At 36.5% G+C, this 56,583-nt stretch carries 48 protein-coding genes (1 of these 48 cut by a window edge); 38 read left to right on the top strand and 10 right to left on the bottom strand.

Going from position 1 to position 56,583, the window contains the following annotated elements; genetic code table 11:
* Window positions 1–268: 268 nt before the first annotated feature.
* The 7 genes from C1634_RS24690 to C1634_RS24660 all read left to right on the top strand — a co-directional run bounded on the left by C1634_RS24690 (window position 269) and on the right by C1634_RS24660 (window position 9,079).
* Complete coding sequence (locus tag C1634_RS24690; protein WP_103235393.1) at window positions 269–1,051, top strand: hypothetical protein; 783 nt, start codon at window positions 269–271, stop codon at window positions 1,049–1,051.
* A gap of 290 nt (window positions 1,052–1,341) precedes the next feature.
* Window positions 1,342–2,358, top strand: a complete 1,017-nt coding sequence (locus C1634_RS24685) for a hypothetical protein (protein ID WP_103235392.1) — start codon at window positions 1,342–1,344, stop codon at window positions 2,356–2,358.
* Between the two features lie 1,236 nt (window positions 2,359–3,594).
* A complete protein-coding gene (locus C1634_RS24680; RefSeq protein ID WP_109739304.1) occupies window positions 3,595–4,602 on the top strand; it encodes a LacI family DNA-binding transcriptional regulator in 1,008 nt (335 codons plus the stop codon).
* Between the two features lie 34 nt (window positions 4,603–4,636).
* On the top strand, window positions 4,637–5,551 hold the full coding sequence (locus C1634_RS24675; RefSeq protein WP_103234896.1) for a carbohydrate kinase family protein: 915 nt from the start codon (window positions 4,637–4,639) through the stop codon (window positions 5,549–5,551).
* Between the two features lie 10 nt (window positions 5,552–5,561).
* On the top strand, window positions 5,562–6,806 hold the full coding sequence (gene fucP, locus C1634_RS24670; protein WP_109739303.1) for an L-fucose:H+ symporter permease: 1,245 nt from the start codon (window positions 5,562–5,564) through the stop codon (window positions 6,804–6,806).
* A gap of 1 nt (window position 6,807) precedes the next feature.
* Window positions 6,808–8,220 carry a carbohydrate porin gene (locus C1634_RS24665; protein ID WP_109739302.1) on the top strand — a complete coding sequence of 471 codons (1,413 nt, stop codon included), beginning with the start codon at window positions 6,808–6,810 and terminating at the stop codon, window positions 8,218–8,220.
* A gap of 22 nt (window positions 8,221–8,242) precedes the next feature.
* Entirely contained in the window at window positions 8,243–9,079 is an 837-nt protein-coding gene (locus C1634_RS24660) for a sugar phosphate isomerase/epimerase family protein (RefSeq protein WP_103234893.1), read from the top strand.
* A 467-nt stretch (window positions 9,080–9,546) separates the two neighbouring features.
* Here C1634_RS24660 and C1634_RS24655 read toward each other — a convergent pair whose 3' ends face one another.
* On the bottom strand, window positions 9,547–10,284 hold the full coding sequence (locus C1634_RS24655) for a YoaK family protein (RefSeq protein ID WP_109739301.1): 738 nt from the start codon (window positions 10,282–10,284) through the stop codon (window positions 9,547–9,549).
* A 100-nt stretch (window positions 10,285–10,384) separates the two neighbouring features.
* Window positions 10,385–11,068 (bottom strand): Crp/Fnr family transcriptional regulator, encoded by a 684-nt coding sequence (locus tag C1634_RS24650; RefSeq protein WP_103234654.1) that lies wholly within the window; start codon window positions 11,066–11,068, stop codon window positions 10,385–10,387.
* A gap of 131 nt (window positions 11,069–11,199) precedes the next feature.
* Between C1634_RS24650 and pckA the strand changes: the two genes are divergently transcribed.
* From pckA to C1634_RS26185, 5 genes are read left to right on the top strand one after another with little or no spacing between them, the layout of a single operon-like run.
* Window positions 11,200–12,807: a phosphoenolpyruvate carboxykinase (ATP) gene (pckA, locus tag C1634_RS24645; RefSeq protein WP_103234655.1), complete on the top strand. Its 1,608-nt coding sequence runs from the start codon at window positions 11,200–11,202 to the stop codon at window positions 12,805–12,807.
* A gap of 2 nt (window positions 12,808–12,809) precedes the next feature.
* Complete coding sequence (gene gcvH / locus C1634_RS24640; protein ID WP_103234656.1) at window positions 12,810–13,190, top strand: glycine cleavage system protein GcvH; 381 nt, start codon at window positions 12,810–12,812, stop codon at window positions 13,188–13,190.
* Window positions 13,191–13,196: 6 nt separating this feature from the next.
* Window positions 13,197–14,321, top strand: a complete 1,125-nt coding sequence (gene gcvT / locus C1634_RS24635) for a glycine cleavage system aminomethyltransferase GcvT (RefSeq protein WP_185145159.1) — start codon at window positions 13,197–13,199, stop codon at window positions 14,319–14,321.
* A complete protein-coding gene (locus C1634_RS24630; RefSeq protein WP_103234657.1) occupies window positions 14,308–14,679 on the top strand; it encodes a glycine cleavage system protein H in 372 nt (123 codons plus the stop codon). The genes gcvT and C1634_RS24630 overlap by 14 nt, the downstream gene beginning before the upstream one ends.
* A gap of 3 nt (window positions 14,680–14,682) precedes the next feature.
* On the top strand, window positions 14,683–14,820 hold the full coding sequence (locus tag C1634_RS26185; protein ID WP_165835401.1) for a hypothetical protein: 138 nt from the start codon (window positions 14,683–14,685) through the stop codon (window positions 14,818–14,820).
* Between the two features lie 842 nt (window positions 14,821–15,662).
* Here C1634_RS26185 and C1634_RS24625 read toward each other — a convergent pair.
* Window positions 15,663–16,511 carry a hypothetical protein gene (locus tag C1634_RS24625; protein WP_123921573.1) on the bottom strand — a complete coding sequence of 283 codons (849 nt, stop codon included), beginning with the start codon at window positions 16,509–16,511 and terminating at the stop codon, window positions 15,663–15,665.
* 76 nt (window positions 16,512–16,587) lie between these two features.
* Between C1634_RS24625 and C1634_RS24615 the strand changes: the two genes are divergently transcribed.
* The 17 genes from C1634_RS24615 to C1634_RS24540 all read left to right on the top strand — a co-directional run bounded on the left by C1634_RS24615 (window position 16,588) and on the right by C1634_RS24540 (window position 41,311).
* Window positions 16,588–16,968, top strand: coding sequence for an ester cyclase (locus C1634_RS24615; protein ID WP_228410160.1), 381 nt, complete (start codon window positions 16,588–16,590; stop codon window positions 16,966–16,968).
* A gap of 211 nt (window positions 16,969–17,179) precedes the next feature.
* Entirely contained in the window at window positions 17,180–19,939 is a 2,760-nt protein-coding gene (locus C1634_RS24610; RefSeq protein ID WP_109739300.1) for a substrate-binding domain-containing protein, read from the top strand.
* Window positions 19,940–20,475: 536 nt separating this feature from the next.
* Window positions 20,476–21,786, top strand: coding sequence for a sugar porter family MFS transporter (locus tag C1634_RS24605; protein ID WP_103233202.1), 1,311 nt, complete (start codon window positions 20,476–20,478; stop codon window positions 21,784–21,786).
* A gap of 94 nt (window positions 21,787–21,880) precedes the next feature.
* The gene (locus tag C1634_RS24600; protein ID WP_103233201.1) at window positions 21,881–23,443 is read left to right on the top strand and encodes a glycoside hydrolase family 32 protein; all 1,563 of its coding nucleotides are present in this window, start codon (window positions 21,881–21,883) and stop codon (window positions 23,441–23,443) included.
* A gap of 10 nt (window positions 23,444–23,453) precedes the next feature.
* Window positions 23,454–26,555 (top strand): SusC/RagA family TonB-linked outer membrane protein, encoded by a 3,102-nt coding sequence (locus C1634_RS24595; RefSeq protein WP_103233200.1) that lies wholly within the window; start codon window positions 23,454–23,456, stop codon window positions 26,553–26,555.
* A 17-nt stretch (window positions 26,556–26,572) separates the two neighbouring features.
* On the top strand, window positions 26,573–28,270 hold the full coding sequence (locus tag C1634_RS24590; protein WP_103233199.1) for a RagB/SusD family nutrient uptake outer membrane protein: 1,698 nt from the start codon (window positions 26,573–26,575) through the stop codon (window positions 28,268–28,270).
* A 12-nt stretch (window positions 28,271–28,282) separates the two neighbouring features.
* Entirely contained in the window at window positions 28,283–29,677 is a 1,395-nt protein-coding gene (locus C1634_RS24585) for a DUF4960 domain-containing protein (RefSeq protein WP_103233198.1), read from the top strand.
* A gap of 11 nt (window positions 29,678–29,688) precedes the next feature.
* Window positions 29,689–31,230 carry a glycoside hydrolase family 32 protein gene (locus C1634_RS24580; protein WP_103233197.1) on the top strand — a complete coding sequence of 514 codons (1,542 nt, stop codon included), beginning with the start codon at window positions 29,689–29,691 and terminating at the stop codon, window positions 31,228–31,230.
* A complete protein-coding gene (locus C1634_RS24575; RefSeq protein WP_103233196.1) occupies window positions 31,230–32,141 on the top strand; it encodes a carbohydrate kinase family protein in 912 nt (303 codons plus the stop codon). Before C1634_RS24580 ends, C1634_RS24575 begins: the two co-directional genes overlap by 1 nt.
* A 696-nt stretch (window positions 32,142–32,837) precedes the next feature.
* A complete protein-coding gene (locus C1634_RS26370) occupies window positions 32,838–33,017 on the top strand; it encodes a hypothetical protein (RefSeq protein ID WP_228410159.1) in 180 nt (59 codons plus the stop codon).
* Window positions 33,018–33,471: 454 nt separating this feature from the next.
* The gene (locus tag C1634_RS24565; protein WP_103233195.1) at window positions 33,472–34,017 is read left to right on the top strand and encodes a peptidoglycan-binding protein LysM; all 546 of its coding nucleotides are present in this window, start codon (window positions 33,472–33,474) and stop codon (window positions 34,015–34,017) included.
* An 81-nt stretch (window positions 34,018–34,098) separates the two neighbouring features.
* The gene (locus tag C1634_RS24560; RefSeq protein WP_228410158.1) at window positions 34,099–34,899 is read left to right on the top strand and encodes a fimbrial biogenesis chaperone; all 801 of its coding nucleotides are present in this window, start codon (window positions 34,099–34,101) and stop codon (window positions 34,897–34,899) included.
* A 9-nt stretch (window positions 34,900–34,908) separates the two neighbouring features.
* On the top strand, window positions 34,909–37,155 hold the full coding sequence (locus tag C1634_RS24555) for a hypothetical protein (RefSeq protein WP_228410157.1): 2,247 nt from the start codon (window positions 34,909–34,911) through the stop codon (window positions 37,153–37,155).
* Window positions 37,082–37,714: a hypothetical protein gene (locus C1634_RS26365; RefSeq protein ID WP_228410156.1), complete on the top strand. Its 633-nt coding sequence runs from the start codon at window positions 37,082–37,084 to the stop codon at window positions 37,712–37,714. Before C1634_RS24555 ends, C1634_RS26365 begins: the two co-directional genes overlap by 74 nt.
* 10 nt (window positions 37,715–37,724) lie before the next feature.
* Window positions 37,725–39,158 (top strand): hypothetical protein, encoded by a 1,434-nt coding sequence (locus tag C1634_RS24550; RefSeq protein ID WP_103235060.1) that lies wholly within the window; start codon window positions 37,725–37,727, stop codon window positions 39,156–39,158.
* A 774-nt stretch (window positions 39,159–39,932) separates the two neighbouring features.
* Window positions 39,933–40,667 carry a sensor histidine kinase gene (locus tag C1634_RS24545; protein WP_109739299.1) on the top strand — a complete coding sequence of 245 codons (735 nt, stop codon included), beginning with the start codon at window positions 39,933–39,935 and terminating at the stop codon, window positions 40,665–40,667.
* Window positions 40,664–41,311, top strand: a complete 648-nt coding sequence (locus tag C1634_RS24540) for a response regulator (RefSeq protein ID WP_228410155.1) — start codon at window positions 40,664–40,666, stop codon at window positions 41,309–41,311. The genes C1634_RS24545 and C1634_RS24540 overlap by 4 nt, the downstream gene beginning before the upstream one ends.
* A gap of 562 nt (window positions 41,312–41,873) precedes the next feature.
* Here C1634_RS24540 and C1634_RS24535 read toward each other — a convergent pair.
* Together C1634_RS24535 and C1634_RS24530 are read right to left on the bottom strand one after the other, a co-directional pair.
* Complete coding sequence (locus C1634_RS24535; protein ID WP_103235071.1) at window positions 41,874–42,281, bottom strand: SMI1/KNR4 family protein; 408 nt, start codon at window positions 42,279–42,281, stop codon at window positions 41,874–41,876.
* A 165-nt stretch (window positions 42,282–42,446) separates the two neighbouring features.
* Window positions 42,447–42,860, bottom strand: coding sequence for a winged helix-turn-helix transcriptional regulator (locus C1634_RS24530; protein WP_103235070.1), 414 nt, complete (start codon window positions 42,858–42,860; stop codon window positions 42,447–42,449).
* A gap of 278 nt (window positions 42,861–43,138) precedes the next feature.
* Here C1634_RS24530 and C1634_RS24525 point away from each other — a divergent pair, with 278 nt between their 5' ends.
* On the top strand, window positions 43,139–44,080 hold the full coding sequence (locus C1634_RS24525) for an aromatic alcohol reductase (RefSeq protein WP_103235069.1): 942 nt from the start codon (window positions 43,139–43,141) through the stop codon (window positions 44,078–44,080).
* 427 nt (window positions 44,081–44,507) lie between these two features.
* Here C1634_RS24525 and C1634_RS24515 read toward each other — a convergent pair whose 3' ends face one another.
* The 3 genes from C1634_RS24515 to C1634_RS26460 all read right to left on the bottom strand — a co-directional run bounded on the left by C1634_RS24515 (window position 44,508) and on the right by C1634_RS26460 (window position 45,657).
* Window positions 44,508–44,930 carry a serine hydrolase domain-containing protein gene (locus C1634_RS24515; protein WP_262509926.1) on the bottom strand — a complete coding sequence of 141 codons (423 nt, stop codon included), beginning with the start codon at window positions 44,928–44,930 and terminating at the stop codon, window positions 44,508–44,510.
* 150 nt (window positions 44,931–45,080) lie between these two features.
* Window positions 45,081–45,287 carry a serine hydrolase gene (locus tag C1634_RS26550; protein WP_394337114.1) on the bottom strand — a complete coding sequence of 69 codons (207 nt, stop codon included), beginning with the start codon at window positions 45,285–45,287 and terminating at the stop codon, window positions 45,081–45,083.
* Between the two features lie 25 nt (window positions 45,288–45,312).
* Window positions 45,313–45,657 carry a serine hydrolase domain-containing protein gene (locus C1634_RS26460; RefSeq protein ID WP_103234946.1) on the bottom strand — a complete coding sequence of 115 codons (345 nt, stop codon included), beginning with the start codon at window positions 45,655–45,657 and terminating at the stop codon, window positions 45,313–45,315.
* Between the two features lie 1,519 nt (window positions 45,658–47,176).
* On the opposite strand from C1634_RS26460, the gene C1634_RS24500 reads away from it, so the two are divergent.
* The gene (locus C1634_RS24500; RefSeq protein ID WP_123921571.1) at window positions 47,177–48,499 is read left to right on the top strand and encodes a hypothetical protein; all 1,323 of its coding nucleotides are present in this window, start codon (window positions 47,177–47,179) and stop codon (window positions 48,497–48,499) included.
* Window positions 48,500–49,512: 1,013 nt separating this feature from the next.
* On the opposite strand, the gene dinB is transcribed toward C1634_RS24500, so the two are convergent.
* Window positions 49,513–50,583 (bottom strand): DNA polymerase IV, encoded by a 1,071-nt coding sequence (gene dinB, locus C1634_RS24495; RefSeq protein WP_109739296.1) that lies wholly within the window; start codon window positions 50,581–50,583, stop codon window positions 49,513–49,515.
* A gap of 61 nt (window positions 50,584–50,644) precedes the next feature.
* Here dinB and C1634_RS24490 point away from each other — a divergent pair, with 61 nt between their 5' ends.
* The 4 genes from C1634_RS24490 (at window position 50,645) to C1634_RS24480 (ending at window position 53,190) form a co-directional block, all read left to right on the top strand.
* A complete protein-coding gene (locus C1634_RS24490) occupies window positions 50,645–51,424 on the top strand; it encodes a LexA family transcriptional regulator (protein WP_103231184.1) in 780 nt (259 codons plus the stop codon).
* Between the two features lie 99 nt (window positions 51,425–51,523).
* On the top strand, window positions 51,524–52,138 hold the full coding sequence (locus C1634_RS24485; RefSeq protein WP_103231185.1) for an alpha-ketoglutarate-dependent dioxygenase AlkB family protein: 615 nt from the start codon (window positions 51,524–51,526) through the stop codon (window positions 52,136–52,138).
* A gap of 26 nt (window positions 52,139–52,164) precedes the next feature.
* Entirely contained in the window at window positions 52,165–52,377 is a 213-nt protein-coding gene (locus C1634_RS25835) for a hypothetical protein (protein ID WP_123921569.1), read from the top strand.
* A 135-nt stretch (window positions 52,378–52,512) separates the two neighbouring features.
* Window positions 52,513–53,190 carry a type 1 glutamine amidotransferase domain-containing protein gene (locus C1634_RS24480; RefSeq protein WP_103231186.1) on the top strand — a complete coding sequence of 226 codons (678 nt, stop codon included), beginning with the start codon at window positions 52,513–52,515 and terminating at the stop codon, window positions 53,188–53,190.
* Between the two features lie 290 nt (window positions 53,191–53,480).
* On the opposite strand, the gene C1634_RS24475 is transcribed toward C1634_RS24480, so the two are convergent.
* The gene (locus C1634_RS24475) at window positions 53,481–54,470 is read right to left on the bottom strand and encodes a lipase family protein (protein ID WP_103231187.1); all 990 of its coding nucleotides are present in this window, start codon (window positions 54,468–54,470) and stop codon (window positions 53,481–53,483) included.
* Between the two features lie 202 nt (window positions 54,471–54,672).
* Here C1634_RS24475 and C1634_RS24470 point away from each other — a divergent pair, with 202 nt between their 5' ends.
* From C1634_RS24470 to C1634_RS24460, 3 genes are all read left to right on the top strand, one after another.
* Window positions 54,673–54,954, top strand: coding sequence for a helix-turn-helix domain-containing protein (locus tag C1634_RS24470; protein WP_103231237.1), 282 nt, complete (start codon window positions 54,673–54,675; stop codon window positions 54,952–54,954).
* 95 nt (window positions 54,955–55,049) lie between these two features.
* Complete coding sequence (locus C1634_RS24465; protein ID WP_103231188.1) at window positions 55,050–56,507, top strand: DUF3945 domain-containing protein; 1,458 nt, start codon at window positions 55,050–55,052, stop codon at window positions 56,505–56,507.
* 57 nt (window positions 56,508–56,564) lie between these two features.
* Window positions 56,565–56,583, top strand: partial view of a type IA DNA topoisomerase gene (locus tag C1634_RS24460; RefSeq protein WP_109739295.1) — the 5' portion only. 2,111 nt of this gene lie beyond the right edge of the window; the window shows 19 of its 2,130 coding nt (coding positions 1–19); it begins with the start codon at window positions 56,565–56,567; its stop codon lies off the right edge, out of view.

Genomic DNA, 56,583 nt, shown 5'->3' with positions numbered 1-56,583 from the left:
GCTTTCCCAGATTCATATTCTTTCAGAATATTGATAATCTGATGTTCTGAAAATTTGCTCTTTTTCATAATGTTTAACAAACTAAATTTAATAATTTTAATTGGTCTGAAAAACAGGGAAGTTTACCAAAAGGGAAAGTCTTCAATAAGGGGAAGTCAACAAATTGAGTATAATGCATATTGGGAAAGTCTTCAGGGTTAATAGCAAATAATTACTGATAGTTAAAAGTAATAATTTATAGTTTTTATATATTTTAAAAAATATCCTCATGAAGTTTTTATTACTGACAATAATGCTTTTCTTCTTTTCAAATTTATTTTCACAACAGATCATCTCAGGAAAAATAACTAATGAAGATGATTTTCTCCTCCCTCAAGTTTTGGTAATTAATATTACCCAGAATCAACAGGTATATAGTAATTTTTCGGGGCAATTCTCCATTGAGGGGAAAGCAGGTGATAAGATAAGATTTGTCAAGGAAAAATATGAGAGATTAAATATAACGGTGGTTCTAGATGGAAATATAAATAACCAACATATCAGAATGACAAAAATTCCGCAAGCCATAGAAGAGGTTAAAATATTTAAACTTTCCGGAGATCTGAGAAAAGATTCAAAAATGCTCACAAAAGGTGATAAAGCTAAAGAAGTACGGGATGCCGTTGGTCTTCCTCAACCTGTGGGCAAACTGCGGCCCAAACCCGCAGAAGTGAAACAGGTTGTTATTATGGCTGTTACAGGAACTTTAGATATCCAGGCGCTCTATGATTTGATAAGTGGTGATGCAAGAAGGATGAAACGCTGGTATAAATATGACGACTTACAGGACGATATTTTATGGATTAGAGATAGGGTAGATGATCAGGATTTTATCCGTATAGGTATTCCTAAGGAAAGAATTTCAGAATTTATTGAGTTTTCGTTTACCAACAATAGCCAGGTGAGATATTTTGTGAAACAAAAAAACCTGGAAAGTGCATTGGCTCGCATGGAAGAATCAATTTCTGTTTTTGTAGAAAGACTGACGAAGGAAGGTAGCTCAGAAAAGTGAATTATTTTTTGTTGTAAATATAAATATGTGTATTACTGATATCTTTTATTAATGATTTAATGGTAAGCAGTGATGTTTATCGAATGATGGCATTTAATCTCAAACATTAGAATGGTACATCAAGTATCAATACAATAACCCTTGTATGTATTTTATATTTCTCGACATTAATCTATGTTTTATATTATGGATTACCTTTTTAAATTAATAATTTTGAACAATATCAAAGAATATTCAAATTTCTACAATATCAATCTTAAATACAAAAAAATGAAAAAAAAATTATTCTTATGGCAGGATTACTTTTTACAGGGCTTGCATTTTCACAAGTTGGGATTAATAATACCACTCCAAAGGCTACTCTTGATGTCACGGCCAAAACATTAGACGGAAGTCAACCGGAAGGGTTAATTGCTCCTAGACTTACAGGGGACCAGATTAAGGCTGCTGATTTCCAGTACGGCTCAAACCAGACAGGAACTTTGATTTACGCTATATCTGCAGTATCTGCCTCAACTACTAAAACAGCCAACATTAATGCAGCTGGCTATTATTATTTTGACGGAAATATCTGGCAGAAAGTCATTAATTCCAATACATCCGCTGTTTACAGTGCTAATAACGGACTTACAATGTCAGGGAACAATGTAAAATTGGGAGGTACTCTTACTGAAGCTACTTCTATTTCAGGAGTTACAGCGACAAATAGACTTACAGTGACTGGAACTGGTATTGATGCAATAAATTTCGACAATAATACTTTTAGTGTTGATGCGAATAATGACAGAATTGGAATAGGAACCAATTCTCCAGCACAAAAGCTGGATGTTAATGGTAAACTAAGAATTGGAACAGTAAGCTCTACATCCGCTTCTTCTGTATCAACATTAGTAAGGGACAATAGTACTGGAGAAGTAATGGTAGCTGGTACATCAACAAACACAAAGCCTCTTAATTATGTTAAATATGTAATAAGCAATGTTAATAAAGATTGGATAAGCGACTTTAATACAAACATCTCTTCAACTGATTACACGGTAGTGGTAGTAGGAAGCAGTTTCAGTGAACAATTTATTTCGAGCCTTACTGCAAATACCTACAATCCTGTCAATGTTAATGCAGTTGTAGGTACTGGAGGAAGTTGGAGACTGACTGCAGACTATAATGGAGGAGCGTCAGCTAATAATGGAACATGGACAATCTATTGTCTTATTCTTAATAATTCACAAGTTAAAACACTTTCAGATGTGACAGCAAATTTGGGTGGAGCAAATACAGGTAGTGCAGCAGCACCATCAGGATTATAGAATAGATTGGAATTTATAATTCAATCAATTACTAATAATGAATTTGAATTATAAAGTATTTCGAAATTATTAAAAAAACTATTCTAATAAACACATTGATTCTATCGAAAGGAAATTTTTATATGGTCTTAAACATTTCCTTTTCCAAACTATTTATCTTTGCTTTTTATTATAAGCTGTTGGTTGTAGAGAGTTTGTTTGCCTCAAAAAATAAAATAGATTTTAAACAGATACATGTTGGGAATATTGTAATTTCACCCACTTTAGGGAAACTCAAAAGTAGAGTTTTTGATTAATAATTTTAACCTCCCCCCGATATATTGAACATTTGAAATCTTGTTGGAATTTGGGAAACTCGTTGGCCTTGGCGTGGGCAAGTTTTCCATATTTCAATAAAAAACCACTTGGTGTTAGATATTGTAATGATTTGTGAGGACGCTTATTATTATACAGCACATCCAGATTTTTGAAATTTAATGCTTTAGGATCAGTTTAAATTACAAGATAAGCATTCCCAAAATATGATCATGTAAATTATTATGACATTAGTGATTACTAATTCAAAAGTAAACAAACTCTTACTTCAGTCGAAAGAGTACTTAATAAAATAAAATGTTATAATAAACATTTTAAAAATAAATCAGTGAGAATATTGAATTAGGGTATAGAATATTCTTTCGTCGATTCGCAATAAGAGTTCTTTTTATATTCTGTGATCATTACCGGATTTATTGTGTGACTTTAAAAAATTAATTTGTAATAGATTTATCTACGCAAGTTTGTGATATATTAATTATTCAACGCTATTAGCATATCTTGAACGTACTCTCATTCTAGATCCAATGAAAAAGAACTTACCCTCTGATATAAAGGTCTACAGATTTGCGTTCTTTCAATCGTTTGATCTTTTTCCAAAAACAGTATCAATTAAAGTTACAGATTTTTGTGTTCAATTATCATTTCGTCTTAATTTTTAAAATACAGTTAGTAAAAATTTATTCACATATTTCAAGTTAAACGTTTAACTTGAATATAATTTCAGTAAGATGATTCGTTAATATTGAGATAAATTATTTTTTTTATAAAAATATAATTTATTGATATTGAGTGCTTAAAATTTTAAAATCGTAGATTTTAAAATTTTCCAAATTACACTTTTTTTTGAATTGAAGAATAAAAAATCACTATTGTTTATTAAATTTATTATTAAATACTTTGCATTTGTAAATCAAACCAATGAAAAGAGCTTCAATTAAAGATATTGCCAGAATTGCCGGAGTTTCAGTTGCAACAGTATCTTATGTGCTTAATAAGAAGGACGGACAAAGAATCAGTGAAGAAACAAAGAAAAAAATTTTTGAAATTGCTGAAACGATTAACTATGTTCCAAATAGAATTGCAAAGAGCCTTCAGAATAATAAAACGAAATTATTAGGCTTGATCGTTGCTGATATTTCCAACGACTTTTATTCCAGCATTGCAAGACATTTGGAAGACAAATCTTTAAAATTGGGATATACTTTGATCATTGGAAGTTCAGACGAAAATCCGGATAAATTTGCGAAGTTGGTAGAACTTTTCTCTCAGCAGCAAGTAGACGGTATGATTGTAGCGCCAGTCACAGGTTCAGAAGTAATCCTGCAAAAATTGGTAGAAAAAAATTATCCATTGGTGACCATTGACAGATATCTGAAAGGAATCAACATTCCTGCCATTATTTTAAATAATAGAGAAATTACGGAAAGCACGACCAATTTTTTGATAGAAAAAGATTTTGATCAAATAATCTACATTGGTTATGATACGAAATTACCACATCTTTTGGATCGCCAAAATGGTTTCGAATCAACAATTGCTGAGTCAGGAAAAATGATTTCAACCAAGAATATTTTGGTTAGTTTAGAAAATATCACAGAGGAAATTCAGTTCAAACTCATAGAGGTTCTAGGGGCGAATCCTACTAATACTGCACTCTTCTTTTCAAGTAATAAGCTCGCTGTGGCGGGGCTTTCCTATTTGTTGAAAAATAACATCACCGTTCCGCAAGATGTTTCGGTTGTAGCATTTGATGAGACAGATGCATATCAGTTATTTCCTTGTAGTATTACTTACATAAAACAACCTCTGGTGGATATGGCAGATGAAGCAGTAAAATTATTGGATATGCAGATTAATCAATATTCTTCTGTTGCGAAGAAAATAACTTTGTCAGGAGAACTTGTCATTCAAAATTCAACTATATAATATTTTTTTTAAAAGGTTAAACGTTTAACTTAAAATGGATACAAATAAAAATTTTTACGCAGTATGTTTCGGAGAAGTTCTTTGGGACATTTTTCCCACTGAAACCCGAGCTGGCGGAGCCCCATTCAATGTTGCATACAACTTAGACAAAATGGAGGTGGAAGTGAAAATGATCACTAAAATCGGAAACGATACGTTAGGAGCTGATCTTCTCAAACAAATCAAGAGCTGGAACATTTCCACCGATTATATCCAAATTGATAGCGAAAAACCTACTGGAACTGTTATTGCCAGTTTTGACGAACAAGGAGAAGCGCATTATGACATTGTAAATGACGTAGCTTGGGATCATATTGAGATTTCTCTTGAACATCGCGCACTTGTAGAAAATGCTCAAGCCTTCGTTTTTGGAAGTCTGATTGCAAGAAATGAAGAATCAAGAAACACATTACTACAATTGATAGAGTTTGCAAAATTCACAGTTTTTGATGTGAATTTCCGTCCGCCTTTTATCGATTTTGATTTGGTGAAAACATTATTGAGTAAAGCTGATTTAGTAAAAATGAATAAAGCTGAACTGAGGCAGATCATCGAATTTTTGGATAAGGAATATATCGATGAAGACAGCAGTATCAAATATCTTCAAAATCATTTTGATCTGGATGAAATCGTTCTTACGAAAGGAAGTAAAGGTGCAAGATATTTTGTCGGAGATGAAAGCTATACATTCTCTGCCATTTCCATAGAAATCAAAGATACAGTAGGAAGCGGAGATTCTTTTCTTGCTGGATTCTTATCTAAAAAATTTCAAAGGAAAACTCCTGACAAGATTATGAAACAAGCCGTTGCTTTAGGTGCTTTCATTACATCAAAATCAGGCGCTTGTCCAGATTATACTTTCGAAGAATTCAAGTCATTTCGTGAAGAACATTACAGTAAAACGATCTAAAAACAAGACTATGAACACTACAAAATTTACAGAGAAGAAATACTATGTCGTACTGGCTTTTGTTATTTCGTTATTTTTCTTTTGGGCGATTGCCTTGACGATGGGTGATGTGCTGAACAAACATTTTCAAAATGTACTCAAAATATCTAAGTCAGAATCCGGCCTAGTACAGCTTTCAATCTTTGGAGCTTATGCATTGATGGGAATTCCCGCTGGATTATTTATGAAGAGATTTGGCTATAAATTGGGTGTGATCTTAGGATTGTCGCTTTTTGCACTTGGGTCATTTCTTTTCATTCCAGCAGCAAATCAAATATCATTTAATTTTTTCAGAATTGCACTTTTTGTTTTGGCGATGGGAATGGCAACTTTGGAAACTGTTGCACATCCTTTTGTTGCAGCTTTAGGAAATGAGAAAACGAGTGATCAAAGAGTAAATTTCGCTCAGTCTTTCAATGGTTTGGGTGCGATTATAGGGCCGCTTTTGGGTGGTTTTTTCATCTTCGGAAGATCTGGTTTGGAGGATAATTCATTAGATTCCGTTAAAAATCTTTACACCTGGATTGGCATTGTCATTTTGACGATAACGATTATTTTTTCTTTTATTAAAGTCCCAAGTCTGAAAGATACTCACGCGGGAGAAATTCAAATTTCAGATAGTGAAAAAGGAGTAGAAGCTGATGTCTCAGACCCTCACGCACCACTTTACAAGCAGAGGCATTTTATATTTGCAGTGATAGCCCAGTTTTTCAATATCGCAGCGCAAGGTGGAACATGGGCTTATTTCATCAATTATGGTGTGGAAAAAATGAACCTTCCAGAGATTCAGGCTTCTTATTATTTCTCATTAAGTATGGCAATGATGATGATAGGACGTTTCGTGGGAACATTTTTGATGAAGTTCATCGCCCCGAATAAGCTTCTTGCAATTTTCACGGCTTGTAATATTGTTTTATGTTTGATTATCTCGCAAAGTTTCGGTTGGGTATCTTTTATGAGTTTGATATTATTGAATCTATTTCTGAGCGTAATGTATCCTACGATTTTTAGCCTTGGACTCAAAAGATTAGGCAGCAAAGTTCCACAAGCTTCGTCATTCCTTGTAATGGCAATGTTCGGAGGTGCTATTTTTCCACCTTTGATGGGAAAAATTGCTGAGAAAGATATTGCGCACGCTTATCTCCTTCCAATCATTTGTTACGCTGTTATTCTATTATTTGCTTTGAAATTCTACAAGCCAAAGACACTTAAATAAGATGAAAAACTTAAATGTTTTTAAATATAGCTTTTGGTTTTTATTGATCATTAGCAAGGTTTCTTACGCACAAATTATAATTACTAATAAAGATTTTTCATTCGGGACAACTGGAAGAATTGGTGCTGGATATTCTCCAAATGCTGACGGAAAAACAGGAAGACAACTGAATCTTAATAATCAGGGTTCGCTTGGTGGAAGAATGGATCAGGGTGATTATGTGGATTTTTTACCAGCTTTTCATTTCGCTCCGGTGTTAAATGGAGACAGTGTAAAATCAACTAAGATTGATATGCAGGCGAGACTGAGTTTCTATTCTGGCGGCACTTTTATTGGAAACGTAGATTCAAAATCAAATCAGGGAATGATCATCGCCTTACCAGAAGCTTTTGTGGAAGCCAGAAATATTATGGGAAGCGATTGGGATGTATGGGCAGGATCGCGTTGGCTGAGATATGACGATGTGCATATTGCAGATTATTTTTATTTCGATGACCATTCGGCAACGGGTTGGGGCTTGAGACATAAAAATACCAGATTCTCTATGTTTTTCCCTGCGGCAATTGATACAGCAGTAAGTAATTCAACACCTTATTCTTATACCAATATCATTAGTGGAAAAAAGAATCTGATCTACAGACAGCGTGAGGTTTTTGTTTTGGAACAGATTATTCCATTCAAAAATAATATTCATAAACTGAAACTTCTCGCGGAGTTCCATAACCTAGATAAATCAGGGGAAAACTCGATGGAACATTATCCATCCGATAAAGGTTGGGTTTTTGGAGCTAAATTAAATACGAATTTAAAAACAAAAATTGCGGGTTCATTTAATCAAATATCAGTAAGATACGGAAGTGGAATTGCTAATGGCGGTGACAGCGGAAATACTCAGGCCTGGCGAACTTACGGAGCTCCGAACGAAGTGACAAAAACCTACAAAGATGCTTATTCTTTAACAGCAGTTGAGCATATTTTGTTAAATCTTTCTAATAAATGGTCAGTCAATGCTTATAGTGTTTTTACAATGAGTAAAGGTGGGTCAAATAGTGATAATAAAGCAATCGATTATTATCAAAGAGAAATTTTTAATAAAAAATCAGAATTTAATACAGGTTTAAGAGCTACTTATTATTTTAATAATTGGTTTCATATTCTTTCAGAATTTCATTTTGCATTGAGGAAAGACGGAAATCAAAATTCAGCTTCGATGACGAAATTGGTTTTAGCCCCTACAATTGTTCCGACAGCAGAAAGAAGTGTCTGGGAAAGACCGCATATCCGTTTCATTGCTGAAGTTTCAAGGTATAATGATGAGGCGAAGAATAGTTTGTATTCTCCATTTTTACAGCAATCTGGTTCTAAAAGATTTGGAACTTACTTTGGGGTGAGAACAGAATGGTGGATCTTCTAATAAAAATTTAAAAATAAAAAAAATGAAAGTAAAATTTGGAGCCTCATTATTATCCTGGATAACACCCAACTGGAATCCGGAAGCAGGAAAATATGCGATAGAGAAAACGGCAGAAGCAGGTTTTGATTTAATTGAAATCCTTTTGCCAACCTCGATGGAATTCAATTCAAAGGAAATAAAGCAGCAATTGAAAGATAATAATCTGGATGTCGTCTGCTCTCTAAATCTCCCCAAAGAAGCACACATTGCTTTTTATCCTGAAGTTGCAGAGAAATTGATCAAACAGGCAATCGATAAAACTTCAGAACTAGAAACTGATTTTTTAGGTGGCGTTCTACATGGCGGAATTGGCGCATTCTCTGGAAATCCTTTAACCAAAAATGAAGCTGAAATCATTGTGGAAGTTTGGAACAAAGTTGCAGATTATGCCAAAGAAAAATGCGTGAATATAGGAATTGAACCTATCAACCGTTATGAATCTTATGTTTGCAATACGGCAGAAAATGTCCTTAATTTAATTAAACAAACAGGGAAAGATAATTTGTTTCTTCACCTCGATACGTTTCATATGAATATTGAAGAAAATAATTTTTATGATCCAATAATCCTTGCCGGAAAAAAATTAAAACATATCCACATCACAGAATCCCATCGCGGTATGTTGGGCGAAGGGACTATCAATTGGGAAGAATTTTTTAAAGCCTTGAAAGAAATAGATTTTGAAGGAAATTTGATTTTAGAGAATTTTTCATCATCAATTCCCGGTATGCAGCAGATGGTTTCTCTTTGGCAGAAATCACCTTACAATGCAGAAGAATTAGCTCTAAAAAGTTTAAATTTTCTAAACCTCAATGTATAGTAAAGGATTCGAGTTAATACATATATTCGCGGAAATTATCTTGTAAAGAAAAAAAATCAGAAAATAAAAAATTACTCTTAGGGAAATTATTCTAAGTTGAGAAATTACTGCTAATTATTAATGAGTAAATCTTACGATACTCAGAGTAGGCAGTAGGCTTTAGGAAATTTAACAATATAAGAATATCAAAATTTAATGTCTAGTCGATCTAAAAATATAGAAAAATGAGTATGTAATTTTGTTTGAAAAATAGGTGTAAGTTCATTGCTAAATTATATTTTACCAAAAATATGGTACTAAAAGTGAAGGTAACTTAGGTAATGTATAAAAGAGTTTAGGGAACACTAATAGTGTTTGTTTTGCATGATTTAATTATAGGTATTTTAAAACAAAGCACATTTAAATAATTTTTTGATCATCTAATAACTATTATTTAATATTTTATTTCAGAGAAGTTTTTAGTATATTTAATCATGTTGTCTGAAACTTCTTTTCAGATGATAATACCTGAATAGAATCTGGTCATACCAAAGAGCAATTATTAAAAGACCTGTTGGAATCAGTAGTGTTTTCAGTTCGAAATGCTGGAAAGTGAAACCACCGATAATACCTCCTAAAAAGAAGCAACTAATAATCATTAGTTTTAAAAAAATACTTTTATACAATCTTATTTTTTCCTTTTTTTCATAGGAAAAGAAGAGCTGCGACAGTTCTATACCCAAATCTGTGAAGAGTCCGGTAAGATGGGTAGTTCTTACAACAGATTGGGATACTTTCGTTACCAGGGCATTTTGCAATCCCATAGCAAAAAGCAGCGCAAAAGAAATAATTATTGACATTGAAAAGTTGCCTTTGAGTAGTAAAATAGGAACAAAAGCTGTCATAATTAAGATAATCGCTTCAATTGATATAGGAATGGTATAGGAGGTTTGTAATCTGTATTTAGAGGCCCATTCGATAACTAATCCTGAAATAAAAGCTCCTAATAAAAAGAAAATTATATAAAATAAATAGATGAAAGCCATCTGATAGTTTTCTAAAAACAGCTGTTCTGAAAAAAATGCGAAGTGTCCCGTAACATTAGTGGTCAATGTATCTACAGCCAGCACGCCTGTAATATTTACCATTCCTGCCACAGAAGATAGAATAGATGCTAACTTTAGATTATGAGAATAGGTACGCCCTTTACCTTTATGCCTGAACATTAGTATTTAATTTTTTAAATGATATAAAAAGATTTCGAAGCCACAAAGGATAAAAAAATTGGACAGAAGTCAAGTATATCTATCCTACATTCAGAAAAGCTTAATGCAGATTAGCAATACGGGTTAGCTCTTTAATATCTAAAAGCTTTATTTTTCGTCCATCCATTAAAATAAGATCATCCTGCCTGAAATTATGAAGGATGCGTGCTAATGTTTCATTGGCTGTTCCCACCATATTTGCTAAGTCAGTCCTTGAAAGAGCAATGTATACGCTTTCTTCAGTAACATTTGATTTATATTTTTTGTGTAGGATCAGCAGGCTGAGTGCTACACGTTCCCTTACTGTACGTTGGGAAAGAACAGCCATCAGATTGGCCATTACACTGAACTCATGACTCAAACTTTTTAAAAGCAGTCTTGAAAATACAACTGATTGATCAAGAATCTTTAAAAAATCCTCTTTTGATATAAAGGCAATGACTGAATTTTCGATAGCCTGTGTTGTATCTCCGTACGATTCATTACTTAATATAGCAGGGTAGCCAAAAAATTCTCCGGTATTATAAATATAAATAATCTGTTCCCTTCCATCATTATCCACTTTGTATTTCTTCACTTTACCTGTTTTTAAGTAAAAGATACCTCTGGGCATCGTTCCATCAGTAAAAATAGCTTCGCTTTTACGGTAATTCTTATTTTGCATTGTTGCTTTGAGCATCTCCTTATCATACTGGGGAAGCTCGTCAAAGAGATATTGGTTATTGAAAATAAATTTTGAGATCATAGCTTACTACAAAAATACACTATTTTAAGCTAAGTGAAACTTGACTTAAATCAAACTTTAAAGAGAGATAGATCATTATAAATTCTTAATAAACAGTTTACTTTTGCTGGAATAATAATACTGATTTTGAGATGGAGCATATTGAACATTTGAAAAATATAGGCATTGTATCTGCTAAAGAAGTTTTTTGGAATTTATCAGAACCTCAGTTAATATCCCAGACTTTAAGAAATGATGAGGGTATTATAGCCAGATCAGGGGCACTGGCCTGCGACACTGGTGAGTTTACAGGACGTTCTCCGAAAGACAAATATATTGTTAATGATGAAAAAACCGCAGATTCAGTCTGGTGGGGAGAATTTAATCACCCTTTTTTACCAGAAGATTTTGCCAAGCTATATGAACGTGTTACCGATCATCTCTCACATAAGGATATCTATATTAAGGATGTTTATGCCTGTGCAAAATCACAATATCGCCTTAATATAAGGGTTATTACAGAAAACCCATGGCAGAGTTTATTCGCGAATAATCTGTTTTTGAACCCGAGTGAAAAGGAGTTGGGAACATTTGATCATGAATGGCTTATCCTTGCAGCTCCCGAGTTTAATGCTGATCCAAAGATGGACAAGACTCGCCAACATAATTTTACGATTATCAATTTTACAAAAAAAGTGATTCTTATCGGAGGAAGTGCTTATACGGGTGAGATGAAAAAAGCAATTTTCACAGTATTGAATTATATACTCCCTCATGAGAAGAATGTACTTTCGATGCACTGTTCAGCTAATATCGGAACAGAAGGGGACACCGCTGTATTTTTTGGACTGTCTGGAACAGGGAAAACGACACTTTCCGCAGATCAGTCCAGAAAACTGATTGGAGATGATGAGCATGGATGGGATGATGATCATGTTTTTAATTTTGAAGGCGGGTGTTATGCAAAGTGTTATGGTCTGAGTAGAGAAAAAGAACCTCAAATATTTTCTGCCATACGTTATGGAACATTACTTGAGAATGTTCGTTTTCTGGAAGGGACTGACGTTGTAGACTATGAAAACGTTTCTGTAACAGAGAATACAAGAGCAGCATATCCAATTGAATTTATAGAAAATGCAGTACATCCATCTATTGGGAGAATACCCAATAATATTTTTTTTCTAACCTGTGATGCGTTTGGAGTATTGCCTCCTATCTCAAAATTAACGGTGGGTCAGGCGATGTATCATTTTATTTCAGGATATACGGCGAAAGTTGCAGGAACTGAAGCTGGAATTACCGAGCCACAGACTACATTTTCAGCATGTTTTGGGAGGCCTTTTCTCCCTCTTCATCCTATGAAATATGCTGAACTGCTGGGAAAAAAACTGAAAGATAACAAGGTTAACGTATGGCTTATTAATACAGGTTGGTCTGGAGGAGCCTACGGAACAGGAGAACGCATAAAATTGGCTTACACGAGATCAATGATAACCGCTGTATTGGAAAATAAATTAGAAAATGCAGATTTTATAAGAGATGCTGTTTTTGGACTTCATATGCCTTTACAATGTGATGGAGTACCGTCAGAAATCTTAAATCCCAAAAATACCTGGACAGACCAGCGTAAATATGATGAAAAAGCTTTGGTCCTTGCGACCCGTTTTGCAGAGAATTTTAAAGATTTTGAGTCTTCTGCCAGTCAAGAAATTATTAATGGAGGTCCTATTGTGCAAAATAAATTAAATAAAGAACAATAAAAATGAAAATTCCTGAAAACCTCTTGTATACAGAGGACCATGAATGGGTAAGATTAGAAAATGATGCAGCATATATTGGAATTACCGATTTTGCCCAGAATGAATTAGGCGATATTGTGTATGTTGAAATCGAGACCCTTTGGGAAGTTTTAAAGCAACATGAAGTATTTGGAGCCGTTGAAGCGGTTAAGACAGTATCAGACCTCTTTCTGCCTATTGCCGGAAAAGTACTGGAAATCAATCAAAAACTGATAACCAATCCTGAATTGGTGAATAACGATCCCTATGGAGATGGATGGATGATCAAAATTAAAATTGACAATATTTTTGATACTGAAAGTCTGCTGAGATCTGGTGCTTATGCCTCACTAATTGGTTTGTAGGACAATATGGAAACTGTAAAAATTAAGAAAACGGCTTTCAACGCGATACATCATATTCTTGGTGGGAAAATGATGAATTTTGCAGGGTATGAAATGCCTGTTCAATATAAAGGCGTCAACCATGAACATGAAACCGTAAGAAATGGAGTAGGGGTTTTTGATGTTTCTCATATGGGAGAGATCTCAATACAGGGGAAAGGAGCTGTGCAGTTAATTCAGAAAATTACCTCCAATGATGTATCAAAACTTATTCCCGGAAAAGTACAGTATAGCTGTATGTCTAATGATAAAGGTGGAATAGTGGATGATCTTCTGGTGTATATGATTCAGCAGGATGATTATCTGTTGGTTGTTAATGCATGCAATATACAAAAAGACCTGAACTGGATGCTTACCAATAATTCTTTTGGTGCAGAAATTACCAATATTTCAGACTCTATTTCTTTATTGGCTGTTCAGGGACCAAAATCGGTAGACGTTTTACAGAAGTTGACGGATATCAATTTGACGGATATGGAATATTACACATTCACCATAGGTGAGTTGGCCCATATTCCAAATGTTTTGGTATCTGCTACAGGATATACTGGAGCTGGAGGATTTGAAATATATATAGAAAACAGATATGCAGCCCATCTTTGGGAAGCCATTTTTGAGGCTGGAAGGGAGGAAAATATAGAGCCTGTTGGATTAGCTGCGAGGGATACACTTCGTCTGGAGATGGGCTTTTGTTTATATGGAAATGATATTGATGATTTTACTTCACCATTAGAAGCCGGATTGAGCTGGATTACAAAATTCACAAAGGACTTTGTTCACAGTGGGTTTTTAAAAATTCAGAAAGAAAAGAATGTAACTAAAAAACTGGTAGGTTTTGAAATAAAAGATAAGGGCATTGCCAGGCATGGTTACGAAATTTGCAATACAAATCACGAGGTTATTGGAGTTGTTACTTCCGGCACCATGTCACCGACATTAAAAAAATCGATCGGTATGGGATATATCGCCACAAAGTACTCTAATGTAGGTAATGAAATTTTTATCAATATCAGAAATAAACCTGTCAAAGCGATTATCGTAAGAACACCTTTCATAAAAAAACAAAAATTGAATTCATATGTTAACTCCTAAAAACCTTTATTATACAAAAAACCATTTATGGCTGAGAAAAATTGGCTTATATGATTTTTGCATAGGTATTACTGATTTCGCCCAGAAAGAAATAGGAGAAATTGACCTGGTTGAATTCAATGTTGAAGAAAACATAATAACAGAAACAGTTTCGTGGGGTGCTGTTTATGGAATCAACAAAACGTTTTCCCTTATTTCGCCTTGTGATTGTAAAATTATAGAGGTGAATACTATGTTGAACAAAAAACCCTCCCATATTAATACAGATCCTTACAGCTATTGGTTCTTGAGTGTTTCAACAGAAATTTGCACCAGTGAATTTTTAACAGGTGAAGAATATATTAAACTTACCCAATGATATTTGAAAAGCTTATTAAGCATTGATTTTAAAGACAGTATTTTTAATGAACTTTATCCCAATCATATAAAGGAATTAGCAAGCCGTCACTGGACGCCCATTGCTGTTGCCAGGCTGGCGGCCGAATATCTTGCGAGATAGCATAATAGTAAAATATTGGATATTGGTGCAGGTGCCGGATAATTTTGCTTGGTTGGAGCTGCTTCTAAAAACGGGATGTTTTTTGGAGTCGAGTAGAGAGTTTCTCTCACGGCAATATAAAAAAAGATAGCTGACAGATATAAAATGCCAATCCAGATTTAACTCTTTCTGGGTATTTCGAAATATATAATTTAAATTTTTATTAACAATTAAGACCAACTAAGAGGTAGTTGGTCTTAATTGTTTTGTTAGAAAAATATAAACATAATTAATTGATGTAGAATTATATATATAAAATTTATATCAGCTGTGATGGCTCTTCATAAGCAACAATATTATCTAAAATTATCATCTCCCATTAATGATAATTAAAAATATAGCATTATTCCAATTAGTAAACAATCAAAAAATTTGCAAAAAACCACTAGTTTATTTTTCATTTTGCTTTTATGTCCTGCTTTCAGAAACAATATATTCTAGGAGAATTTCATTATTGGTTTATAAAAGTCACCATTTTATAAATGATGTATAGAATCCAGATTGGAAAGCATAAAGTTGTAAAGATATCCTTATTAGCAAAAAAATTATAGTAGCAGAATTTCTAATTTTTTTTCACAGTAAACTATGGGCAAATTATCTCTGTTATTAAAGTGGTGTATAAGTGATCATTATAGTTGAGCCAGGGCCTGTGAAATACTGTAGATCATTGTTTCTATTGCAGCGTGTATATACTGATACAGTCTCATTTGCGTTAAGAATAACGGTTTTAATAAGAGCGGAAGTCCCCTCGCCACCAGTCTCCCTGTATTTGGACAGCGGTTCCATTGGAGTCAACTTGTATGCTATATCCCCCTGGTTAAGTTATTAGTGTCCTGGGGAACATTGCTGAATAAGACCCATGCTTCCACAGTATAGAGCCCATATTTTGCGGCTACAAATGTATTCTGGTATGCTGACGTAGCGATGAAATTTCCATATCTTCTTTGTATATTATCAAAATTTAGATTATATAAATTACCGTTTGAAGGGTGACCTGCAGATCCAATAGTATCGGCATATAAGCCGAGAGTTGGCAAGTTTACAACCACCTTTTTTAATGTACCATTGCTTGAAATGGCTACATAATCATCTGTAGAAGACATATTACCTGCAGGCACACTCCTGAATCTTGCATTGCCTTCTACATCTAACTTTTCAGATGGTGCTTGAGTGCTTATTCCTGTATTCCCTTTATCCAATACCGTTATACGTCTGTTCGCACCAGTGCCGGAAATAGCCATTATGGGTTGGCTCGCATCGTTATTGTCAACAGCAAGTGTTACGCCTACATAATTGGATCCTACTCTTAGTTTTTGCGAGAATTTACCATTTCCAGATGCGGCTACATTGCACAACACTTGTAATTTTTCTGTTGGTGTTGATGTACCTATACCTACATTTCCATTACCTGTAAATCCAATATTGTAGCCGTTCAGATTCGCATTACGGTTTGCTTTGAGTCTTCCATCGTCTTTGTAGATGCTAGTATCCGGAGTTTGCCCTGACAGAGTACCAAACTTTATCCAAAAATTCCCGTAAAAATAATAGTATCCCTCCGAATTAATGTTTGTGGTTTTGTCACCACTCACTCCTGCGTTGGGACTTGTAGATTTGGCATAGAGAATAGTCCCTTTTTGGGTGGTGCCGTACATAGCATTCTTGCCCTGTATTCCTCTTGGGCTTTCTCGCTCTTGTCAATCAATTTTATCATTAATTTTCTTTTGAAGAGTGTATTTACTTCCGTATTTTTTTTCTGATGATAATCAAACAATCTTTCATTTTCTTCCACTTTGGCTTTGTCCTTTTCAGGCTGACCCATTGCAGGGTCCTAAAGTTTATTTGACGATTATCGGAATGATGCGCAGGGGCTTTCCGCATATTGAGTGGAGTAATGAAGAAATGATCACTGAGAATGATAAAGTAGCAGTTAGGTTTACCATGAAAGGAACTCATAAAGGAACTTTTTTTGGAGTACCCGCGACCGGAAAACCGATCGCAGTTAGTGCAATGAATTTTTACCGTTTTTATGAAAACAAGATCATAGAAGAAGTAGGACAACCTGATTTGCTTGGTTTACTGACTCAAATCGGAGCTGTACCCGCAATATAATTATAGGCAAAGAATGAGCAATAAATAAATACAATTTTTATTACAGGAGCTGAAGTTACCCAAATCAGCTTTTATTGTTAAGGCAAGTATAAAATTGGAAATTATTAAAAATATATACACATAATCAATAGAGCAGATTTAATGTAAAATACTATCATTAAAAATTGCTTGTCTGCAACATCTTTATTAATATTGTGTTAATATGTTAACAATGAAATTTTTAAAAGTTTTCGGTTTTCCTAAGGCTTATAGAATGTTATTTCTTCTTTTTTTCCTAGTTTTTTTTTCTTGTAAAGAATCTCAGAAAACTTCTGACAAAATTAGTATCGGATTTTCACAAGGTCTGGGAAATCATCCGTGGAGACTGGCAATGAATCATTCTATGGAGATACAGGCATCGCTACATTCCGAAGTAGATCTCAATATACAAAAAGCAGAAAGTTCTGTTAAAAAACAGGTTAAAGATATACAAAAAATGATCGATCGTAGGGTGGATGTGATTATCATCTCACCCATTGATCCCGAATCAGTGGTTCCTGTGGTGGAAAAAGCGGCAGCCAAAAATATTCCCGTTATTTTGCTCGACAGGAAGATCAATTCAGAAAAATATACGACCTACATAGGCGCCGATAACCTGGAGATTGGTAAAGAAGCGGCCAATTATATTCTTTCAGATTCCAAAAATTATAAAAAAATAATCGAAATAAAAGGTGATGACCAATCTTCCCCAACCATAGAAAGAAGTCTGGGCTTTCAGGAAATTATCAAAAACAATCCCAACACAGATCTGATAAAAACATTTAAAGGTCTTCCGGCAGACGCTTTCAGGAGAACGCTGGATTCCTTGGGAAATCAAAGTCTGTACGTTTTTGCTTTTAATGACGAGCTTGCCACCAATGCGTGGCAGGTTGCACGGAATATAGGTTTGGAAAAACAAATCAAATTTATCGGTGTTGACGGACTGAATACAAAAGATGGAGGAATACAAATGGTTCTGGACGGAAAGCTGAGCGCCACTTTATTGTATCCGACTGGTGGAGCAGAAGCCATAGAGACTGCGATTAAGATTCATAATGGTGTTGCTGTGCCGAAACGAATTAAGCTCAGCACAACGATCATTGACCGGATGAATGCGGAAATTATGCGCAATCAGTTTGATAAAATCATCGAACAGCAGGGTGTTATAGAAAATCAGGTACAGGCGGTTAAAAAGCAGATCGAGCTTTACTCTTCACAAAAAGAATTGTTCCGATGGTCTATCATATTGTTGGTATTGATGTTTTGTCTGGTTGCCTATTCGATTTACCTTATTTATGCGATTAAGATAAAAAATAAGCAGCTTACACTTACCAACGAGAGAATTACAATCCAAAGAAACCAGATTGAAACCATCGCCAATGAATTGAAAGACAGCAATGAAGCGAGGGTTAATTTTTTCACGGGATTATCTCATGAATTTAAAACGCCCATCACGCTTATTCTCAGTTCATTGGAATCTTTGATGGATTCCGGTAAAACTAAAGGTACAAAACCATCCTACGAGTTGGAGCTGATCAATAAAAATTCCAACCGATTATTACGACTGGTGGATAACTTACTGGATTTTAGAAAAATAGAAAATCAAACTTTTAACCTAAGAGTTTCCAAGACGAATATTTACGATTTTACTTATGCCGTTTTTCGTGATTTTGAAAATGAAGCTAAGAAAAGAAATATCAAATTCGAAATTCATTCACAAAATAAAAATCTTGAGCTTTATATCGACCGAAACCTGATGGATAAAGTCTATTTCAACCTTTTGTCCAATGCTTTCAAATTTACACCAGATAACGGAAAAATTGAAATTACGATTCAGGAAAATGGCAATCAGGCGGTCATCAGATTTAAAGATAATGGAATCGGCATCCCCGAAAAAGAGATTATCAATGTCTTCGAAGCGTATTTCAAAGGTTCCAACAACCGAAAAAACAGTTCAGGAATTGGGCTTCATCTTAGCAAGCAGTTCATTCAGCTTCATCTTGGGAAGATAGAAGTGAGCTCTTTTCAGGGAACGGAGTTTATCATTAGTCTTTATAAAGGAAACAAACATTTCAACGAAGACCAGATGGTAAAAGAACCCAGTCTCGCAGATGCAGAAAGCTTTGTAAACGATGCTGTTTTTACTGGATTTGAAGGTGAGACTATTACCCAAATGCATGAATCTGATAGGGAACGTTATTCGCTGCTTTTGGTCGAAGATAATTCAGATCTGTCCTTCTTTTTAAGCAAAAAGCTTAAAAATGAGTTTGAGGTAATGGTTTCTGACGGTACGGATGCAATCGATAAGGCTTTGAGTGAAATTCCGGATATTATCGTCTGCGACGTCAATCTTCCGGACAAAAACGGTTTTGAAATCTGTGAAATCCTAAAAAACGACCTTCGGACATCACATATTCCGGTCATTCTTCTGACTGCTTTGGACAATAAAGAATCGTACCTGCAAGGTCTGAAATCCGGGGTTGACCTTTATCTCACAAAACCTTTCAGTTATCCCATTCTGATACAGTCGCTGCGTGCGCTGCTTTACAACCGCGAAAAACTGCGTTATTACTATACAAACAATATTGGCAGGATTGCAGACAGCAAGTCGTTTGGAAGCATAGAGCAAACCTTTGTGAACAATCTGAATCAACTGATCAAAACCAATATCGACAATCCCGATTTTTCAGTAGAAAATCTTGCAGACCTGCTCAATATTTCCAGAATTCAGCTTTATAGAAAGATAAAAGCAATGTTTGATGTGAACGTGAGCGATTATATCAACAATTTCCGTCTGGAACAGGCCAAATCAATGCTGCAAAATCCTGAACTGACGATTTCAGAGATTGCATACAAAACCGGGTTTTCTTCCCCGAATTATTTCTCCACTGTTTTTAAAAATAAGTTTGGCATATCCCCGAATGTGTTTAGAAAATCGGCAGGGAAAGAGTGATAAAAACATACAATCAAATGATCACCTATTTGAATGTAATAGTGTAATAACAAATCTATAGGTAAGATTAATTTTCACATCTACTATGTACCATATTCAGCAGCAGCACATCAAACTGCTGCTTTTTTTATGACACTTTTTCAACAATGCACCTTCATTCGGACGAGTAAAGAGCTTCCGCATGATTGATGATCGTACTTGTACATAGTACGGATTACCCCTATATGAAGTTCCTAAAAGTTTCTGACTCAAATACCATACACCTTGATTCGTTTTTCGGTTAACATTTTCATAACACTACTTGTTCCTGAATTTTGAATACACCAAAATGCACGTAACATTTTTATAAAACCATGTTACATGTTTGTAACCTGATAAAATAGTAATAAAATTAATTTTTAATAAATTATTGATTTTCAGTTGATTAATTTTATTTAACAAATAATTAACCTTGCTGAAATATTTAGTTACATAATTAAACCTTCGGATTGCCGCCCCGGGATATATTAGCCACAAACAAATAAATATTTTAACAGATGAATAAAATTCTTATGTGGTCTATCACGGCAGCTTTGGCAGGATTTCTTTTCGGATTTGATGTAGTTGTGATTTCAGGCGCAGACAAAAAATTGCAGACACTCTGGAACAGCTCAGATGCGTTTCACGGAGCGGTTGTGATGGGGATGGCCTTATGGGGTACCGTAATAGGGGCTATTTTCGGCGGAATCCCGACCAATACATTAGGAAGAAAAAAAACACTCTTGATCATTGGTGTCTTATATGCGTTTTCTGCCATAGGAACGGCACTTTCCAATGATCCTTATCTGTTTGCATTTTTCAGGTTTATGGGCGGTTTAGGTGTTGGTGCTTCTACAATTGCTGCACCGGCATATATATCAGAGATTGCGCCTGCAAAAGACCGTGGCAAAATGGTTTCCCTGTATCAGTTCAATATTGTTCTGGGGATTTTAATTGCATTTCTGTCAAATTATTTATTAAGCGGTATTGGCGACAACGACTGGAGATGGATGCTTGGTGTACAGGCAATTCCCGCAGCTATTTATACATTATGTGTGCTTACCATTCCGGAAAGCCCGAGATGGCTGGTTTCCCATTCCAGAATAGAAGAAGCGAAAAAAGTAATGAAAATCCTGAGTCCGGATCAGGATTCAGACACCTTGATCACTCAGATGGAAGATGACCACGCCGAATCGCCAAAGGAAAATATCTTTATGAAAAAATATCGTTTTCCTTTGATGTTGGCTTTTCTCGTAGCCTTCTTCAATCAGATGTCCGGGATCAACGCATTTTTGTATTACGCACCAAGGATTTTTGGTGAAGCAGGTTTGGGCGAGAAAACAGCACTGCTCAGCAGTATTGGGATTGGTGTTGTGAATATGGTTTTCACTTTGGTTGGAGTCAATCTGATTGATAAAGTGGGGAGAAGAACACTGATGTATTTGGGTTCCGTAGGGTATATCATTTCTCTGGGATTGGTTTCTATGGCGTTTTATTTCCATTGGTCGGGATTGGCGATTCCAATTTTCCTGTTCCTCTTCATTGCTTCTCACGCTATTGGTCAGGGAACCGTGATTTGGGTATTTATTTCGGAGATTTTTCCGAATCATCTGCGGGCATCGGGGCAGGCTTTCGGAAGTTCTACACACTGGCTTCTGGCAGCGATCATTCCATCACTGATTCCTACATTGTTTTCTACTATCGGAGCAGGGACCGTGTTTTTAGTCTTTACTGTTGCAATGGTATTCCAATTATTATTCGTGATGTTTATGATGCCTGAAACAAAGGGTATATCACTGGAAAAATTAAGCAAAACACTGACGAAATAGAGGGGCAAATCAATATAATCATGGCGGAGAACACCGCAATAAATTGAATAATGTGTTTTTAAATAATTCAAAAAATTCCTATTAAATAATCATAATGAAGAAAATCATATCAACTTTAATCATCGCTTCCACGTTTTATTCCGGGCTCAACGCACAGTCAGATTCGAAAACGCCTGAAGAACAACTTTACAGACCTAACTATCACTTTACGCCTCAAAAAGGCTGGATGAATGATCCGAACGGACTGTTTTATCTCAACGGAACTTATCATTTATTTTTCCAGTATACACCATTTCAGAGTGTGCCGGATTTTGGCAGGATGCATTGGGGGCACGCCATTAGTAAAGATCTTATAAAATGGGAACAACTGGATCCTGCTATTGCCTATGACGAGAAGGGAGCAATATTCTCAGGAAGTGCAGTTGTGGATAAGGATAATACATCCGGGTTTGGTGATGGCAAGAATATTCCTATAGTAGCAATTTTTACATACCACGATATGAAGAAAGAAAAAGCCGGAGAAATTGATACGCAGTCTCAGGCAATCGCTTATTCTTTGGATCATGGAAAAACCTGGACCAAATACAGTAACAATCCGGTATTGAAAAATCCGGGGATCAAAGATTTCCGGGATCCGAAAGTGTTTTGGGATGCCAAAAGAAAACAGTGGGTAATGGGATTGGCGGTACAGGACAGGCAGCATTTTTATGCCTCAAAAAACCTGAAAGACTGGACCTTCCTTTCTGAATTTGGTAAAGATTTCGGCGGACACGGTGGGGTTTGGGAATGTCCGGATCTCTTCCCGATAAAGGTAGAAGGAACCAATGAAGAAAAATGGGTGCTTATCGTTAACATCAATCCGGGTGGACCGAATGGAGGTTCTGCTGCCCAGTATTTTGTAGGAGATTTTGACGGAAAAACCTTTAAAATGGATGATCTTTTTACAAAACAGCTTAAAAAAGAAAAAGTAGTATGGCTGGATTGGGGACGCGATAATTATGCGAGTGTCTCTTTTGATAACGTTCCGGATCACAAAAGAGTAATAATAGGCTGGATGTCAAACTGGGACTATTCACAGGATGTGCCTACAGGAAAATGGAGAGGAAGTTCCACTATTCCCCGTGAAGTAACATTGAAAAGGACCAAAGAAGGCTATACTCTGAAAAACATTCCCGTTTCCCAGCTTAAAAATTACGAAGGAAAGGCCGTTACAAAAGAAGTTAAGCTTGTTTCGGATAAAAAACTCATCAGCAAAGGAGAAATAGATCTTTCCAAAGCAGTTATCGATGTTGATTTCCAGAAAATGACCAAAGGAGTTTACACTTTTGCTTTGAAAAATTCATTGGGAGAACGTGTGATTTTCGGAATTGATAATAACAAGCAGGAACTGTTTATTGACCGTACCCAATCCGGGAAAACCGATTTTAAGAACAATTTTGCAGACAGGATTTCAAAAGCACCATTAGCAAAAAACCACCAAAATGCAACGTTCAAAATTGTATTGGATAAAACTTCCATCGAAATTTTCTTCAATGACGGTGAAAAGGTAATGACCGAAATCTTCTTCCCTAATGAAAGCTTTTCGGAGCTGAGCTTATCCACAGATACCAAAGGAAGTACCGTGAACTTCACTGCTCATCAGATTAATATCAAATAAAAACTATAGTATGAAGAAATACAAAATAGCCATCGCCTTTTGCCTTCTGCCTTTTTCGTATGTATTTGCGCAGGAAATCATTAAAGGTAAAGTAGTTTCCTCAAATCAGAAACCGTTAAGCGGAGTTATCGTAACCGTTTCGGAAACCGGAGCCAATACCACTACAGACAGCAGCGGTGCATTTCAGATCAATGACCTGCAAAAAGGAAACACTTTAGTTTTCACGTATCCGGATTATTCCACCCGTGAAGTGGTGGTGGATGAAAAAACAGTTCTTAACATCGTTTTAGCTGCAGAGAAAATAAAAAGCATAGATGAGGTGATCGTAACCGGATATACCAAGCAGAAAAAAGCAGATATTACCGGTGCTGTTTCTGTGGTAGATATGAAAGACCTGAACAAGCAGACCGAACCCAATCCGATCAAATCTTTGCAGGGAAGGGTAGCGGGTGTTAACATTACAGCCGATGGATCTCCTTCCGGCAGTAATACAAAAGTGCTGATTCGCGGGGTTGGAACGCTGAACAATACAGATCCGCTGTATGTAATAGACGGTGTTCCCACAAAAGCCGGAATGCACGAGCTTAATCCAAGTGATATCGAAACAATGCAGGTGCTGAAAGATGCTTCTTCGGCAAGTATCTACGGTTCCAGGGCTGCCAATGGTGTGATCATTATCACCACCAAAAAAGGAAAAAAAGGGAAGATGAGAATCGACCTCAATTATTATACGGCATATTCACAATATGCAAAGAAAACAGAAGTTCTGAATGCAAAACAATTCGGACAGGTACTTTGGCAGGCCAATATCAATGACGGGCTGAACCCGAATAATAACAATCTGAGCTACAGTTTTGACTGGGGGGTGCAGAACGGTATTCCGACTTTATACAACAGCTATGTTCCGGAATATCTGGATGCGGGAAAAACCATTAAGTCAGCCAATACCAACTGGTACGATGAGGTTTCGCAGACTGGGGTTGCCAATTCGCTGGATTTTTCTGCTTCGAGTGCTTCAGAAAAGGGTTCTTACTACTTCTCTCTGGGATATTATGACAATGATGGAATTGTAAAACTTACCAATTTCAAAAGACTGTCTGCCCGTGTCAATACCTCGTATAACTTTTTCGACGGAAAGCTGAAAATCGGGGAAAATTTCACCTTCAATAAAACCAATGAGCTGATGGATCCTGGCGTTCTGGATCCTGCTTTACGTGCTTTGCCCATCATTCCGGTTCATACTGTAGACGGAATCGGGTGGGGCGGACCAGTTGGCGGAATGAATGACAGACAAAACCCTGTCAGACTTTTGGAATACAATAAAGACAATGGCTACCAATACCAAAGATTCTTTGGAAATGTTTATGCCGAATTACAGCCTGTTAAAAATTTGACCTTAAAATCAAGCTTCGGAATAGATCTTTCTAATTATTACAAAAGAATGCTACAGAGAAGCTATGTTTCGGGGTATCTGCAAAACAAAACCAATGCAGTGAACATCGACCAGTCAGACACCGAGAAATGGACCTGGTCCAATACCGCACAATACACCGCAAAAGCAGGAAAACACCATTTTGATGTGTTGGGCGGAATGGAAATGTACAAGGATACGTTTAAAAATACCTGGCTGAGAAAAGAAGGATTCCTGATAGAAACACCGGATTATATGTATCCCGATGCGGGAACAGGAGATGCTTTCAACGGTGGAAGCTCCACCTATTACAGCCTGTTGTCCTACTTCGGGAAATTCTCTTACGACTATGACAACCGTTACCTTTTCTCTGCAACAATGCGTTATGACGGGTCTTCAAGATTCGGTAAAAATAACCGTTTCGGAACTTTCCCTGCATTCTCGGCAGGATGGAGAATCAATAAAGAACATTTTGCAGAACAGCTGATTCCATTCTTCTCAGATTTGCGATTAAGAGCAGGTTGGGGACAGACCGGGAACCAGGAAATCAGCAATTCGGCGGTGTATTCACTGTATATAGCAAACTATGCAGGAGGAAATCCAACGTGGGCAACATCTTACGGTACGGCTTACGATATTTCCGGTGTCGGAAGCGGCTTACTGCCATCAGGATTTATTGCAACTCAGACAAAAAATGACGACCTGAGATGGGAAACCACCACACAAACCAATCTCGGTCTGGATTTCGGATTCTTTAATCAAAAACTGACAGGTAGTGTTGATGTTTATAAAAAAGCAACAAAAGACATCCTGGTATTACCGCCTTATCTTGGGGTGATCGGAGAAGGAGGAGATCGATGGATTAATGGTGCATCTATGGAGAATAAAGGGATTGAAGTTGCATTATCCTATCAGAATGAAACTGCAGGTGGTTTCCGCTACGAAGTTTCAGGGAACATCTCAATGAACCGCAACAAAATTACTGCACTTCCTCAATCCGTTATCAACAATTATGGTGGAAACGGAACTACGGATAATATTCTGGGACGTTCTGTTAACTCAATGTACGGGTATGTTGCCGACGGGCTTTTCAGGACTCAGGCGGAGGTGGATCATTCTGCAAGCCAGTCAGGTAAAGGCTTGGGAAGAATCCGCTATGCAGATTTAAACGGTGATGGAATAATTGACGATAAAGATAGAACGTGGATTGGCAATCCGAATCCGGGATTTATGTATGGTATCAACCTCAACTTTTCCTATAAAAACTTTGATCTTTCAACATTCTGGCAGGGCATCAGTGATGTAGATGTCATCAATTCAAAAAAATACCAGACTGATTTCTGGAGCGTGGATGATGTAGGTTCCAATAAAGGGACAAGGCTGCTGAATGCATGGTCTCCGCAGAACCCCAATTCGGATATTCCTGCGCTTACAACAGTGGACAGCAATGCAGAATCCAGATTCTCATCGTATTATGTGGAAAGCGGAAGTTATCTGAAGCTGAGGGTTTTACAGTTGGGCTATACCTTTCCGAAATCTTTAACGGAGCATTATAATATTGCTAATTTCAGGATGTATGCAAGTGTTCAGAATCTTTGGACGATAAAATCGAAAAGCTTTACAGGAATAGATCCTGAAACGCCGGCATTCGGCTACCCGCTACCGCTGACGTTTAATTTTGGAGTTAATTTTTCCCTATAATTTTTAAATAATAAAAAATGAAAAAGAATATACTTTTAACAATAGCTTTTGCTTTTTTGCTGGGAACTACTTCCTGCAACGATTTTCTGGACAATGAGCCGAGAGGTGTTCTGTCGGAAGCCGATGTGGTAACCCCTCAGAATGTGGATGGTTTTGTGGTTGCAGCGTATGCATCTCTTGGAAACGACCATTATGATACCCCTTTCAGTCTCTGGCCTTATGGAAACGTGCGTTCTGATGATGCGTACAAAGGAGGAAGCGGAACCAATGATATCCAGACCTTTCACTTTTTTGAGATTTCAAACAATATCCGTTCGGATTTTGGTGAGTTAGACAGATTATGGTATCTCAATTATGTAGGGATTTCCAGATGTAACAAAGCGATTGCCGCACTTAAGCAGCTTTCAGATTCCGAATATCCGAACAAGCAAAAGCGGATCGCTGAAATGAGTTTCGTAAGAGGACATTACTACTTTTTACTGAAAACGTTATTTAAATACGTGCCTTATGTGGATGAAAATACACCCATTGATGATTATCCGAAAATTTCTAACAGGGCAAAGACAGACCAGCAGTTATGGGAGGCTATCGCCTCTAATTTTGAATTCGCAGCTGCTAATCTACCCGCAACACAGTCGGAAGTCGGAAGACCAAAGAAAAGCGCTGCTTATGCTTATCTTGCTAAAGTAAGGTTGTATCAGGCGTATGAGCAGGATGACAACTATACGGTAACGCAGGTAAATCCGGTTACGCTTCAGAAATCTATTGATGCTGCCAATCAGGTGATCGGAAATTACACTTTGGAGCCGGATTTTGGATATAATTTCCTGCCGGGAGCACATGAGAACGGCCCGGAGGCGGTCTTTTCCATTCAATATTCTGCCAATGACGGAACACTTTTCGGAAGGCTCAATTACGGTGATATGCTTTCTCTGCCGCAAGGTCTGGGATGCTGTGATTTTCATAAGCCAAGCCAGAATCTGGTGAACGCATTCAAAACGACAGCGCAGGGATTACCGATGTTCGATACTTTTAACGATGTGGATCTTAATTATAATCAACTAAACAGTTACAAAGTAGATCCTAGATTATATCACACCGTTGCCCTGCCCGGACTGCCATGGAAATACGAAGAAAACAAAATCTTTCAGGAAAGCTGGAGCAGAAGTCCCGGAACTTATGGGTATTATTCTTCATTAAAGGAAAATGTACCTGTAGGATGTGGCTGTACCGTAAATGTAGATCCTTTCTACGGAAATTCCAAAAACAGAATCATCATAAGATATTCCGATGTTTTGCTGATGAAAGCCGAAGCCTTAATTGAACTCGGACAACTCAACGAAGCATTGCCATTAATTAATCAGGTAAGACAGCGTGCTGCGAACAGTACGGTTTTGACAGGAAGTTATACCTCCAACAATCTGATCAGCAAATATGAGCCGGGCGTGAACTGTACCTGGAACCAGGATTTTGCAAGAAAAGCGTTGCGATGGGAGAGAAGAATGGAGTTTGCCATGGAAGGAAGCCGTTTCTTTGACCTCGTGAGATGGGGCGTTACCGCAGGAACTATGAACAGCTATTATTCTGTTGAGAAAACCAAAAGATCTTACTATTCGCAGGCGGGGTTTGACCACGGAATTGAAGAATACTGTCCGATTCCTTTAGCTCAAATTAATTTCAGCCAGGGACTGTACAAGCAAAACAACGGATACTAAAAAAAGATACGAATGAAAACGATATTCAAAAAAACTCATATTATCATCATTCTACTGATGTCTGCGGCCTTTATCTGGTCTTGCGACAGTCAGATGGAAGATGGTCTTGTTACGAATGTTTCAGTCAATATTTCTTCTTTCAGGGTGAACGGTGTTTCTGGGGAAATTGATCATAAGAATGATAAAATCACCCTCACGCTTCCTTATGGAACAAGTGTTAAGACATTAGCTCCAGTTATTGAAATTCCTCAGGGTGCCGTAGTTTCGCCGGGATCAGGAGCAACGATTGATTTTTCACAGCCGGTTAAATTCAAAGTGAAAAATGGAAATATCTACAAAGATTATCAGGTAACTGTAAAAGCTCAGGATCCAATTCTCAGCTTTAAGATCAACGGATTATCGGCTACCATCAATAATTCGGGCAAAACCATTTCTCTTACAATGCCGGAAGGAACCAATCTTACCGCATTGCAGCCCGTAATTGAAACCGGAAATGGCGTCAGCATCAATCCTGCATCGGGAACAACTCTTAACTTTACCAGCCCGGTTTCGTTTACTGTTTCTAATGGCAGTCTTACGGAAGTGTATACGGCTAAGGTAACAACGCCTGTTTCCGGACCTTCCGTTGCATTCCTTGGAACTGCTGCTACAAGAACAGGATTGACAAATCCGGATGAGATTGCAGCTTCTGACTGGCTTTTCGGGAAATTTTCAGGGGCAGTGTATGTTTCGGTTACTGATGTTGCAAGTGGCGTGGCAAACCTCAACAATATTGACGTGATCTGGTGGCATTTCGATTCTGCGACCACTTTACCGGCAGATGCGATGAGCCAGAATATGATTTCTAAAATCAAGACGTATCTGAATGGCGGGGGAAATATTTTGCTTACAAGCTTTGCGGCGCAATATGTTGACGCATTGGGAATAGTTCCTGCAGGAAAAGGACCGAATAATGTTTTCGGAGATTTTCTTCCGAACGGATTTATAGATATAGGAAGTGATTGGGGAATCTCTTTCAAAGGATATGAGAATCATCCTGTTTTCGATGGTCTTCAGACGTACGAATCTGGGAAAGCCAATCTGCTTGAGAAAGGTACATTCCGTCTGAATCATACAGCCTGGTGGTTCCTTCCGGATTGGGGTGGATATGTAAATGGTGCGGGGTGGAGAAATCAGACGGGCGGTAATAACCTTGCCAGTGAAGCCTGGGACAATACTTTGGACGGACGTGTAGCTATCGCTGAATTTCCTGGCGGAACGGCCAACAAAAAATGTATGGTTATCTGTACGGGTGCTTACGACTGGTACAATGAAACCGTAAACGGGAATGCTAGCCAGCCCAATTCGTTTCAGGATAATATCAAAAAGATGACGGAGAACAGTCTCAATTATCTTGTAACCCATTAATATCAGAGCCCATGTCAATTAAAAAAATATATGCAGCAGCCATACTTGCGCTGGTAACATTCTCCTGTCAGAATCACGATTCTGATATGGGGGTGAATCCGGAAGATATTTACAGCAAAACCCATATCTTTCCGCAGCCGCCCAATCAGTGGATGGGAGAGAACAATCCCTATTATACAGAAGGCTATGCAGGCGATGTAATGCCTTATTATGAAAACGGGAAGTTCCTTCTTTTCTTTCTTAACGATGCCAAAACAAAACCCGCAGGAGAAGGATTTCACGATATTCACAGCTTTGAGACCAGCAATTTCACGGATTTTACGTATCAGGGAAGGCAGATTCCTTACGGAACTTCATCAGAAGCTGATTTTGGAGTAGGAACAGGAAGTCTTGTAAAGGTGGGGAACACTTATTATTACTATTATACGGGGCATAATGAAGTAGCTTCGTTCCTTTCAGGTAATCCACGGGAGAGTGTTCTGCTGGCAACAAGTACGGATATGAAAAACTGGACGAAGGTCAAGAATTTTAAAATCACTGCTCCGGTAGGGTATTATGATTATGAATTTCGTGACCCGCATGTGTTCTTTAATTCCGAAGAAGGAAAATACTGGATGCTGGTCTCTGCTCAGACTTCTGATAAAAAAGCAGTCGTACTGAAATTTACGACCACCAATCCGGCAACCGGAAACTGGACCGTAGAAAATCCGATTTATACCACCAGCTCTTCCGAAAATTATATGATGCTGGAATGTCCCGATCTTTTCAAGATGGGCAATTATTGGTATCTTGTTTTTTCTGAAAACTGGAGCAACAATACCGGAACGCATTACCGCATTTCGACTTCACCAAATGAGCCCTGGACAACACCTCAGAATGACCGTCTTGACGGCTCTTATCTGTATGCTGCCAAAACAGTTTCGGATAATACAAACCGCTATCTGGTAGGATGGACGGCAAGAAAAACTCCTGAAAATAATACCGGTGGAAAAGACTGGGCAGGAAATATTGTTGCGCACAGACTGGTTCAGAATTCAGACGGGACACTGGCTGTGAAACCGGTTTCAGGATTAGCATCTGTATTTGGTCAGAATGCAGTGCTGACCGTTGATAAAATCACTGGAAATGCCTCTCAGAATGGAAGTAGCCTTACTTTATCCGCCAATTCTCAGGTTACTTTTTCAAAACTTCAGAAAGCCAATCAGATTACCTTTACATTGAATGCATCTGCTGGAAAAGCAGGAATTATTCTGGCACACGACACCGACGCCGGAAGCGGAGTTAAGATTGCACTTGAACCTGGAAATAACAGAATCGCGGCTTATGTAATGAATTCCGGGTCGGAGGACCTTATGAATTCTTATCCGTTAAGTTCGGTTTCAGGAACATCCTATACTGTAACGGCTTACATAAGCAATGACGTTTGTGTGATCTATATCAATGATAAAATAGCGTTCACCAACAGAATTTATACTATAGTTAATAAAAAATGGAGTATTTTTAGTTCTGCAGAGAGTTCATTCAGTAATATCAATATCAAAAATCCCAATTAATGTTTATCAATAAGAAAATTAAGGTAATAAGTTTCGGAGAGGTACTTTTCGATGTTTTTGGAGAAGAGAAGAAAATTGGCGGAGCGCCTCTCAACCTAGCTCTCAGAACGGCATCGTATGGCTTTCCTGTGGCAATGATCAGTGCAGTAGGAAATGATGAAGATGGAAAAGTAATCCTGGATTACACCAAAGAAAATGCTCTTGAAACCGCCGGAATCATTGTTTCTCCGGAATACGAGACAGGAATTGTTCAGGTCTACTTAAATGAGCGGGGCTCTGCAACGTACGAGATCCGGTTTCCTTCTGCGTGGGATTTTATTAGTGTTGATGAAAAAATAATGGATATCGTAAAAGAGGCCGATGTATTTTTCTATGGAAGTCTTGCCTGCAGAAATGAGGTTTCCCAAAAGACGCTTTTCTCCCTGTTAGATTCCAATGATACAATGTTTAAAGTTTTTGATGTGAATTTAAGAAAGCCTTTTTATACGATTCAACTTCTGCAAAAACTTATGGACAGGGCAGATTTCATCAAATTTAATGATGAGGAAATATTGGAGATTTCTGCCGGGATGAGATTTGAATCAGAAAATCTGGAGTCAAATATCAAGTTTATATCAGAAAAAACAAACACACCGGCAATCTGTGTAACTTTAGGAAAACATGGATCTATCCTGCTATGGAATGATCAATTGTACCGACACGAAGGTTATCCTGTGAAGGTAGCAGATACAGTAGGGGCAGGAGATTCTTTTTTAGCCAGCCTGATTGCGAAACTGCTTTCAGATCAAAATCCAGATGAAGCTCTTAATTTTGCAAGTGCCGTCGGTGCTTTGGTAGCGAGCTATTCCGGTGCAAATCCTAAAATAGAAAGTTCTGAAATAGATAAATTTTTAAAACAGAATGCTTTTTGATTCAATAATTAATCTCCAATATTCTGATAATAAAAGAAAACTCCATAAACAATGGAGTTTTCTTTTATTTAGATTCTATTACAGCATTTATCTTCGGATTTACTTCTTTGCGGGTTAGGATAAATTTATTTGAATAGTAAAAGTATTAACTTGAATACTTGCTATTGCCCAAATAGATGTAAGTGGTGCCATTTGGCTTTAGGTAACCGAGACGACTGTATCTTCAAACACTTTTATAGATGATCTGGTTCGTTTGAGCCAAATTAAACAAGAATTGCAAAGCTCATTTTGAGGTATTTTTTATAGTTAACGTTTATGGCAATTTAGCTGTAAGAATTTAGAATAAATTTTTGGAATTAAAAAATAGTGGACCAGCCAAGAATAATGACATCAGTTATTGGGCCGTTCAACAATTTCCTTAAGTATCATGATAGTGATAATAGTAAAAGATCGTAATAGTAATTAACTCCAGATTGAAATATCCGTAAACTTTATGATGACAGTATGTAGTCAATGATGAAAAAGACTTTGATAATGTGGGATAATGTTATTAGATTTATAATTAGTTCTGAATGACAATATTTATGCACCTCTTTAAATTTATTAGTCATGAAAAAACAAATCTTTATCGTTGCGCTGTCTCTGGGAGTAATCATCTTAGGAACCAAACCGGTTATAACACAAAATTCAGAGTAGGTGAGTACATCATTAAATATTATTTTATCGGATGTTATTGTAATGGACATTGTAGATTTTAATTATGGGAATACAAATGATTATAATTCAGCAAAAAATGTGAACGTTCCCAATCGTTTATTCATAATTTCCTCCAGAAATTTTGATATAAAAGTAAAATCTGAAGGTCACACTTTGTAAGTGGCGCAAACGTAATTCCTGTAAATATATTAAAGTTAAAATTAATACCGGGCGGAAGTGTGGTGGGAACCCTGAATGAGGTCACTTTATCTACAAATGATTAGGTGCTGGTGAATAATGAAGGTTTAGGTAACAAACATTCTTTAAATATTGCCTACTCTATTTCGGCGGAAAATGCATCCAAGGTACTTCTAGGAAAATCGCAGGGAACTTACACACAAAAAATAACTTATATTGCCACCGCATTGTAAGTAAATACCAATTTTTGAATAGAAAGCCCTCGGTACTTTCCAAGTATTGAGGGTTTTTCTATTTAAACCCAAAGAACAATCCTGTAGTTATTTTACTACATGAACTTCCTTTTTCCACTACAAAGAAACTTTTATCACCGTTGTAGATTTGTAATGTTCAAAAGAGAACAATTAAATAAGAATAACAATTAAATAGTATTACCATGACAAAACAAATCATAATCACAGCCTTCACTATTGGAGCAATGATATTAGGAACTAACAATGTTCAAGCGCAAAATACAACCGTAACCACAACCGTAAACATTACCCTTAACGATGTAATTTCTATCGACGCAGGAAGTACTGCAATTGGTGGTACAGTTGCCTTTAACTATTTTACTGCAGCGGACTATAACTCAGATCAGACGATTACTAAAGCCAATTCTTTAAAAGTCACTTCTACGAAGAACTTTAATGTAAGGGTAAAAGCAGGTGGACCGAATTTCGTCAATGGTTCAAACTCAATCCCTGTTGATGTTTTGACTATCAAAGCTGCAGCAGCTCCTGGAAGTATGGGCGGAACAAAAAACGATGTGGTTTTATCTGCAGGAGAAAGAACCTTAGTAGCCAATGCTCCGCTTGGAAGTGCGTTAATACTGAATCTGGACTACACCATTCCAGCGGCAAAATCATCATCTTCTTATATTTTAGGTAAACCTGCCGGAACTTATACACAAACGGTAACTTATACTGCGACTGTTTTATAATAGAATCTTTAGTTTGTAAAGGTTCCTTTTGCTATGTTTTCAGTAGTTTTGGGAATCTTTTATTATTAAACTATTTACACCATGCACAAGTTTATCCTCCTTTTCATTTTCTTTATCCTCAAAGGGTCTTCTTCAATTCTGGCACAAAGTATTTCTATGTCGCCTACACGCTTGTTTTTCACCGGTAATCCGGGAGAAAAAGTAACAAAGACAGTCACACTTCAAAACAGCTCGGATAAGGATTATGTTTTTAACCTCAACTATAAAGATTGGGTTAGAGAAGAAGACGGAAATAAGGTTTATCTTGAAGCAGGCAGTTCAAAAACCTCCAATGCTTCCTGGATATCCACCTTAGAAAACGCTGTAACAGTTCCTGCGAAAAGTACAAAGGAGATTGTAGTAACCATGCAGATTCCGGCAAACGCATCACAGTCTGCCGTTACGAACAGCATGTTGTTTTTTACCCAACTTCCTCAGCAGGCAGATAAGGTAAGTGTTCAGAACGGTATCGGTATTATCACCTTATTTGAAGTGGGACTTCACATTTTTTATACTCCACCGGGAAACCATGTAAAAAGTTTGGATATTACCAATATTTCAGAGGCAAGTAAGGAGAGTACAGCGAACAGAAAAGTCGCAGTAAGCATTCATAATGATGGAAACACTATCAATGATGCCACCGTTGAGTTTGAACTCACGGACACAGACAGTGGTAAGGAAATAAAATTGCCCTCAATTGCTATCTCCATGCTTCCGGATACCAATCAGGTTGTTCAGTTTTCCTTACCAGAGAACATTTCAGGGAACTTCCTTGGCGTGGTTATTATGAAAATGGCAGATTCCAATGACTTACGCGTAGGCGAAAAAAACTTTAAATTTTAAAATTACGTCTTGAAACCACAGAATGGAATATCGTTATCAATCCTAAGAAGAACAATCTTATTTTTTGTAGTTGTTCTTCTGAACTTTTCATTGGTCTTTGCGCAGGAAAAGAAAGATATTCAAATCCATTTTGAAAATGACAGTGTAGCGGTTGAGAAGGGTTCTACTTTTACTAATTTCCTGGTCATTGAGAATAAAAGTTCTGAAGAGATTATTATTCAGAATATCATACCTCAGGAAAACTATCCGGGATTGCTTTTCTATCCCAAAAATGACTTTATCTTAGGTGCGGGACAGTCTAAAAATCTTCCTGTGAAACTGATGGCCAATGTGGATTTTATGAAGCTGAAATCCGATGAGATTCAATTCCAGGTTTCGTACACCACACCAATGGTCACCAGAACTGAAAGTGCCTCGTTCTTCGTTGCTAAAGGCGAGAACAAAAACATCGCAGTTTATACCGCAACATACGAAAATTTCATTAACCCTGCTTTGCCGCAGTCCACAATTCTGCTAACTGTAGAAAACCAAAGTTATAGTAAACGAACCGTTAGGATTGATTTGCAATCCATCCCTGATGGTTTGGAAATTTTGCCAAAACAACAAACTGTATCGCTGGAAGGTTTAGAAAAACAAACGGTTGAGATCAAAATTGCGGTAAGAAAACAGAATATACTTTATCCTGAATTTAATATTAATACAATAGTCACAGACCTGCTTGACAATAAAATTGTGGGAAGCAACACGCTTTACTTCGTTGTTTTATCGCATAACAGACAAATTGCCCGGGGAAACGAGGCGGTGAGCGGAAATAATTTTGCGGAAATGAGCTATAATGAAAACAGTTCACGTCTTAATTTTCTTCAATTGAGGGGAAATACTGCGTTCCGGGTGACTGAGAATTTGAAATCACGCTTCAATATTGGTGCAGATTACTATCTTGAAGACGGCCGTTACAACCTGTATGATACCTGGCTGGAACTGGAGAGAAAAAATACGTTATTACGCGTAGGAAACGTTAATAGCAGCGATTACGATTACCCGGTTTTCGGAAGAGGAGGGAAGATTTATGCCAAATTTGGTAAAAATAATCAGATTGAAATTCTTGCGCTGGAAAATAATTATAATTTGTATGGTACTTATTTCCAACAAACAGAAGGATCTACCATGGTGGGTGCAAAATATGCCTTTGGGAATGTTAAATCTTTCAGTGGGAAAGTGTCCTATATTTTTGACCATGATCCGCGTTTTAATGTAGATACGCAGGTAGCAAACGCGCTAACATCATTTTTAATTAACGATAAACATTCAATCCGTGCGGAAGTGGGTGTGAGCCACGAAAAAGGCCTTTTGAACAAAGATGAAAACGCAGGAGCTTCAATGGGAGCGAATTACGAAGGGAAAATAGGGAAATGGGATATACAATCTTTTAATTCCTTTGCTACTAAAAGTTATGCAGGGATCAAACGGGGATCCTTTTTCTCAAATCAGCGGATCGGCCACCAATTTTCTGCTTCTCAGCGTGCTTTTATACAATATCAGAATTCGCAGGTAGAACCTGAGTTCCTGAGTTTCCAGAATTCGCCAGTCCAGCCTGGTAATACTGCTAATTTGCGTTATTATTTCAACAGTACAGAAGCTTTGCGGTTAGGTTATCAGTTTTCTTTAAGGAAGTGGAATTTTCTACTGTCTCCAAAGGTTGAAAAACAAAAAACAGCTAATTTTTACACATCACAGGAACTTTTTTCTTACCGGCTGGAAGCCAACATCAGTACTACATTAGGAGCACACGGATTGAACCTGACGGCGGAATATTCTTATTCAAAAGAGAATAATAAACCGGACTGGTTCAACAGTTTGAAAACAACTTTATCTTACAGATATAAATCATTCTCCCTCAACGGAACAGCTCAATGGAATGCAACCAGTGTCTTTGATTTAAATTCTTATTATGATGTAACCCGTAATTTCGCCAACTACAATGTATATGCCTCGTATAATTTTCAGATGCTTAACCATAATCTCACCGGATCTTTTTCAGCCGGAACCTTCTATTCGGAACTTTATAAAAATCTAAACAGCAATATCACGTGCAATCTGGAATATAAGATTTCGCCTTCCTGGTCTGCCACAGGTTATTTTAATCTTTCCGGTTATAAATCTACGGCTGAATATGCAAGCAGTGGCAGTTATTATCAGTTCAGAGTGGGGATTAAAAAAATATTTTACCACAGCTACGGCTCTCGGAAATCATAAAGTGGTGTTTCAGTTCTTTGAAGATAAAAATTTTAATGGACTTCTGGAGTCTGGTGAATCGGTACTTGCTAATGAAATTGTAAAACTGGACAATTATGTAGCGATGACAGATAAGAACGGAAAAGTAGTTTTTCAGAATGTACCTGAAGGTACTTACACACTGAAGGTGAACGAAAGTGCGGGTGCCCGATTGATGATGGATCCTGCTATTATGGTACATAACAATATTAACCGCAAAGTGGGCTTGGTGAAAAATATCAGGGTAAGTGGTAAATTAACAGAGATCAAACAAGCCTATGATGTTTTGGAAACGGATGTAACCGGAATAGTGGTGTATGCAAAAAGTGAAGATGGCGTGATCTATACTGCCGTGGTTAACCAAAAAAATGAGTTTGAGTTTTTCCTGAAAGATGGAAAATACAGCCTCTATATTGAAAATGACAAATACAATTATACACAACCTACCCAAACTATTCAGGTGACAAAAGAAGGTTATCCACAAACCGTGGTTTTTGAATATAATAAGAAAGACACCAACATTAAGGTGAAAAAGTTTTAAATTTAAAAGTATGAAAAAGATGAGGGCTTTTCTAATACGAATTTTTATCGCGTTCTGCGGGTCTACAGTCATGAAAGCTCAGGATGTGTACCTGTCGGTTCCTGACAATAATATTTTTAACAGGAGCGAATTTACCTCAGTATCTACAAGGGTAATGACGAACGCCAACAGAACAAACTGGGATTATACCTTTTTGGGATTACTCCCAACAGCTCCTACATTTACCTCTGTTTCCGGACCAACTTTTATTCACTCTTCTTCCTCACTTACGTTACCCAGTTCCACTCTTCTGTGGCAATTAGAAAGTATGGGCGGGCAGCTGCCATCTACTGGATTTTCAGGTTATTTACCAGGTTTTCAGTCATTCAGTACAAGTGCTATAAAATGGTTTGAACCACCATCACTCAGTCTCGCGGGAGGATTCAACCGGGGAAATATCAATTTTACATTTAAAATTTCTGCCTCACAATTTACTGCCAATACCTTCCAGGCGGGGAATTACTCCATGGATATCACTCAGAATTATAATAACTTCACACCCCGGAATTTTAAAACAATTTTAGTCATTCCTTCATCTATGCGATGGATCACAAACTCTTTAACAAAATATATAGAAATATCTTCTTTGAATGACTACCGCAATACCAGCACGCGGGTGTGGGATTTGGGGAATACGGAAATCGCGCATACGGTTGATTTTAATTTTTGGGCGAAGGCTGCTTCCACAAACATTCAGTTCACGTCCTCTAAAGGTTTTTCCGGAACCAGAAATATAGCAAGCATTAAATTGGGTAGTAACGGATCTGCAATCACAACCAAAGCCTTATCTTCCGATTTTCAGAATTTTTCCGCAGCTAATTTTAGTGTTGCAGCGGGAAACAGAAGCAACTTCATTCCGGAGCTTTATGTGTCTGCGGATGATTTTAAAAACTTTTTTTTTGAAGCTGGAACTTACACATTTGAATTGAATCTCAATGCCAGAAGTACAGATAACTCAATTAACAGTTTGCAAAATAAGGCTGTTCAGCTAAAGGTGCTTCCTCTGTCGGAGATCACCATTCCCGGTTCCGGGCGCAATGTAAACTTCAATTTCAATACCGCCGCCCATTACACTGATGGTCAGTCACAAATGATTCCAAATCAAATTATATTGTCCAATAATGAAAATTTTGAGCTCTATGTAAAATCGGACGAAAATTATTTCAAGAAAGGCGGTCTGCAGACCAGCATTAATTCAAATATTTTACAAATTGGTTTGGATGGAAGCTCTGTAAATGTTCCCTTATCCAAAACGCCTCAAAAAATATTCTTTAACGGAACACCGGTTTTGGACCGCGGACTGAACGTAAGATACACCATATCACCTGTGGGTGCCCAAGGTTTGATAGGTAAGGAAAATACCACTTACTCAATCAATGTTTATTATAGCTTTACGGCAATTTAACAATATTTTCTGAAATAAGCTCCTCCTTATCGACCACTTTAATAGGAATAATCAATCGCCGGATCAGTACGATCTTGATAAATTAAAAGCATTAAAAAAAAGTATACCGATGTTTTTGATTTTTTGTGTTTGCGGCCACTAAGATCACCAATTTGGAGCTTTGTACCATGATTATTAGCTTTGAAGGGCAAGTTTAAGTTCTTGCTTCCAGTATTGCATCTTCAATCAGATTCATTCTCAGAACCTTCACTACTTTTGTATGATCAGTCTTCGGTTTATGAACTTAAGAACTCGGCATTTAAATTTCAAAGAAGTTATTCCATTCCGGGGCTTGAGGCGAATTATCGTTCCTTTATATTTATTTGACAGGAAAGAGAAAAATTTAGAAGCTGTTTGAATTAAAATTTATTAGTTAGTCTCCTGATGTTTGCTATAACAATATAAACATTGGTATTTCTTTTTTTTCATCATCTTTGGAGCACATTCATATATTAGGATTCCGGGAGGTGGTTTTCTCAACAATTCAGCACTTTTTATGAATTTCAACTTTTCCCTTTTGTGCGATCCGGATTTTAATAAGATAAATATGGAATTTACTATTTTAAGTAAATCCCATTTGATTTTTTTAACTAATATGATATTTTTTATAACTTGCCAACTCCTGAAGGAAAGGTCTGGATCGGATATTTTTATTCATATTTAAACACTATAAAACTTTCTGCCTTTTCAAAAAAATAATTTCAAAAAGCTTTTATAACCTTTGATACTGAATTTATGAATGATTTTATCAACGAACTGCAATTAAAAATCGAAAGACTGGAAAACGAAATCAATTTCAAGAACGGGCTGATCTCGATATTGTCTCATGACTCAAAAGAATTGTTTGGAGTTTTTCTGTGGCTTATAGAAGAGCTAGAGCAAAAAACTTTAAGTGAGGAAGATTTTTTTAAGTTGTTGCCGCAGGTAAAACTTGATACCTTGAAGAATCTGCAAACGATCCAGGACAGCATTACCTGGATAAAAACACAATACGGAGATTTTAAGATTAAACCCGTTAAAATCATGTTGATGGATCTTTTTCACTATTTAGAAGAAAAATACGCTGCAAAATTAAAAGAAAAAAACATTAAATTTTATTTTAAAGGTGATCACAATGTATTTCTTGCAAGTGATCGTCTGTTGCTCGAATACGTTTTAGACAAAATTTTTAACAATTCGCTAAAATACTCCTTTCCGGATCAAGATATTTATTTACAGGTAATTACGGAAGGTGATCAGATTGTGCTTTCTATCATTGATTTCGGGACAGGAATCAATGAAAAGTATTTATCTGCGATCTACACGTATGATAATCCCATATTCCTGGGAACATCGGGTGAGAAAGGAGTTGGGTTAAGTTTGAAAATTGTAAGAAAATTTATATCCTTGCTGCATGGAAACATACAAATCATTTCCACTGAAAATAAAGGCACTACGGTTTCTCTTTTTTTACGTAAATTTATAGAATGATGGGTTTAAAAGTAAACATTCGCATTGTTGTGGCAGATGATCATGGTATCGTTCGGATGGGTTTGATACAAACAATCAAACGATTCAGACCCAATGCCATAACTTCAGAAGTTGAGGATTATAAATCACTGTACAAATTAATTCTGAAAGAAGAATTTGATCTGGCCATCATGGACGTTAATATGCCTAATGGTACTGTTCAGGAAGCAATAGATTATATAAAAATTCACCAACCTGAATTAAAAATTCTAATATTTTCTTCACAGGATGAAGAGTTGTATGGGATGCGTTATCTAAAAATGGGTGCTGGTGGCTATCTAAGCAAGCTAAGCTCCACTGAAGTAATTGAGACTGCCTTAACGGCGATGCTCAGTAAAGGCAGATATGTCAGTGATAATATAAAAGAATCGATTTTTTTAGAATCATTAACTGGTGTGACAAAAAATTCTCCCTTTGAAGGTCTATCAGACCGCGAATTGCAAATTGCCAATAAGATTGCAGAAGGCCTTCCCCTCAAAGAAATTTCTAATCAACTAAATCTCCATTCATCAACGATCAGCACTTATAAAAACAGGTTGTTTGAGAAGCTGAAAATACGATCCATACCCGAATTGGTGGAGATTCTAAGGCTGTATAATCAGTAAATATTCTATCACAAAAAAGATAATTGTGATCTATTAAAAAAGCAAAGTGAGGCAAATTGTTTTCGCCTAATTGCTATGCTTTAATATCTCCTAAAACAACTGCTATATAAATTAAGTTAAGTAAATACAACTTTACACTAAACCAAAACCGAAGTTAAGCTATCAATGAATATGATATGGTCACTACCCCTATAAGTTATTCTACCATAGTAAAGAGGAAGCTTATATTGTCAATATAGTGAAAAAATACAGTGTCGTTTTAAGAACTGTACCTTTTGTAAACTCCTCGATTTTGGTTTTATAAATATATGAAACAAAAGTTTAATTGTCTTCAATATCATCTAAACGTGATTCAATTTCTCTGACTTTATTATTGATCGGCTGAGATTAAAATGAACCATAATCATCTTCTATTTTTATTTACTGATTGATTTCATTGATTTTCTCGTCCTGAACTTTTATTCTTTCTTCTTGATTAAATAGACTGAAAGGATCTTTTTTTGAGATTTTATTCAGAATAATTTTTTATAAATGATACAAAATTAAATGGTTGTCATTAAGCTTATAAATCGTCTATCGATTTAATATTCAGAAATTCTTCTAATGAGTTGTTATAAAAAATTGGTTCTAATTCATCGTATCTAAAAAGGAAAATCTGCCCTTTCCTTTTACCGGCAGCAGTATAAATACAAACAATATGTCCTACAGGCGAAGTAGCAAAAGGAAGATATTCTTTGGTGATATGCTGCTCTGTAATCTGTAAGCTATCAATAGATTCTTCAATAGTTGTCATACCATACTTTATGCTGTCGAAATCATATGATTCATTATCAATATCAATGATTCCGCCGTTGTATTTCAAATATAATTTTTTAAGATTTTCCGGTATTACAATATCAAAACTTTCCTCAATCTGCTGGATATCTTTTATTGTAATTCTTTTTTCGTATTCGGTAATTGTTGTTTTCATAATTCCCTATTAATTCAATGGTCCATATTTACCTTTAATAGCTTTAATAAGAAGTTAATCAGAGGCAAGTTTTTTCTTGTTATTACCTGCTTTTTTAATTTTTAATCATTTTTTGAGATTTCCCAGTGCTATTTCTGATTTTTCTCAAATAAATTACTTCAACTATTAACCTATATATTTAATGTAATTTGCTCTGGCGTTATTAAGTTCAGTTTTATGACGAGCGATCCAAAACCAAAGCGGAGTAACCTGAACCAATAGGCCTCTACCTAGAGTCGTTAATTCATATTCCACTCTTGGTGGAACTTCAGGGTAAACACTTCTTGAAATCAGTCCATCTCGTTCCAATTCTCTCAAGCATTTTGTTAACATCCTCTGACTTATTCCATTAATATGATTCTCTAAATTTGAAAAGCGCATTTTTCCATCTATTCCTAGAGCATGGAGTACAAAAAGTGACCATTTATTGCCGACATGATTCAATATATCCCGTTTTAGTTCATCCTGATCTTTGTTGAGCACTTTGCAAATATCCTCCCAAGCTTCTTCGATTTCGGCATCAGTCATCAGTCTATCCATATACTTTAATTTATATCGCGAATTATGTTTAAAGATAGATTTTTCTGACTGAAAAAACTCTTACAATAAGATAATTTTATAGCTTCTATCGGCTAAGGTGAAAAAAAAATCATCTTATTTAAAATAATTGGACTAGAAATCAAAAAACTAACATTAAGGTAAGTTACTCACAACGAAGTATCTTATTGCTTTCATAATCTGAACTCAGTAACTTTGCTCAAGGAAGGGAACTAATTGTATCAGTTTGGATTAGATTTCTGAACCTTAAAATTTTTTAAATGAAAAATATATCAATTTTAGTTCTGGGAGCAGGTGAGTTAGGAATGCCTGTAATCCGTAATTTATCAAAAAAAGCTAAAAACTATAGCAATATAAGGGTTACGGTTTTACTCAGGGAATCAACTATTAATTCTGAAGATGCAGATAAGAAAAAGAACATAACCGAACTTAAAGAATTAGGTGTGGAATTACTTCCCGGGGATCTGGCTTCTCCATCTTCTGAACTTGTCTCTATTTTTAAAAACTATGACTCCATTGTTTCCTGCACAGGTTATGGAAGCGGTGCAGGAGGATTTCAGCTTAAATTGGCAAATGCTGTGCTGGATGCCGGGGTCAAAAGGTATTTTCCATGGCAGTTTGGAGTTGATTTTGAAGTAATAGGGCGAGGTAGTGCACAGGATCTTTTTGATGAGCAGCTTGATGTAAGAGAACTCCTCAGATCACAAAGTGAAACAAAATGGGTTATTGTTTCCACGGGTATGTTTACAAGCTATCTCTTTCAACCCTTCTTCGGCGTTTTAGATTTAGAGAAAAAATCAATAAATGCCATTGGTGGATGGGATATTGCACTTACAGTGACAACACCTGAGGATATTGGTAAGCTGACAGCAGAGATATTTTTTACAGAACCACAGATAGAGAACGAAATCGTTTATATTGGTGGAGATACCATTACATATGGACAATTAGCTGATATTGCTGAATCATTATCAGGACAAAAATTTGAACGTACACTTTCTGACATGACAGAGATACAGAGGGATCTTAAAAATGATCCGAGCAATTTTGTTAAAAAGTATCGTTCAATATTTGGAGCAGGACAAGGTGTTTCCTGGGAGCTAGAGAAAACTTTTAATTTTCAAAATGGTATTAAAACAACTTCTGCAGAGCAATGGGCTAAAGATAATATTGACAGGAATCTTGTAATAAATAAAAATTAATTTATTAAATAAAACGATACCACAGTAAATAATTGACTTTGGTATCGTTTTTTGAGATTTTGTAATAACTAATGAGTTTACTTATACACTCTCATTTTTTATCTTTTAAATAATTGGCAGCATTGATATTGTCAGGGTCTAGTTCTAAAGATTTCTTATATTTAAAGATAGCTTCCTTCCGATTTCCAAGAGTTTTTCCAGCATTTCACCATAGCTGTCGTAGACATTAGAACTTTGGGAAATAGCATAGTGTTCAATTTAAAAATCTGCAGTGGTTCATTTTTTTTGCCTTGTTCTACAAGCTGGTAACCCCAAGAGTTTACTTCATCTTCTGTTAATGCAAAGTTTTTATTGTCTTTACTGATTTTGCTGAAAATTTTATATGCATTTTTAAAGTCACTCTTCAAAAGTTGTTGGCGCAAAAACCTCAATTCTTACTTGATCCTAACCCTTTTTTTAATTTCATATTCGGAATGTAGAAACCGGCGATTTCATCGATGAACCATTCAGGGTTTGATCCCTGGAGATTGGTTAATATGATTACCGTGAGATCATCCTGAGGATATAAGAACAAGGCGGAACGCATTCCGCCAACGGGTGACAGTGCAGGGTGGTTTTCTCTGACTACTGTCGGCCAGCCCAAGGCATAACCGTTGGTTAGCTTATTGAATCCACCAATGTTACCGTTGTTTAATTTAGCTGTAGCAAACATCTGATCTATTATTGACTGATGCTTCAGCAGTTTTCTACTTTGCAGTGCAATAAGCCATTTGCCTAGGTCTTCTAAGATTGAAATAATTCCTGTTGCCGTTTTGAAAAACAGAGGAAAAGTGGCATAGGCATTATGCAGCTTACCGTCATTAATCCACTTTCAACCATCATTATAAAGGCTTGAATACGAGTTTGAATTATTTGGAATAACATCGTTTGAATCAACAAAAAGGGTGGAGACCATACCGGACAGCCTGAATTGATTTTCCTCAATGAACTTTGTGAAATGCTAGCCGCTGAGTTTGGTTATGATCCTTCCTAAAATATAATATCCTGTCTGATTGTAACTGAATTTGTCTCCGGGACTAAATTCCATTGGTAATTTTCTTACCATTTCCAAGTTGCGATTTTCATCACCATCCCCCAATACCTGTTCCTTTTCGTTTATATTATTGGGAAGACCGGAAGTATTGCTTAAAATCTGATTGATCCTTATAGATTTCCATTCGATAGGAATATCGTCAAATATATATGGATATCGGGTCTTTTACGTTTAATTTGCCCTGTTCCTGCAGCTGCATTATTGCCACCCCTACAAAAGCTTTGGTCATAGAGTTGATCGAAAAGGTTGTTTTTGAACTTGTTGCTACCTTATGTTCCAAGCTTTCAAGACCGTAATTTTTCAGTTTGTCAATTTTTCCGTTCCGTACAATTGCTAACTGAAGACCAGTTATTTTCGATTGTGTCATTTTGTCTTTGATGAATTCATCAATACTGTCTGTGGTGTTTTGAGCAATCAGTTGTCTGGAAAATGAAACTGCAAATAACAGTAATCCAATCTCAACGGTTCTAAATAGCCTTTTCATTTTAATAGTTTAGTGGTTCACTAATTTAATGACAACTAAAGTAATAATTTTATTATATTGATCGTTTCTTGAAATTTTATTATCACTTTTTGTAAAAACTATTCATAATAATTCTTCTCTAATTTTTTTAGTTTGCCTTTTTCCCATAAACTGTAAATTTTGTAGTTGGAATAATTTTCATTTAAATACCTTTTCCTAATTCGATACTAAAACTCTTTCATTATTCTCTATTCTCCCATTTTCATCGTAAAAATTTCTTATCGCATGTCTTCAAAAGAAAATAGACTTCTATTATGGAGTATTTGTTAGTGTAAAGCAAAAACATAATTAATGTCAAGTAAAGTAAGGTATTTTTATCACGATACATAATTTACTCCAAAATCAGGTGTCAATTTAAACTGTTTTTTGCATCCTGATTCCGAAAAATATAATCTATAAAAAATACTTTTTCATAGATATATATCTATGAAAATTGTAAATGATTTTGCATCAAATTTTTGTTGCTTTGTGTCATTCATATTGTAATAAGCTAAATAACAACTTAAAGTTATTTTAAATAATGGCTTGAAAGTATTTTTGAGACTAAATATATATTGATAACTCAAATAATGTATTTCATAAATTTTTGAGTTAAAATGTTAAATAAAATCGGAGAATACTGTGAATATTGATTAATTTGAAAACTAATCACTTTTGTTTGAATTTATTGAAAGAAATAAACTAAAAAATGTTAAATACATTATAATTTTATTAAGTATTAACTAAATATTTAATATATTTACTTTAAATAATTAAAAAATGAAAAAAAAATTATTACCTTTTATTCTACTTATTAGTTGCTTTTTTAATGCTCAAGTTGGCATAAATACAAATACGCCAACATAAACATTAGATGTAAACGGAAATGTTAGTTTAGAAATGTACAAGAAAGTAATATTCTGGCAACTACAGATAGAGTCGTTTTAATCCAAGCTGATGGAACTACTAAAAAAGTTACAGTTTAATCTTTACAACCTTCTAATAAATTTGCCTTAGACGATATTTATTCTGTAACTGCTACTAGTCCTATAGATATGAATATGCAGGAAATTATCCAAGTAGTGCAATAATTGACAATGTTGATATACAAATGACACAAGACATTACTATTCCTGCAAATTCAGACGTATTAATTGGTGCAAATAATGCATTAGCTTATTATGGAGTGATATTTTTAAAGAATGCATCTGAAATGCCTGCAGGATCAAGAAAGTTTTCATTTTTAAAAAGTCATTGAATAGCATTGAAAAATATTACTGGGAGAATAATATTAAGAAAATTTCATTAATGCTAAATCCTAGCTAACATAATATTCATAAATACGAAATATTGCTTATTTAACAGGATACTCATAAGAATTATCATATTTCTCACTAATAATACTTCAATTTAATAGTAAGTAATGACAATGATACATACACTCTTAAAATTGGAAAATAGTTATTTTATAAACTTTTTTTAAATATAAAAAATATACAAAATGAACACTAAAAATTTTTTTTCGTTTACATTGTTAATGGCAAGTGCTGCGTTTTTTGCACAAGCAGGCAATGTAGGAATTAATACAACGTCACCAGGTACAACACTTGATGTGAACGGTGCCATTACCAATCGTGAAACAATTGCTCCTGTTTCGGCTAATGCCGTCACAGTGCCTGCCAATGTAAGCCAGGTGCAGCTTTCAGGAGCAGCTACTGCCAATGTAACCATTACAGCTCCTGGCGCTCCCAATGCAGGACAGCGTCTTGTCGTCTTCAACAATACAACAGGTGGTTTTGGGGCTACACTAAACGGTGTTACCATCACTAACGGAAAAGCGCTGGAGTTTGTATACAGCAATTCGGGATGGAGATCAACCGACGGTGGATCTTTAGGAGCCACTCCTGTTAATATTTACACAGCAGATGGAACCTTATCAGGAAACAGAACGGTAACTCAAAATGCGAATACATTATCATTCACAGGAACTGCCGTAAATGCATTTTCAGTAGCAGGGAATACATTATCTGTGGATGCTGCCAATGGCCGATTAGGAATCGGCACTACAGCACCGGATACCAAATTAACAATAAATACTCCAGATGGCAATTTTGGAATCCACCATACCAATGGTACGATTAGCCTGAAATCTTTTATCGGATCAGGAGCCGGATGGATAGGAACAACAACGCCACATGATCTTAGGTTAGAAAGTAATAATGTTTCCCGAATAGCAATTTCAGGAAATACAGGCAATGTAGGGATTAATACCACAACACCATCTGCAAAGCTGGATATTAGAAATAATGATGCCGCGATTCCATCTTTAATGGTAGAAAATTTACAAACACAGCCAACAACTGCAAATGCTGCATTTTTAACAATTGATAATACCACAGGTGAATTTTACAAAGGACAACAGGCTGATAAAGTATTTTATTATCAAAAGTATACTTTAAATAATGTACAAGGAGACTATATTAGTAATTTTGACACTAAAATTTCTACATCCGGGTATACATTAATAATTGTAGGATCGTATTTCGATCAGTTACTTGCTGTTGATATTGGTAATACATCTAGAAATAGATTTACTCCTCAGAACGTTTATGCATTTCAGCAAGGCGGAACCTGGAGAATCACAGCAGATTTTCCCGCAACAAGTTCTTTGGGGAATGGACAAACGGTAGTAGGAAACCCTAATGGTAGTTGGACAATTTATACCATGATTATAAGACAAAATCAGGTGGTAAATAATACTGATGTAACAGTTAATTTTGCCGGAGCAAATAATTCATCAGCTCCTGTTTCTCCAGTTCCTTAAGGTGAGATATTGTTCAAGAATATATTTTATAATACCAAGAGGATAGTATTTTTTATTATACAAATATTATCCTCTTAACAAATAATTTTATTAATATTAAGGGAGTAGTTGATTTAGTAATAAATGTCTTAAAGCTAAATAAATTTTGTTTTGAAAGTTTTATATTTTTGAAAATTTTAAGGGTTTTCGGCGTATTATTTTTTACTAAAAATGCAAAGTTAAAAAATGTAAGAAGAAAAATGATAAGATTTCATATCAATATATAGATTCTAAATACACAATTGATTTTCCCGTATTTTCATTGTTTTTCTTCTGCATTTTACTTTTAAAAACAAATTTAAATTGATGAAAATATTGGTCAATAAGGCAAAAAACATATTGCATTCATACTCTTTTCTTCATAAAGCGGCGTAATGTAATGATTATAAATTAAAAATGTATTTTAAAACCGATACCCAGTATGAAGTTATTGCATTAAAAATGATGATCATTTTCAGAGTTAAAACTCATTGTGTAAGGTTAAACTATTAATTGTAAATCCCAGTGATATTGACCATCCGATTTCACTTCAAAGTGATCATTCAATTTTGTTTTAAATTGACTACCTTCTTAATTTTGATAAAAACTCTTGCTTATCATGTGTCAATTAATATTCAAATATATTAATTACTTATCCCTTTTAACTCCTCTCTTCTTTCTCATAGATTGCCGTTGTTTTTTCAGGCTCAATGATGAGATGTACGATTTCAACATTCCGTTTGGTTTTTCTGCTCAGTGATTCTTCAAGACTCAGCAGTGGGATGGTAAACTTCTCTATTCCCCACTGTAAGAATTCTCGTTATAGTTTTTTATATCATCGTTTTTTGAGCTTTAGTCAGCCGTCTTTTTCTATCTGTTAGTTTAAAAATGTAATTATTGCTTCTCCGTTTTTTGTTGCGTTTGCAAAATATTTTGTAATGTCAAACAAACTAAATTTAATAATTTTAATTGGTCTGAAAAACAGGGAAGTTTACCTACAGGGAGATCATTTCTTCAGTGTCTTCGAAAAGACCCATCTGATGAAGCCCGTGTACCAGCCCGGTAAATCTGACACCTATCAATCGGATCCTCATTCTTCTGGTGTAGACTTTTTTGAAAAGTTCCAAAACATACTTGAGCAAAGTATGGTCAGCTGAGGTGTAAGGAATTCTGCATTGCTTGATCTCAGTATCGAAATTGGAATATCTGATCTTCACGGAAAAGGTTGATGTCAGCCACTTTTCCTGTCTCAGCTGATAAGCCAGTTTTTCCACCATACCCGATAGAATGCTTCTGATCTTCAGTATATCAATCGTATCCTGAGCAAATGTATCCTCCGTGGAGATTGACTTTCTTTCAGAGTAGGGTATCACGGGTGTCTCATCAATGCCGTGGGCTTTCTTCCAAAGTACTGTTCCATTCTTTCCGACCAGTTCTTGTAATACGTCAATGGGCATTTCAGAAAGGGTCTTTATGGTCTTGACACCCAGTCGTGAAAACAGGTTGAATGTTTCAGGTCCTACCATCGGAATCTTTTTGATGGACAGCGGATTTAAAAAATTTTGGATATTGGCCTCTTTCACTTCAAATCTTCCGGTGGGTTTGGATTCTCCGGTTCCGATTTTAGAGACCGTCTTATTCGTAGATAAAGCAAAGCTGATCGGCAAGCCAGTATTTTTCTGGATGGCATCTGCAATCTCCTTGGTCCATTGAAAGCAGCCAAAGAACTTGTCCATTCCCGAAAGATCAAGATAAAATTCATCGATACTGGCTTTCTCCAACATCGGTACTCTTTCCTGAATGACCTCGGTCACCAGATGCGACATATTGGAATAATATTCCATATCCCCTTTGATCACCTTAGCTTCCGGACATAACCTCAAAGCCATCTTAATGGGCATTGCCGAGCGCACCCCAAATTTTCGAACTTCATATGAGAAAGAGGCCACCACACCACGATCCCCACCTCCAATGATCACGGGCTGTTTCTCCAATCCGGAGTTTTTCAGCCGTTCACAGGAGACAAAAAAGGTGTCCAGATCCATATGTGCAATTGCTCTTTCCATTTTACAAACTTAGTCACGTTTTTAAACAAAATATGTATATTTGTTGTCATAAATTATGACAATGTCAATTTTTGCAGATAACATCGTGTTTTTGAGAGGTCAAAAAAATCTAACCCAGCATAAGCTGGCAGATGATCTCATCCTTACCAGATCAAGATATGTTTCCTATGAATATGGAAATGCAGAACCACCTATAGAAGTATTGGTCAGAATTTCCAAATACTACAACATCAGTATTGATCTACTGGTCACTGTTGACATCCGAAAATATCCTTTGGACAAGATGGTCAACCTACCGGGCAATAAAATATTGTTGCCTGTTGTAGTCGATCCTGAAGGAAACAAGTATATTGAAATTGTGCCTCAAAAAGCTTCAATGGGCTATCTGAATGGATTTAGTGATCCCGAATATATTGAAAGTTTGCCACGAATCCAGCTTCCCTTTTTAGGACACGGCATATTCAGAGGATTTATGGCGGACGGTGATTCCATGCCGCCTTTTGCTGACGGGACCTGTGTCATTGGTGAATATGTTGAACAGCTTGAAGATTTGAAAAAGGGAAAGGAGTATATGTTTATTACGTCTGAAGGCTATACTTTCAAAACCTTTGTAAAAAGAAATAAAAATACGCTTAGCGTTGCAGCAGATAATACATTCTATGACTCATACGATATTCCTTTAACAAATATTGTACAGGTATGGCGGTATTTGAGGGGAATTTTACCCCAGGATTATAAACCATATTACCTGCCTAATCATACAAATCTTAAAAATCTTGTCGATGAGGCGAAACGCAGTATCAGCAATCTGGAGAACGGAATTCTTAAGTTCAAGGCATAAAAAAACTTCCCCTAAGGGAAGTTAAAAACACAAATGATGAAAAAAATTATTCCATTAAATGGAATAATGTAAAGATAAATATTTTAAAATAAAATTACAATGTGCCAACTCAATTTATTCGATACGGAAGAATTTTACGAGTTTCCAAAAGACCTTTTGGAGTACAAAGAAAATTTCCTGAGCAGGGAAGAGGCTGACCGGTTAAAAGACCATTTGCTTCAAACCGCGCGGTGGGAACAGCGTACTCAGAAAATGTATGATAAGACGGTTATAACCCCACGATTAACCGCCTGGTATGGCGATCAGAACAAATCTTACGAATCGGCCGACAGCAATACCTCAAAGACCAATTCCTGGACACAGGAGTTGGTAACCTTAAAAGAAAAGATAGAAAAAGAATTCGGTTACCAATTCAATGGTGTTCTATTAAATCTCTATCGTGACAACAATGATTCCGTAGCCTGGCACAGGGACAAAGAAAGTCGTTATGGGAAGCGCCCTGTCATTGCATCTATCAGCCTTGGGCAGACCAGGAACTTCGATTTCAGAAAAAAAGACCATCATCAAAGCAAATACAGCCTGCCGCTCCCGAACGGTTCCTTGCTCATTATGAAAGGTGATCTTCAGGAAAACTGGGAACACCGGATCGCTAAATCTACAATACCCATGAAGGAACGTGTTAATTTGACCTTCCGATTGATCAATGAACTATAATATCAAAAAAAAATAAAATAATAGTTATGCCTATTTCTTACTACGATTTTAAAAATCTACCCACGCAATCTCAATACGAATTGGCTTTGGCCGAAGGAAGGATCATCAATGAAACCTCTAAGGATGGACTAAAGTTTGTATTGTATGAGCTGTCGAGTTTTTCAGTGGAGATCGTATATAAGACCATCAATAACAAGATCGAAGGTCTTAGCGTATTCCAGAATAAAGGAACTCTATGACACATAAAATAATTTTCATTGGTCTGCGTAGCAAAACTAATGTGATCCGGATCACATTAAAATAGTGATTTGGATCCTGTGTTTAAAACACAGATAAATTCCAACTTTGTAATAATAAATTTAATAGATATAACAATGAGCAAAAAAGTTTTATTCGTACTTACGAGTCACGACGAATTAGGAAATACAGGTCAGAAGACGGGATTTTGGACTGAAGAATTAGCGGCTCCTTATTATGCATTGTCTGATAAAGATGTGGAAATAACATTGGCATCTCCAAAGGGTGGTCAGCCTCCAATTGACCCAAAAAGTGAAGATCCATCATCTCAAACGGATGCTACACGCAGAATGGACAATGATGAGGTTTTAAAGGAAAAATTAAAAAACACCCACAAATTATCCGAAGTCAAAAGTGAAGACTTTGATGCGGTATTCTATCCTGGTGGTCACGGTCCTTTATGGGATCTGGCTGAAGATAAGGTTTCTCAGGACTTAATTGTTGATTTTTACAGCAATGATAAGCCTGTAGCATTCGTTTGCCATGCACCCGGAGTTTTGAAGGATGTAAACATTGACGGTGAGTATCTGGTAAAGGGTAAAAATGTTACTGGATTCACCAATACCGAGGAAGAGGCTGTACAACTTACGGAGATAGTTCCGTTTCTGGTTGAAGATATCCTGAAACAGAATGGCGGATCATACAGTAAAGTCGAAGACTGGGCTCCTTATGCGATTGTTGACGGAAGACTGATCACAGGACAGAATCCTGCATCATCTGAGAAAGTTGCAGAGGAATTATTGAAATTAATATAGACCATTTTCATTCAGAAATAGATCTTGTCATCAAAAATCAATTGATGACGATAAAAATGGTCGCTTTTTTAGGAAACATTAAGATAATCAGGTCTTTTTTTAAATACAATTAACACCACCATTCACCTTCAAATGTATTGAGTTTCCATAATTTTGCAAAGGAAATACTTGTAAAAAGGTTTTCATGGTTATTAGTTTTTATCCCCATATTATTTGGGGATTTTTTTATGACCATTATGGCTACATAGTAGGGACCCGGTTATTATTTTTTTAAATAAAAGGTCAGCTAACTATTGACATAATTCCCTTACTTTTCCCTTGAGCTCCATACAGGGAAAATGACCCACTGATCGATCTTTGATTAATGAAGCCGTATTTTCATCTTTTCTGAGCAGCTCAATATGACTCTTCAGGGCGTGTAACTTAAATTCAGTAAAATATTCGGAGAACCTAAATTTGACATAGGCTTCCTGTTCTTTATAAACATAGCCGTCATCACAGATCCGATAAAACTTTCCGAAATGTGCTGTTCCATTACGACCAGCTCTGGGCACATAGTCTTTATAGTTAACAATATCATAGACGATAGAACCATATTTCTCCCGCAATTCAGCATTGATCTGACAGGTAACAGCCAAAGGTGGTGCAAAATGATAAGCACCTTTAAAATTAAGCTGATGATATTGGAGTGGAAGAATAAATAACTGTGCTAAGGCCGCACCAAGAGAATGACCTGTTAAATAGATAGGAAAAGTTCTCGTATCAGCTTGTGGATTCACTTCCGTAATTTTCTTTTTGATCTTCTCTACCAAATTTTCCTTTTGCATTAAACGTATCAGAGACCTTCTGAACCCACCGTGTCCTGCCGGCATATTAGACAACTCATCATTAAAACCTTTTGAATTTTCATAATTCCAATATTTTGAGTCCGTGAGCCAGTCTTTAAGAACAGAAGGTTCGGTACCTCTGAAAGCAATAACCATAAAATCCTTGTTTGCCCATAACAAAACCTGGTTGTGATGTATACCATACGAATCATCAATTAGGGCATAACTGATTTTGTTTTCCGGATAATTTTGATTGACCTGTTGCTTGAGAATTTCAATATTGCGCTCATTCCAATAGGCAACTTCGGAAATTTGCGCACAAAACAATGCCGTCTTTTGATCGTATTCTGAGAAATCCTGATTAAAATTGGATGGATTGATATCCGAGAGCAAAACATCCTGACCTGGAGAAAGACCCGCCACAGCGAGAAATAGGAAGAATAGCTTTTTCATTGGTTTAGTTTTTTGGTTCAATATAAATGTACAAAAAATTAATAATCAGTGTGTTATATTTTACGTGGTGCATTCTAATTAAATAAATCTTTTCGGTACTACGAAAAGGTAGTGATTTTATGTGATGTTCAATTTCCAACTTTACCCCAATAAAAAGTTGATCAACTGTTCAAATACATTATTAACATCAAAAATCACCGTTATGAATACCGAAAGAACAGAATTTATTGCTTGGATGGAAAGGATCATGGAACGATTTGACATCCTTAAAGAACAAGTGTCATCTAACCAGTCCAGATTCATAGAGATCGACGGCGAGGTACTGTTGGACAATCAGGACGTATTACAGCTCCTAAAGATCAGTTCAAGATCATTGCAACGCTACCGCACGGACAAAAGGCTGCCTTACTACACCATCAGTGGCAAACTATACTACAAGCTGTCCGATGTCCATCAGCTCATCAGAGAATGTCTAAGTGCATAATGAAGTAAGACAGAAACTGCCAAATAAGTAAGCACAATTCCAGATCAAGGCATTCACCAGTCATCCCGCTACCTTCATCGCACAAAATATCTGCTATGGAAAAGAAGGTACAGAATGCAACCAATGAAACGAATAAAATCAAGCCAGTGTCCGACACATTGCTTGTCCTGAACATCCATACCAATGCGGTCGAGATGGTCAAAGGCATTGACAAGGAAGGAAACCTGCAAAAGATCCCTCCCAACGAGAAGAAGGACAACGACCAGTTGATCCGGGTTGACAAGCACGGCGATCTCTTCTCCAACTTCTTTTCCAATTTCTACCGGCAGCTTAAAAACCCTTCGCATTTCATTTTCTTCAAGGTCTCGGAATACGATGCGGTCAATACGGCGAAAGACCTTCAGCAGTATGTCGATCAGGCATCCCCTGAAGAAAAGGAAAAATTGAAAGAATATGAAGTTTTACCAAACAATACAAACCATATAAAAAATCAGAATACAATGGAAAACAACACAGAAAATCAGGAATACCGTTTTCAGCCGGAACAGATCGACTGGAAGACGATGGAGAAATTTGGGCTGAACCAGGAAAAGCTTGAAAAGATGAATGCTATGGATCCTCTGCTCAGAGGTTTCAAGACCAATAATTTAATTCCTATTACCATCAATCTCGGAACAGCGGTCAGCAAGATGGATGTCCGTCTATCACTCCAGACCGCAGACAACGGAGAGGTTGCCGTGAATCTCCACGGCATCCGCAAAGAGCCCAACTACAACCTCAAGTTTCTCGGTCACGAGTTTACCGACGAAGACAAGAAAAACCTCAAAGAAAGCGGAAATATGGGCAGGGTCGTCGATCTGGTCAATCCCAAGACCGATGAGATCATCCCGTCCGTCATCAGCCGTGACCGACTGACCAATGAACTTGTCGCTTACAGGGCTGAGTATATGAAGATTCCCGATGAGATCAAAGGCATCAGATTGGATGACCACCAAAAACAAACATTGCTGGAAGGCAAACCGCTTTATCTCGAAGGGATGACCTCCAAAAAAGGAGAACTGTTCGATGCCACCGTACAATTCAATGCTGACAAACGCTATGTCGAATTCATTTTCAACAACAACCAGAACCAGCAGCAAACGCAACAGCAGAGTCAATCTACCTTGCAAAATCAATCCAAAGGTGGGGAAGCCCCGAGAGTATTCCGTGGAAAAGAACTGGATGATGCACAGTATGATAAATTCAAAGCAGGGCAGACGGTGTATGTTGACGGACTTGTTGACGGCAAAGGAAAAGCCTACCAAGGCTACATCACCTTCAACAAGGAAACATCTAAAACGGATTTTTCTTTTACCAACCCCAACAAATTGAAAGAAAAAGCCCAAACATCAGAAGACCATAAGACACAGAAAGCGGTCAATTCAGATGGCAAGACGAATGAAGCCACCAAGAATCTCAAAGAGCCTTTAGATTCCAAACAGCAACAGCCTGCCAACAAGCAACAGGAAGCCCAGCAGAAGAAACCCGTCAGATCCAAAGGGCGCAAGATGTAATCCAAGACTTACAAATACAATCACAAAAACAATTCTAATCATAATAAATCCAATCCTATGAAAGCCATCATCGCAG

The sequence above is a fragment of the Chryseobacterium viscerum genome (genome assembly GCF_002899945.2).
GTDB classification, from domain to species: Bacteria; Bacteroidota; Bacteroidia; order Flavobacteriales; family Weeksellaceae; genus Chryseobacterium; species Chryseobacterium viscerum.
The sequence above is the reverse complement of the archived record's forward strand: the minus strand, read 5'-3'. Positions and strand labels throughout refer to the sequence as shown.

Bases quoted from the DNA above. Each gene is read 5' to 3' on its own strand.
- C1634_RS24625 (WP_123921573.1), bottom strand. From the start codon at position 16,511: ATGTACGGCACCACCCAAAAAGGGACTATTCTCTATGCCAAATCTACA.
- C1634_RS24465 (WP_103231188.1), top strand. From the start codon at position 55,050: ATGGAAAAGAAGGTACAGAATGCAACCAATGAAACGAATAAAATCAAG.
- C1634_RS25835 (WP_123921569.1), top strand. From the start codon at position 52,165: ATGCCTATTTCTTACTACGATTTTAAAAATCTACCCACGCAATCTCAA.
- C1634_RS24545 (WP_109739299.1), top strand. From the start codon at position 39,933: ATGAATGATTTTATCAACGAACTGCAATTAAAAATCGAAAGACTGGAA.
- C1634_RS24565 (WP_103233195.1), top strand. From the start codon at position 33,472: ATGACAAAACAAATCATAATCACAGCCTTCACTATTGGAGCAATGATA.
- C1634_RS24575 (WP_103233196.1), top strand. From the start codon at position 31,230: ATGTTTATCAATAAGAAAATTAAGGTAATAAGTTTCGGAGAGGTACTT.
- C1634_RS24485 (WP_103231185.1), top strand. From the start codon at position 51,524: ATGTGCCAACTCAATTTATTCGATACGGAAGAATTTTACGAGTTTCCA.
- C1634_RS24650 (WP_103234654.1), bottom strand. From the start codon at position 11,068: ATGATCTCAAAATTTATTTTCAATAACCAATATCTCTTTGACGAGCTT.
- C1634_RS24595 (WP_103233200.1), top strand. From the start codon at position 23,454: ATGAAGAAATACAAAATAGCCATCGCCTTTTGCCTTCTGCCTTTTTCG.
- C1634_RS24660 (WP_103234893.1), top strand. From the start codon at position 8,243: ATGAAAGTAAAATTTGGAGCCTCATTATTATCCTGGATAACACCCAAC.
- C1634_RS24590 (WP_103233199.1), top strand. From the start codon at position 26,573: ATGAAAAAGAATATACTTTTAACAATAGCTTTTGCTTTTTTGCTGGGA.
- C1634_RS24525 (WP_103235069.1), top strand. From the start codon at position 43,139: ATGAAAAATATATCAATTTTAGTTCTGGGAGCAGGTGAGTTAGGAATG.
- gcvH (WP_103234656.1), top strand. From the start codon at position 12,810: ATGAAAATTCCTGAAAACCTCTTGTATACAGAGGACCATGAATGGGTA.
- C1634_RS24655 (WP_109739301.1), bottom strand. From the start codon at position 10,284: ATGTTCAGGCATAAAGGTAAAGGGCGTACCTATTCTCATAATCTAAAG.
- C1634_RS24490 (WP_103231184.1), top strand. From the start codon at position 50,645: ATGTCAATTTTTGCAGATAACATCGTGTTTTTGAGAGGTCAAAAAAAT.
- C1634_RS24550 (WP_103235060.1), top strand. From the start codon at position 37,725: ATGAAAAAGATGAGGGCTTTTCTAATACGAATTTTTATCGCGTTCTGC.
- C1634_RS24540 (WP_228410155.1), top strand. From the start codon at position 40,664: ATGATGGGTTTAAAAGTAAACATTCGCATTGTTGTGGCAGATGATCAT.
- C1634_RS24685 (WP_103235392.1), top strand. From the start codon at position 1,342: ATGGCAGGATTACTTTTTACAGGGCTTGCATTTTCACAAGTTGGGATT.
- C1634_RS24680 (WP_109739304.1), top strand. From the start codon at position 3,595: ATGAAAAGAGCTTCAATTAAAGATATTGCCAGAATTGCCGGAGTTTCA.
- C1634_RS24600 (WP_103233201.1), top strand. From the start codon at position 21,881: ATGAAGAAAATCATATCAACTTTAATCATCGCTTCCACGTTTTATTCC.
- pckA (WP_103234655.1), top strand. From the start codon at position 11,200: ATGGAGCATATTGAACATTTGAAAAATATAGGCATTGTATCTGCTAAA.
- C1634_RS26460 (WP_103234946.1), bottom strand. From the start codon at position 45,657: ATGAAAAGGCTATTTAGAACCGTTGAGATTGGATTACTGTTATTTGCA.
- C1634_RS24690 (WP_103235393.1), top strand. From the start codon at position 269: ATGAAGTTTTTATTACTGACAATAATGCTTTTCTTCTTTTCAAATTTA.
- C1634_RS24475 (WP_103231187.1), bottom strand. From the start codon at position 54,470: ATGAAAAAGCTATTCTTCCTATTTCTCGCTGTGGCGGGTCTTTCTCCA.
- C1634_RS24560 (WP_228410158.1), top strand. From the start codon at position 34,099: ATGCACAAGTTTATCCTCCTTTTCATTTTCTTTATCCTCAAAGGGTCT.
- gcvT (WP_185145159.1), top strand. From the start codon at position 13,197: ATGGAAACTGTAAAAATTAAGAAAACGGCTTTCAACGCGATACATCAT.
- dinB (WP_109739296.1), bottom strand. From the start codon at position 50,583: ATGGAAAGAGCAATTGCACATATGGATCTGGACACCTTTTTTGTCTCC.
- C1634_RS24480 (WP_103231186.1), top strand. From the start codon at position 52,513: ATGAGCAAAAAAGTTTTATTCGTACTTACGAGTCACGACGAATTAGGA.
- C1634_RS24630 (WP_103234657.1), top strand. From the start codon at position 14,308: ATGTTAACTCCTAAAAACCTTTATTATACAAAAAACCATTTATGGCTG.
- C1634_RS24605 (WP_103233202.1), top strand. From the start codon at position 20,476: ATGAATAAAATTCTTATGTGGTCTATCACGGCAGCTTTGGCAGGATTT.
- C1634_RS24610 (WP_109739300.1), top strand. From the start codon at position 17,180: ATGAAATTTTTAAAAGTTTTCGGTTTTCCTAAGGCTTATAGAATGTTA.
- C1634_RS24585 (WP_103233198.1), top strand. From the start codon at position 28,283: ATGAAAACGATATTCAAAAAAACTCATATTATCATCATTCTACTGATG.
- C1634_RS24470 (WP_103231237.1), top strand. From the start codon at position 54,673: ATGAATACCGAAAGAACAGAATTTATTGCTTGGATGGAAAGGATCATG.
- C1634_RS24500 (WP_123921571.1), top strand. From the start codon at position 47,177: ATGAACACTAAAAATTTTTTTTCGTTTACATTGTTAATGGCAAGTGCT.
- C1634_RS24530 (WP_103235070.1), bottom strand. From the start codon at position 42,860: ATGGATAGACTGATGACTGATGCCGAAATCGAAGAAGCTTGGGAGGAT.
- C1634_RS24580 (WP_103233197.1), top strand. From the start codon at position 29,689: ATGTCAATTAAAAAAATATATGCAGCAGCCATACTTGCGCTGGTAACA.
- C1634_RS24675 (WP_103234896.1), top strand. From the start codon at position 4,637: ATGGATACAAATAAAAATTTTTACGCAGTATGTTTCGGAGAAGTTCTT.
- fucP (WP_109739303.1), top strand. From the start codon at position 5,562: ATGAACACTACAAAATTTACAGAGAAGAAATACTATGTCGTACTGGCT.
- C1634_RS24535 (WP_103235071.1), bottom strand. From the start codon at position 42,281: ATGAAAACAACAATTACCGAATACGAAAAAAGAATTACAATAAAAGAT.
- C1634_RS24665 (WP_109739302.1), top strand. From the start codon at position 6,808: ATGAAAAACTTAAATGTTTTTAAATATAGCTTTTGGTTTTTATTGATC.